The sequence below is a fragment of the Methyloceanibacter sp. genome (assembly GCF_041573655.1).
Classification (GTDB): domain Bacteria; phylum Pseudomonadota; class Alphaproteobacteria; order Rhizobiales; family Methyloligellaceae; genus Methyloceanibacter.
In genome coordinates, this window is sequence record NZ_JBFFQD010000001.1 from 53687 (window position 1) to 108651 (window position 54965).

General features: G+C 63.9%; 59 protein-coding genes and 1 pseudogene (2 of these 60 running past the window's edge). 32 read left to right on the forward strand and 28 right to left on the reverse strand.

The window, feature by feature from the left end; translation table 11 throughout:
* The 6 genes from trmD to ABY454_RS00330 all read right to left on the reverse strand — a co-directional run.
* Positions 1-535, reverse strand: the 5' portion of a protein-coding gene (gene trmD, locus ABY454_RS00305; RefSeq protein WP_372928162.1) for a tRNA (guanosine(37)-N1)-methyltransferase TrmD. 170 nt of this gene lie to the left of the window's left edge; only the first 535 of its 705 coding nucleotides appear in the window; it begins with the start codon at positions 533-535; the stop codon falls past the left edge of the window.
* A 4-nt stretch (positions 536-539) separates the two neighbouring features.
* Positions 540-1079, reverse strand: a complete 540-nt coding sequence (gene rimM, locus ABY454_RS00310) for a ribosome maturation factor RimM (RefSeq protein WP_372928163.1) — start codon at positions 1077-1079, stop codon at positions 540-542.
* Between the two features lie 21 nt (positions 1080-1100).
* A complete protein-coding gene (gene rpsP, locus ABY454_RS00315; RefSeq protein ID WP_372928164.1) occupies positions 1101-1643 on the reverse strand; it encodes a 30S ribosomal protein S16 in 543 nt (180 codons plus the stop codon).
* 36 nt (positions 1644-1679) lie between these two features.
* Complete coding sequence (gene ffh / locus ABY454_RS00320) at positions 1680-3179, reverse strand: signal recognition particle protein (protein WP_372928165.1); 1500 nt, start codon at positions 3177-3179, stop codon at positions 1680-1682.
* Positions 3179-3601: an integron gene (locus ABY454_RS00325; RefSeq protein WP_372928166.1), complete on the reverse strand. Its 423-nt coding sequence runs from the start codon at positions 3599-3601 to the stop codon at positions 3179-3181. The genes ffh and ABY454_RS00325 overlap by 1 nt, the downstream gene beginning before the upstream one ends.
* A gap of 285 nt (positions 3602-3886) precedes the next feature.
* Positions 3887-5086 (reverse strand): amidase, encoded by a 1200-nt coding sequence (locus tag ABY454_RS00330; protein ID WP_372928167.1) that lies wholly within the window; start codon positions 5084-5086, stop codon positions 3887-3889.
* Between the two features lie 84 nt (positions 5087-5170).
* Between ABY454_RS00330 and ABY454_RS00335 the strand changes: the two genes are divergently transcribed.
* The 6 genes from ABY454_RS00335 to ABY454_RS00360 all read left to right on the forward strand — a co-directional run bounded on the left by ABY454_RS00335 (position 5171) and on the right by ABY454_RS00360 (position 10792).
* Entirely contained in the window at positions 5171-6364 is a 1194-nt protein-coding gene (locus tag ABY454_RS00335) for an MFS transporter (protein ID WP_372928168.1), read from the forward strand.
* A gap of 59 nt (positions 6365-6423) precedes the next feature.
* Positions 6424-7290, forward strand: coding sequence for a diaminopimelate epimerase (gene dapF, locus ABY454_RS00340; RefSeq protein WP_372928169.1), 867 nt, complete (start codon positions 6424-6426; stop codon positions 7288-7290).
* 31 nt (positions 7291-7321) lie between these two features.
* On the forward strand, positions 7322-8581 hold the full coding sequence (gene mtaB, locus ABY454_RS00345; protein ID WP_372928170.1) for a tRNA (N(6)-L-threonylcarbamoyladenosine(37)-C(2))-methylthiotransferase MtaB: 1260 nt from the start codon (positions 7322-7324) through the stop codon (positions 8579-8581).
* Positions 8578-9546 carry a signal recognition particle-docking protein FtsY gene (gene ftsY, locus ABY454_RS00350; RefSeq protein ID WP_372928171.1) on the forward strand — a complete coding sequence of 323 codons (969 nt, stop codon included), beginning with the start codon at positions 8578-8580 and terminating at the stop codon, positions 9544-9546. The genes mtaB and ftsY overlap by 4 nt, the downstream gene beginning before the upstream one ends.
* A complete protein-coding gene (locus ABY454_RS00355; protein WP_372928172.1) occupies positions 9530-10129 on the forward strand; it encodes a septation protein A in 600 nt (199 codons plus the stop codon). Before ftsY ends, ABY454_RS00355 begins: the two co-directional genes overlap by 17 nt.
* 267 nt (positions 10130-10396) lie before the next feature.
* A complete protein-coding gene (locus ABY454_RS00360) occupies positions 10397-10792 on the forward strand; it encodes a MarR family winged helix-turn-helix transcriptional regulator (RefSeq protein WP_372928173.1) in 396 nt (131 codons plus the stop codon).
* On the opposite strand, the gene ABY454_RS00365 is transcribed toward ABY454_RS00360, so the two are convergent.
* Genes ABY454_RS00365 through ccmA form a run of 5 tightly spaced genes read right to left on the reverse strand, consistent with a single transcriptional unit; the run spans position 10793 to position 13872 of the window.
* Entirely contained in the window at positions 10793-11392 is a 600-nt protein-coding gene (locus ABY454_RS00365) for a DsbE family thiol:disulfide interchange protein (RefSeq protein WP_372928174.1), read from the reverse strand.
* Positions 11389-11724: a heme exporter protein CcmD gene (gene ccmD / locus ABY454_RS00370; RefSeq protein WP_372928175.1), complete on the reverse strand. Its 336-nt coding sequence runs from the start codon at positions 11722-11724 to the stop codon at positions 11389-11391. The genes ABY454_RS00365 and ccmD overlap by 4 nt, the downstream gene beginning before the upstream one ends.
* Positions 11725-11728: 4 nt before the next feature.
* Positions 11729-12466 carry a heme ABC transporter permease gene (locus ABY454_RS00375; protein ID WP_372928235.1) on the reverse strand — a complete coding sequence of 246 codons (738 nt, stop codon included), beginning with the start codon at positions 12464-12466 and terminating at the stop codon, positions 11729-11731.
* 42 nt (positions 12467-12508) lie between these two features.
* Positions 12509-13177, reverse strand: a complete 669-nt coding sequence (gene ccmB, locus ABY454_RS00380) for a heme exporter protein CcmB (RefSeq protein ID WP_372928176.1) — start codon at positions 13175-13177, stop codon at positions 12509-12511.
* Positions 13174-13872 (reverse strand): heme ABC exporter ATP-binding protein CcmA, encoded by a 699-nt coding sequence (gene ccmA, locus ABY454_RS00385; protein ID WP_372928177.1) that lies wholly within the window; start codon positions 13870-13872, stop codon positions 13174-13176. Before ccmA ends, ccmB begins: the two co-directional genes overlap by 4 nt.
* A 167-nt stretch (positions 13873-14039) precedes the next feature.
* On the opposite strand from ccmA, the gene acnA reads away from it, so the two are divergent.
* From acnA to ABY454_RS00400, 3 genes are all read left to right on the forward strand, one after another.
* Positions 14040-16739, forward strand: a complete 2700-nt coding sequence (gene acnA / locus ABY454_RS00390) for an aconitate hydratase AcnA (RefSeq protein ID WP_372928178.1) — start codon at positions 14040-14042, stop codon at positions 16737-16739.
* 72 nt (positions 16740-16811) lie between these two features.
* Positions 16812-17585 (forward strand): DUF1223 domain-containing protein, encoded by a 774-nt coding sequence (locus ABY454_RS00395; protein WP_372928179.1) that lies wholly within the window; start codon positions 16812-16814, stop codon positions 17583-17585.
* Positions 17586-17877: 292 nt separating this feature from the next.
* Positions 17878-18288, forward strand: a complete 411-nt coding sequence (locus tag ABY454_RS00400) for a DUF2794 domain-containing protein (RefSeq protein ID WP_372928180.1) — start codon at positions 17878-17880, stop codon at positions 18286-18288.
* A 261-nt stretch (positions 18289-18549) separates the two neighbouring features.
* On the opposite strand, the gene ABY454_RS00405 is transcribed toward ABY454_RS00400, so the two are convergent.
* From ABY454_RS00405 to ABY454_RS00415, 3 genes are all read right to left on the reverse strand, one after another.
* Complete coding sequence (locus ABY454_RS00405) at positions 18550-19299, reverse strand: Bax inhibitor-1/YccA family protein (protein WP_372928181.1); 750 nt, start codon at positions 19297-19299, stop codon at positions 18550-18552.
* A 135-nt stretch (positions 19300-19434) separates the two neighbouring features.
* Positions 19435-22011 carry an ABC transporter permease gene (locus ABY454_RS00410; RefSeq protein WP_372928182.1) on the reverse strand — a complete coding sequence of 859 codons (2577 nt, stop codon included), beginning with the start codon at positions 22009-22011 and terminating at the stop codon, positions 19435-19437.
* Positions 22008-22721, reverse strand: coding sequence for an ABC transporter ATP-binding protein (locus tag ABY454_RS00415; RefSeq protein WP_372928183.1), 714 nt, complete (start codon positions 22719-22721; stop codon positions 22008-22010). The genes ABY454_RS00410 and ABY454_RS00415 overlap by 4 nt, the downstream gene beginning before the upstream one ends.
* A 72-nt stretch (positions 22722-22793) precedes the next feature.
* Here ABY454_RS00415 and ABY454_RS00420 point away from each other — a divergent pair, with 72 nt between their 5' ends.
* The 7 genes from ABY454_RS00420 to ABY454_RS00450 all read left to right on the forward strand — a co-directional run bounded on the left by ABY454_RS00420 (position 22794) and on the right by ABY454_RS00450 (position 29021).
* Positions 22794-23435 (forward strand): arylesterase, encoded by a 642-nt coding sequence (locus ABY454_RS00420; protein ID WP_372928184.1) that lies wholly within the window; start codon positions 22794-22796, stop codon positions 23433-23435.
* On the forward strand, positions 23432-23854 hold the full coding sequence (locus ABY454_RS00425) for an NUDIX hydrolase (RefSeq protein ID WP_372928185.1): 423 nt from the start codon (positions 23432-23434) through the stop codon (positions 23852-23854). The genes ABY454_RS00420 and ABY454_RS00425 overlap by 4 nt, the downstream gene beginning before the upstream one ends.
* Before the next feature lie 114 nt (positions 23855-23968).
* Positions 23969-25495: an inorganic phosphate transporter gene (locus ABY454_RS00430; RefSeq protein WP_372928186.1), complete on the forward strand. Its 1527-nt coding sequence runs from the start codon at positions 23969-23971 to the stop codon at positions 25493-25495.
* Positions 25496-25579: 84 nt separating this feature from the next.
* Positions 25580-26122 carry a CDP-alcohol phosphatidyltransferase family protein gene (locus ABY454_RS00435; protein WP_372928187.1) on the forward strand — a complete coding sequence of 181 codons (543 nt, stop codon included), beginning with the start codon at positions 25580-25582 and terminating at the stop codon, positions 26120-26122.
* Positions 26119-27063: a phosphatidate cytidylyltransferase gene (locus ABY454_RS00440; protein ID WP_372928188.1), complete on the forward strand. Its 945-nt coding sequence runs from the start codon at positions 26119-26121 to the stop codon at positions 27061-27063. Before ABY454_RS00435 ends, ABY454_RS00440 begins: the two co-directional genes overlap by 4 nt.
* 10 nt (positions 27064-27073) lie before the next feature.
* On the forward strand, positions 27074-27730 hold the full coding sequence (locus ABY454_RS00445) for a lysophospholipid acyltransferase family protein (RefSeq protein WP_372928189.1): 657 nt from the start codon (positions 27074-27076) through the stop codon (positions 27728-27730).
* A 103-nt stretch (positions 27731-27833) separates the two neighbouring features.
* Positions 27834-29021, forward strand: a complete 1188-nt coding sequence (locus ABY454_RS00450; protein ID WP_372928190.1) for a glycoside hydrolase domain-containing protein — start codon at positions 27834-27836, stop codon at positions 29019-29021.
* Between the two features lie 12 nt (positions 29022-29033).
* Here the strand turns inward: ABY454_RS00450 and ABY454_RS00455 are convergent, their stop codons facing one another.
* Entirely contained in the window at positions 29034-29534 is a 501-nt protein-coding gene (locus tag ABY454_RS00455; RefSeq protein ID WP_372928191.1) for a DUF1772 domain-containing protein, read from the reverse strand.
* A gap of 30 nt (positions 29535-29564) precedes the next feature.
* Positions 29565-30197, reverse strand: coding sequence for a hypothetical protein (locus ABY454_RS00460; protein ID WP_372928192.1), 633 nt, complete (start codon positions 30195-30197; stop codon positions 29565-29567).
* Between the two features lie 88 nt (positions 30198-30285).
* Here ABY454_RS00460 and ABY454_RS00465 point away from each other — a divergent pair, with 88 nt between their 5' ends.
* A complete protein-coding gene (locus ABY454_RS00465; RefSeq protein WP_372928193.1) occupies positions 30286-31530 on the forward strand; it encodes a glycoside hydrolase family 3 N-terminal domain-containing protein in 1245 nt (414 codons plus the stop codon).
* Here the strand turns inward: ABY454_RS00465 and cydB are convergent.
* From cydB to ABY454_RS00480, 3 genes and pseudogenes are all read right to left on the reverse strand, one after another.
* Positions 31460-32494 (reverse strand): cytochrome d ubiquinol oxidase subunit II, encoded by a 1035-nt coding sequence (cydB, locus tag ABY454_RS00470; RefSeq protein ID WP_372928194.1) that lies wholly within the window; start codon positions 32492-32494, stop codon positions 31460-31462. The genes ABY454_RS00465 and cydB overlap by 71 nt on opposite strands.
* Before the next feature lie 10 nt (positions 32495-32504).
* On the reverse strand, positions 32505-33890 hold the full coding sequence (locus ABY454_RS00475; RefSeq protein WP_372928195.1) for a cytochrome ubiquinol oxidase subunit I: 1386 nt from the start codon (positions 33888-33890) through the stop codon (positions 32505-32507).
* Between the two features lie 173 nt (positions 33891-34063).
* Positions 34064-35052 (reverse strand): annotated as a pseudogene (locus ABY454_RS00480) (MBL fold metallo-hydrolase).
* Between the two features lie 228 nt (positions 35053-35280).
* On the opposite strand from ABY454_RS00480, the gene ABY454_RS00485 reads away from it, so the two are divergent.
* From ABY454_RS00485 to ispG, 7 genes are read left to right on the forward strand one after another with little or no spacing between them, the layout of a single operon-like run.
* The gene (locus ABY454_RS00485; protein ID WP_372928196.1) at positions 35281-35691 is read left to right on the forward strand and encodes a Fur family transcriptional regulator; all 411 of its coding nucleotides are present in this window, start codon (positions 35281-35283) and stop codon (positions 35689-35691) included.
* 25 nt (positions 35692-35716) lie between these two features.
* On the forward strand, positions 35717-35884 hold the full coding sequence (locus ABY454_RS00490; protein WP_372928197.1) for a hypothetical protein: 168 nt from the start codon (positions 35717-35719) through the stop codon (positions 35882-35884).
* Positions 35881-36645 carry a zinc ABC transporter ATP-binding protein AztA gene (aztA, locus tag ABY454_RS00495; RefSeq protein WP_372928198.1) on the forward strand — a complete coding sequence of 255 codons (765 nt, stop codon included), beginning with the start codon at positions 35881-35883 and terminating at the stop codon, positions 36643-36645. The genes ABY454_RS00490 and aztA overlap by 4 nt, the downstream gene beginning before the upstream one ends.
* Positions 36642-37508, forward strand: coding sequence for a metal ABC transporter permease (locus tag ABY454_RS00500; protein ID WP_372928199.1), 867 nt, complete (start codon positions 36642-36644; stop codon positions 37506-37508). The genes aztA and ABY454_RS00500 overlap by 4 nt, the downstream gene beginning before the upstream one ends.
* Before the next feature lie 23 nt (positions 37509-37531).
* Positions 37532-38569, forward strand: coding sequence for a metal ABC transporter substrate-binding protein (locus ABY454_RS00505; protein WP_372928200.1), 1038 nt, complete (start codon positions 37532-37534; stop codon positions 38567-38569).
* 13 nt (positions 38570-38582) lie between these two features.
* Positions 38583-38936 carry a hypothetical protein gene (locus ABY454_RS00510; RefSeq protein WP_372928201.1) on the forward strand — a complete coding sequence of 118 codons (354 nt, stop codon included), beginning with the start codon at positions 38583-38585 and terminating at the stop codon, positions 38934-38936.
* Between the two features lie 48 nt (positions 38937-38984).
* Positions 38985-40229: a flavodoxin-dependent (E)-4-hydroxy-3-methylbut-2-enyl-diphosphate synthase gene (ispG, locus tag ABY454_RS00515; RefSeq protein ID WP_372928202.1), complete on the forward strand. Its 1245-nt coding sequence runs from the start codon at positions 38985-38987 to the stop codon at positions 40227-40229.
* Positions 40230-40234: 5 nt separating this feature from the next.
* Here the strand turns inward: ispG and ABY454_RS00520 are convergent, their stop codons facing one another.
* Together ABY454_RS00520 and ABY454_RS00525 are read right to left on the reverse strand one after the other, a co-directional pair.
* Positions 40235-40915, reverse strand: coding sequence for a DUF1345 domain-containing protein (locus ABY454_RS00520; RefSeq protein ID WP_372928203.1), 681 nt, complete (start codon positions 40913-40915; stop codon positions 40235-40237).
* A gap of 30 nt (positions 40916-40945) precedes the next feature.
* Positions 40946-41839: a polyprenyl synthetase family protein gene (locus ABY454_RS00525; RefSeq protein ID WP_372928204.1), complete on the reverse strand. Its 894-nt coding sequence runs from the start codon at positions 41837-41839 to the stop codon at positions 40946-40948.
* 152 nt (positions 41840-41991) lie between these two features.
* On the opposite strand from ABY454_RS00525, the gene mtgA reads away from it, so the two are divergent.
* The 3 genes from mtgA to ABY454_RS00540 all read left to right on the forward strand — a co-directional run bounded on the left by mtgA (position 41992) and on the right by ABY454_RS00540 (position 45063).
* On the forward strand, positions 41992-42678 hold the full coding sequence (gene mtgA, locus ABY454_RS00530) for a monofunctional biosynthetic peptidoglycan transglycosylase (RefSeq protein WP_372928205.1): 687 nt from the start codon (positions 41992-41994) through the stop codon (positions 42676-42678).
* Between the two features lie 102 nt (positions 42679-42780).
* Positions 42781-42966 carry a 50S ribosomal protein L32 gene (gene rpmF / locus ABY454_RS00535; protein WP_372928206.1) on the forward strand — a complete coding sequence of 62 codons (186 nt, stop codon included), beginning with the start codon at positions 42781-42783 and terminating at the stop codon, positions 42964-42966.
* Positions 42967-43278: 312 nt separating this feature from the next.
* Complete coding sequence (locus tag ABY454_RS00540; protein WP_372928207.1) at positions 43279-45063, forward strand: EAL domain-containing protein; 1785 nt, start codon at positions 43279-43281, stop codon at positions 45061-45063.
* On the opposite strand, the gene ABY454_RS00545 is transcribed toward ABY454_RS00540, so the two are convergent.
* Genes ABY454_RS00545 through hisC form a run of 3 tightly spaced genes read right to left on the reverse strand, consistent with a single transcriptional unit; the run spans position 45060 to position 47646 of the window.
* Entirely contained in the window at positions 45060-45590 is a 531-nt protein-coding gene (locus ABY454_RS00545; protein WP_372928208.1) for a gamma-glutamylcyclotransferase, read from the reverse strand. The genes ABY454_RS00540 and ABY454_RS00545 overlap by 4 nt on opposite strands.
* Positions 45591-45598: 8 nt before the next feature.
* Positions 45599-46525 carry a prephenate/arogenate dehydrogenase family protein gene (locus tag ABY454_RS00550; protein WP_372928209.1) on the reverse strand — a complete coding sequence of 309 codons (927 nt, stop codon included), beginning with the start codon at positions 46523-46525 and terminating at the stop codon, positions 45599-45601.
* Entirely contained in the window at positions 46522-47646 is a 1125-nt protein-coding gene (hisC, locus tag ABY454_RS00555) for a histidinol-phosphate transaminase (RefSeq protein ID WP_372928210.1), read from the reverse strand. The genes ABY454_RS00550 and hisC overlap by 4 nt, the downstream gene beginning before the upstream one ends.
* A 189-nt stretch (positions 47647-47835) precedes the next feature.
* On the opposite strand from hisC, the gene ABY454_RS00560 reads away from it, so the two are divergent.
* Together ABY454_RS00560 and metW are read left to right on the forward strand one after the other, a co-directional pair.
* Positions 47836-49038, forward strand: coding sequence for a homoserine O-acetyltransferase (locus tag ABY454_RS00560; RefSeq protein ID WP_372928211.1), 1203 nt, complete (start codon positions 47836-47838; stop codon positions 49036-49038).
* A gap of 2 nt (positions 49039-49040) precedes the next feature.
* Positions 49041-49679 (forward strand): methionine biosynthesis protein MetW, encoded by a 639-nt coding sequence (metW, locus tag ABY454_RS00565; protein WP_372928212.1) that lies wholly within the window; start codon positions 49041-49043, stop codon positions 49677-49679.
* Here the strand turns inward: metW and ABY454_RS00570 are convergent.
* Positions 49676-50419 (reverse strand): methyltransferase domain-containing protein, encoded by a 744-nt coding sequence (locus tag ABY454_RS00570; protein ID WP_372928213.1) that lies wholly within the window; start codon positions 50417-50419, stop codon positions 49676-49678. The two genes, metW and ABY454_RS00570, sit on opposite strands and share 4 nt — an antisense overlap.
* 104 nt (positions 50420-50523) lie before the next feature.
* Between ABY454_RS00570 and gloB the strand changes: the two genes are divergently transcribed.
* Positions 50524-51294 (forward strand): hydroxyacylglutathione hydrolase, encoded by a 771-nt coding sequence (gene gloB / locus ABY454_RS00575; protein WP_372928214.1) that lies wholly within the window; start codon positions 50524-50526, stop codon positions 51292-51294.
* Positions 51295-51302: 8 nt separating this feature from the next.
* A complete protein-coding gene (locus ABY454_RS00580) occupies positions 51303-51737 on the forward strand; it encodes a cupin domain-containing protein (protein ID WP_372928236.1) in 435 nt (144 codons plus the stop codon).
* A gap of 18 nt (positions 51738-51755) precedes the next feature.
* On the opposite strand, the gene phbB is transcribed toward ABY454_RS00580, so the two are convergent.
* Positions 51756-52478: an acetoacetyl-CoA reductase gene (gene phbB / locus ABY454_RS00585; protein ID WP_372928215.1), complete on the reverse strand. Its 723-nt coding sequence runs from the start codon at positions 52476-52478 to the stop codon at positions 51756-51758.
* 111 nt (positions 52479-52589) lie between these two features.
* Entirely contained in the window at positions 52590-53768 is a 1179-nt protein-coding gene (locus ABY454_RS00590; RefSeq protein WP_372928216.1) for an acetyl-CoA C-acetyltransferase, read from the reverse strand.
* A gap of 191 nt (positions 53769-53959) precedes the next feature.
* On the opposite strand from ABY454_RS00590, the gene phaR reads away from it, so the two are divergent.
* A complete protein-coding gene (gene phaR, locus ABY454_RS00595) occupies positions 53960-54562 on the forward strand; it encodes a polyhydroxyalkanoate synthesis repressor PhaR (protein ID WP_372928217.1) in 603 nt (200 codons plus the stop codon).
* 29 nt (positions 54563-54591) lie between these two features.
* Here phaR and ABY454_RS00600 read toward each other — a convergent pair whose 3' ends face one another.
* Positions 54592-54965 carry the 3' portion of a hypothetical protein gene (locus ABY454_RS00600; RefSeq protein WP_372928218.1) on the reverse strand. The gene runs 40 nt beyond the window's last position, so 374 of the gene's 414 nt are visible here — the last part of the coding sequence; its start codon lies beyond the right edge, outside the window; the stop codon is at positions 54592-54594.

The following is a 54965-nucleotide window of genomic DNA, read 5'->3' on the forward strand; positions in this document are numbered from 1 at the left end:
CCAAAAGCCCTGCCGCGAAGCTCTCCTCGGTGAGCGAGCCTTCGTTGCCGGCGACACCCGGCAGCAGCCGCACGACCGCGTCGATCAGAACTTGGGCCGCGAGTTCGCCACCGGAGAGCACATAGTCGCCGATGGAGATCTCCTCGATGTCGCGCGCCTCCAAGACGCGCTGATCGACGCCCTCGAAGCGGCCGCAGAGCAGCAGCACGCCAGGGCCCTGCGCGAGTTCGTGCGCGCGGGCTTGCGTGAGCGGCGCGCCGCGCGGCGACAGGTAGATCGCAGGCGTGCCGGGCGCGGCATCGGCCCGGCCCGCATCGATGGCGGCCGCAGCGATGTCGGCCCGCATCACCATGCCGGCACCGCCGCCCGCCGGCGTGTCGTCCACGGAGCGGTGCTTGTCGGTGGCGAAGTCGCGAATATCGCTGGTCTGAAGCGCCCATTTCCCGTCGCCAAGTGCCTTGCCGGCGAGGCTCAAGCCCAGCGGCCCCGGAAACATTTCGGGGAAGAGCGTGAGGACCGTGGCGCGCCAGGTCATCGGATCATTCCTCGCCGCCGTTCTCCGGCTCATCCTCAAGGACCCTTGGCGGCACCAGCGTCAACCGCCCATTCTCAATGTCTACCTCCGGCACGGTCTCGTCGGTGAAAGCGACGAGGAGGTTTTCGCCTCCGCTCGCGGGCGCGACCTCGACGATGTCGCTCGCGCCGAAGTTATGCACCGCCACCACGCTGCCGAGCACAGTGCCGTCCTTGCCCACTGCTTCGAGGCCGATCAAGTCGGCGACGTACCATTCATCCGTCCCGTGCTCAGGCAACCGCGTACGTGGCACATAGAGCTTCGTACCGGTCAGCGCCTCGGCGGCCTCTCGCGTACTCACGCCTTTGATGCGGACGATGAGCGCTTTGGGCGTAACGCGGGCGCGCTCGATCTCGATCGACGTCGCACCCGTCTCGTCCTGGAGCGGACCGTAGGCGGCGATGTCGGCCGGCGTTGCCGTATAGGAACGCAGGCGAACCTCGCCCTTCAGCCCTTGGGCCGCGCCGATTTCGCCAAGTAGCACCCGCTCCGAATTGTCGCCCAAGGTCGTGACCTCTTTTGAAGGCTACTCGGACTTCTCGGCCTCGTCCTCGGCAGGAGCGTCCTTCGCAGGCGCTTCAGCCTCGGCAGACTCTTCCGCGGCGGTCTTGTCTACGGCCTCGACCGAGGCTTCTTCCTCGGCAGCGGCGGCGTCATCTGCCGCGGTTTCGGCAGCAGCCTTCTCAGCCTCTGCAGCGGCGGCCTTCTCTTCTTCCTTCGCGGCCTTCGCAGCCTCAACTGCCTTGGCCTTTTCCTCCTCGCGATCGAGGCGCTTCTGGCCCGGCTTGGCCTTTTGCGGGTTGTTGCGCGGCTCACGCTTCATGATGCCTTCGGCGTCGAGGAAGCGGAGCACGCGGTCGGTCGGCAGCGCGCCGTGCGACAGCCAATGCTTCACGCGATCGGTGTCCAGGTTGACGCGCTCGTCGGAGTCCTTCGGCAGCAGCGGATTGAACGTGCCGATCCTCTCGATGTAGCGGCCATCGCGCGGGCTGCGCGAGTCGGCAATGACGATGCGGTAGAACGGGCGCTTCTTGGCGCCGGCCCGCGACAGTCTGATCTTCAGGGACATAGTTTCTTTCTCCTAGGTGATCTCAAACAAAAGGGTTCAACGTTTCTTTTTCTTCGGCAGGCCCGGAAGGCCGGGCGGCAAATTGCCCGGAAGGCCCGGTAGCCCTGGCGGCAGTCCGCCGGGCAGACCTCCAGATGGAAGGCCTGGAAAATTCGCCGGCAGCTCTCCGCCCTGGGGCATGTCGGCCGGCATCTCGGGTGCGCCACCACCGCCGAACAGTGCGGAAAGGGCGCCGCGCTTCTTGCCCATGGCCTTCATCATGTCGGCCATCTGGCGATGCATCTTCACCAGCTTGTTGATGTCCTGCACGCTCGTACCGGAGCCCGCGGCGATGCGTTTCTTGCGCGAGGCGTTCAGCAGTTTTGGCGTCTTGCGTTCGGCGCGCGTCATCGAGCTGATGATCGCCTGCTGGCGGTTGAATATACTTTCATCAAGGTTCGCGGCGTCGAGCTGCTTCTTAACTTTGCCGATGCCGGGCAGCATTGAGAGCACGCCGCCCATGCCGCCCATCTTCTGCATCTGCTTCAACTGCTCGGCGAGGTCTTCCAGGTCGAAGGCGCCCTTCTTGACCTTCTTGGCGATGGCCTCGGCCTTGTCGATCTCGACAGTCTCGATGGCCTTCTCGACAAGGCCGACCACGTCGCCCATGCCGAGAATGCGGCCCGCGATGCGGTCAGGATGAAACTCTTCGAGCGCGTCGATCTTCTCGCCGATGCCAATCAGCTTGATGGGCTTGCCCGAGACCGCGCGCATGGACAGCGCAGCGCCGCCGCGCGCATCGCCGTCGACGCGGGTCAGCACGATGCCGGTGAGGTCCACGCGCTCGCCGAAGTTCCTGGCGAGGTTCGCCGCGTCCTGACCGGTCAGCGCATCGGCGACGAGCAGCGTCTCGTGCGGCTGCGCGATCTTTTCGATGGCGGCCGTCTCGGCCATCAGCTCTTCGTCGATATGCGTGCGGCCGGCCGTATCGAGCAGCAGCACGTCGAAGCCGCCGAGCTTTGCGGCTTTGATGGCGCGCGTCGCGATCTCCGTCGGGCTCTGGCCTTCGACGATGGGGAGCGTGGCGACATCGGCTTGTTCGCCAAGCACGCGAAGCTGCTCCTGCGCGGCCGGACGGCGCGTATCGAGCGAGGCCATCATGACCTTTTGCTTGTCTCGCGTGGTCAGCCGGTGTGCGAGTTTGGCGGTGGTGGTGGTCTTACCGGAGCCTTGCAGGCCGACCAGCATCATCGTGACGGGCGGCGTGGCGGCGAGGTCGATGCCTTGTGCGTCCGAGCCCAGCATGCGCACCAGCTCGTCATTGACGATCTTGATGACCATCTGGCCGGGCGTCACCGATTTAACGACATCCTGGCCGATGGCTTTCTGCTTCACCCGGTCGGTGAAGGAGCGCACCACGTCGAGGGCCACGTCCGCCTCGATCAGGGCGCGGCGCACCTCGCGCATGGCCTCCGAGACGTCATTCTCGCTCAGCGCGCCGCGGCGCGTGAGCTTGTCGAGAATGCCGGAGAGGCGGTCTGAAAGGGTCTCGAACATCAGCCGGCGAGGTCCGCGACGAATTTGCGATAGACCCAGCCGGACAGGCATGGACCGTTATAGGCGCCCGCACGCGGCCAAGGCGTGCCGACGGCGCAGTCCATGGTCTCGTGGGAATAGACGACGCCGAGCCAATTGCCGCCTTTGCCGCTCTGATCGCAGATGTTGAGGACGGTGCCGTTATTGAGCTTGTCCACCATGGCGTATTGGGAACTCGGCCCGGCGCGCACGGCGAGAAAGCCGTCGCCCTTCGGATCGAGCCCGCGCACTACGCCTTGGGAGCCACAGGCGTCGTAGTCCGGGCCGTCTTGCCCGGCGATGACGGGGATGTGCGATTGCTGGCCCACCGCAGCCAAAGGCAGGCAGAGACATGCCAGCGTGGCGAGGATGCCAGCGAGGCGCAATTTGCGTGTTCCATCCATGTCTTCGCCTCCCAAGAGGACGTGCAAAGCAATTCTGCGCTCAGGTAGGCCAGAGGCCGGTAGCGCAACGAAAACTGCGCTCAAGTAGGCCAAAGGCCGGTAGCACAAAGCAAAAACGCACCCGTGGGCGCATCGCGCTGACGGGTGTTGACCCCCCTGCCTAGTCTTCTCGGTGCGCTACCGCGCTTCGCGCTACTTGAGCGCATTTGAGAGGACCCCGATCAGGGTGGCGGCTCGGTTAAGGAGCTGCCTGAATTTCGGCCGGACTGTCGTCCTTAGGCGCGCTTAAGTCAAGTGCGGGGAGAGCTTGGCGGCAAGGTCGAGCAGGGCCTCGTCGCCTCCTTGCCAGCCGATGAACGACAGTCCCACGGGGCAGCCCGAGGCCTCGCCCATGGGCACCGAGACCTGGGGCAGGCCGGCGTGGCCGGCCGAGCAGGTGCTTCGCAGGGTCACCGTGCGGAACTCGGCGAAGGAGGCGCCGTCGGGGATGTCCCTTTCGGGCGGAAGCGTTGGCGTTGTGGGCAGCACGATGGCCGTGCCGGGCGTCACGATGGAGCGTAAATGCTCGGCCACTTGGGTCCGAACGCCGCGCGCCGCCTCCGCCTCCTCGAAGGTGACGTTCGCGGCGATTTCGAAGCGCTCGTTAATGCCGGGCCCGAGCTCGACATTGTGCGACTGCACGAAGGGGAGCAGCGTCGACTGGATCTCGAAGCCTTGAATCGTGGCGAAGGCCTTGCGCCAGGCCTCGATGGTCTCGCCCGCAATGTCCGCGTGGACGGGTTTGGGGATCACGTCTCCAAGCTTATCGAGTGTCCGCCACAGGAGCTGGTCGGTGCTGGCCTCGGAGTAATCGACGATATCCCGGGCAAGGATCAGCCGCTCGATGGGTGCATCGACGCGGTCACCTTCCAGCAGGACGTGGCCGAGATTTCGAAACAGCTCCGCGTCACGGGCGAGAACGCCAACCGTGTCATAGCTCGGCGCCATGGGCGTCACACCTCCCATGGCGATGCGCCCATGTGTTGGACGCAAGCCAAACAAGCCGCTGAACGAGGCGGGCACGCGGATCGATCCGCCCGTGTCGGAGCCGAGCGCGAAGTCGCACATGGAGGCGGCGACAGCTGCCGCGGACCCGCAGGACGACCCGCCGGTCACATAGCGGCCCGCGCGCGCGTTCACCGGCTGGCCGTAATGGGCGTTGGTGCCGAGCACGCTGTAGAAGAACTCATCGCAAATGGTGATGCCCGTGCACGACGCGCCGGCCTGAAGCAGCCGCGTGATCGCTGGCGCCGTTTCGCTCGCCGGGCTGGCATGCTCGTAGAAGTCCGGGTTTCCGTTGGAAACCTTCCGTCCCTTGATGGCAAACAGGTCTTTCACCATGAAGGTGAGCCCTATGAGCGGGCCCTCGTTCGCGCCCATAAGCGGTTCTTCCAGCGTATGGGGGACGAGAGCGTGGACCGGGTCGTTGCCTGGAACGGAGACCATGGGCCTCTCCTTTTACGGAACTGTTCTAAGGGACAGAACGCCATATAAGTGAGCACTTCGCAACGCTTCGGAGCAGGCCCTTCATTGAGTGCCAAGGCCACATCGCGCACGCGCTTGCCGGGAACGGTCTGGGCGCTCGGCTTCACCTCGCTGTTCATGGATATCTCCTCGGAGCTGATCCATGGACTGCTGCCGCTATTTCTGGTGGTGACCTTGGGCGCGAGCCCCATCGTGCTCGGCGTGGTGGAGGGCATTGCCGAGGCGACCGCCTATATCGCGCGGGTGTTCTCCGGCTGGCTGTCCGACACGCTGCAGCGGAGGAAGGCCCTCGCCGTCGCCGGCTACGGGCTCGCCGCCATCACCAAGCCGCTGTTCCCGATCGCCCATGCGGTCTGGCTCGTGGCGCTGGCGCGGTTCCTCGACCGCATCGGCAAAGGCATTCGCGGGGCGCCGCGCGATGCGCTGGTGGCCGACGTGACGGCGCCTGCGCAGCGCGGTGCGGCATTCGGCCTGCGCCAGTCGCTCGATACGGTGGGCGCAACCATCGGCCCGCTGCTCGCCATCGGACTGATGCTCCTCTTCAACGACGATATCCGCACGGTGCTGTGGTTCGCGGTGATCCCGGCTGCGCTCGCCGTCGCCATCCTGGTCTTCTTCGTCAGAGAGCCGGCGCCGGCCGAACGGAGCGCGCGCGTTCCCATCAGACGGGACGAGATCTGGAAGCTCGGCCGCTTCTATTGGTTCGTGGTGGCGGCGGGCGCGGTGTTCACCCTGGCGCGGTTCTCGGAAGCCTTTCTCATCATCCGCGCCCATGACGCCGGGCTGGCGCTGGCGCTGGCGCCTGCGGTCATTGCGGTGATGAGCCTCGTCTTTGCGGTGAGTGCCTATCCGGCGGGGCGTCTCCAGGACCAGTTCGGGGCAAAGCCTTTGCTGATCGCCGGCCTTGCCGCGCTGATCGCTGCGGACCTTGTGCTCGCCTTTGGGCAGGGACTGCCGGCGATCTTCCTTGGCATCGGCTTGTGGGGTCTCCATATGGGGCTCACGCAAGGCGTGCTCTCCGCCCTCGTCGCTGAAGCCGCCCCGGCGCGGCTACGCGGTACGGCGTTTGGAATTTTCGGCCTGATCACGGGGCTGGCCGCGCTGGTGGCCAGCATCGCCGCCGGAATCCTATGGGCAGTGGTATCGCCAACGGCGACGTTTCTGGTGGGCGCAGGATTTGCGGCCGCCGCGCTGATCGCCTTTGCAGTCCTTGGCGCGGGACGCAAGGCCGCCGCATGAGGCGTGGAGGCGCTCCCGCCGCGCCGGTGCTATAGAGGCGGCAGGAATTGGATTTGGTCATGGATACGAACACGCGCGGCTTTCGCAAGATGAACGGGCTCGGCAACGACTTCGTCGTGGTCGACGCGCGGTCAGGCGCGCTCGCGCTTTCGCCGGAGGCCGTCCAGGCCATTGCGGACCGCAAGGAGGGCATTGGCTGCGATCAGCTCATCGCGCTGGAGCCGTCCAGCCAAGCCGACGTGTTCATGCGGATCTGGAACGCCGATGGCGGCGAAGTGGCGGCCTGCGGGAACGCCGCGCGCTGCGTGGCGGCGGTGATCGCCGAGGAGCAGGGCAAGCCGCAGGTCACCATCGAGACGGAAGACCAGGTGCTCGGCGCTGCGGTCCCAGGCGACGGCCAGGTGACCATCGATATGGGGGCGCCACGTCTTCGCTGGGACGAGATCCCGCTCGCCGAGGAGTTCCACGACACACGCCGCATCGAGCTTCAGGCCGGGCCGATCGATGCGCCGGTGCTGCATTCTCCCGCCGTGGTCAATGTCGGCAATCCGCACGCCATCTTCTTCGTCGACGACGTTGAGGCCATCGATCTCGCCCGGGTCGGGCCGATGCTGGAGCATCACCCGCTATTCCCGGAGCGCGCGAACATCTCCGTGGCCCAGGTGCTGAGCCCGGGCCACGTGAAACTGCGAACCTGGGAACGGGGTGTGGGGCTCACGCGCGCCTGCGGCACGGCCGCCTGCGCCTCTGCGGTTGCGGCGGTCCGCCGCGAGCTGACGGACCGAAACGTCAAGGTCTCGCTCCCGGGCGGCGATCTCGTGATCGAATGGCGCGAGGCGGACGGCCATGTGTTGATGACCGGGCCCTACGCCCTCGACTTCGAGGGGACCCTGCCGGAGCGCTTGGTCGCGCCTGCCGGGGTCTGACGCATCTTGGATTTCGTGTTAGAAGCCGCTCATGTCTGATGTCGACATCATCACCTTCGGTTGCCGGCTGAACGCTTATGAGTCCGAAGTCATCCGCGAGCATGCGAACGCCGCAGGGGTTACCGACGCGGTGATCGTCAACACTTGCGCGGTGACGGGCGAGGCCGTGCGACAAGCGCGGCAAGCGATCCGAAAGGCGCGACGCACGCGTCCCGGCGCCAAGATTGTCGTTACGGGATGCGCGGCGCAGATCGATCCGGATCAGTTCGCGCAAATGGACGAGGTGGACCGCGTCGTCGGCAATCAGGAGAAGCTCGAGGCGAAGACGTTCCGCGGTCTCGGAACCGGCGACACCCAAAGGATCGCCGTCAACGACATAATGTCCGTGACGGAGACTGCCGGTCATCTCATCGAGGGCTTCGGCAATCGCGCGCGGGCCTATGTGCAGATTCAGAATGGCTGCGATCATCGCTGCACGTTTTGCATCATTCCCTTCGGGCGCGGACCCTCGCGCTCTGTGCCGGCGGGTGAAGTTGTCGCGCAAGTGCGGCGCCTCGTCGAAAACGGCTACGCGGAAATCGTGCTGACGGGCGTCGACATCACAGCCTATGGCGCGGACCTTCCCGGCGCCATGACGCTCGGCAAACTCACGCGCACGGTGTTGAAGCTTGTGCCGGAGCTGCCGCGCTTGCGCCTGTCGTCCATCGATTCCGTCGAGGCCGATCCCGATCTCATCAAGGCTATCGCCGAAGAAGAGCGGCTGATGCCGCATCTGCATTTGTCGCTGCAGGCAGGCGACGACCTCACCTTGAAGCGCATGAAGCGGCGTCACGCGCGCGCCGACTCCGTGTCGTTCTGCGAGGCCATGCGCCGTGTGCGGCCCGACATTGTGTTCGGTGCGGACATCATCGCCGGTTTTCCCACCGAGACGGACGAGATGTTCGCCAACTCGCTTCGCCTCGTGGACGATTGCGGACTGACCTTCCTCCACGTGTTTCCGTTCTCCGCGCGGGAGGGTACGCCCGCCGCGCGCATGCCGCAGGTGAACGGCACTGTCGTCGCCGAACGTGCCCGCGCACTTCGTCAAAAGGGCGTTGCGGCCCTGAAGTCGCATCTTGAAAGCGCCAAGGGCCGGCACATCCAGGTGCTTATGGAGACGGAGCAACAGGGGCGCTCGCCGGACTTCACGCCCGTGCGGCTCGATCCTTGTGCTGCAAGCGCCGGCGCGCTCGTCGATGCGGTCGTCTCGGGCGATGACGGCGGGGCGCTGCTTGCGGAGGCTGCCCAGTGAATGACACCCCGGCGCAGCCGGAGCCTAAAACGGGCTGGTTCACCCAGCTTAAGGCGGGGCTTTCGCGCACCTCGAACTCGCTGACCGAAAATCTCTCGAGTGTCGTCACCAAGCGTAAGCTGGACGACGAGACGCTGGATGAGCTCGAAGAGGTGCTCATCAAGGCCGACCTCGGCGTCGCCATGGCCGATCGGATTCGCGAGGCGCTGTCGCGCGGCCGCTACGACAAGGGGCTTACCGATAACGACGTGCACGCGGTGCTGGCGGACGAGGTGACGCGCGTGCTGGAGCCGGTCGCGGAACCTTTGAAGCTGGATGAGACCGCCAAGCCGCATGTGATCCTGGTGGTCGGCGTCAACGGCACCGGCAAGACCACGACAATCGGCAAGCTTGCGCATCTATTCGCGCGAGAGGGCAAGCGTGTGATGCTAGCCGCGGCGGATACATTTCGTGCGGCCGCCATCGATCAGCTGAAGATCTGGGGCGAGCGCGTCGGTGCCGAAGTGGTCGCGCAGGACGTCGGATCCGACCCGGCGGGCGTTGGCTACGAGGCCTTGGAGCTCGCGAAGACCGAAGGCGCAGACGTGCTGCTGATCGACACCGCCGGGCGCTTGCAGAACAAGGGCGACCTCATGGCGGAACTCGCCAAGATCGTGCGCGTCTTGAAGAAGCTCGACGAGAACGCACCGCACACGGTGATGCTCGTGCTCGACGCCACCACTGGCCAGAACGCGATCAGCCAGGTGCAGACATTTCAGGAGATCGCCGGCGTGACCAATCTTGTCGTCACCAAGCTCGACGGCAGCGCGCGTGGCGGCATCTTGGTGGCGATTGCCGAACGCTTCGGGCTGCCCATCAATGCCATTGGCGTAGGCGAGGGAATCGAGGACTTCGAGCCGTTCGACGCGCACGACTTCGCTCGTGCCATCGCCGGAGCAGGACGCGAGAATGACGCCGCGGCCTGAACAAAAAACACCTAAGAAGGACTCAGAGCAGTCCGTCGCTGCCAAGCTCCTCATCGAGATCGGGCCGCTGCTCGTCTTTTTCGGTGTGAACGCCGCCTATGGCATCTTCGCCGGCACCGGCGCCTTCATGGTGGCGACGGTGGTGTCTCTGAGTTTGGCGTGGTGGCTGTATCACAAGGTGCCGGTGATGCCGCTGGTCAGCGCCGTCATCGTCATGATCTTCGGCGGGCTCACCCTCTATTTGCAGGATGAGAGCTTCATCAAGCTCAAGCCGACCATTGTCTACGGAATGTTCGCGGCGCTGCTGCTGGCCGGACTCGCGACCGGCAAGCATTTGCTGGCGTTCCTGTTCGGTCCGGTGCTCAATCTCACCGACGAGGGTTGGCGGAAGCTGACGGTGCGCTGGGCTGTGTTCTTCGTGCTGATGGCCGTGCTGAACGAATTCGTCTGGCGCAATTTCTCCACCGATATTTGGGTGAGCTTCAAGGCGTTCGGCTTCCTGCCGATCACGCTGATCTTCGCCATGGCACAAGTCCCTCTGATGCAGCGCTACGGCGTGCCGGAGGAGAACGGCTCCGACTAGGAGCCGTGCTCGAAAACTTCATGCCTTTCTTGTTGCATCCGCCTTGTGAGCGCGGCGTCCGCCCCCGATATACCGGAGAGTGTGTCGGTGTTTGCTGTGAGTGATGGTGTTTTCATGACAGGAAAACTCCTGCAACCATGCGTTTGCTGATACCGATTTGGAGTTGTAGAAAGGGGCCTCGCAGCGGCCGGAAACGGCGAAGCTGCCGAGAGATCGACATTCGATATGGGAAAAACTGGCAATACTCTGGACCGTTCAGCAACGCACTTGCTGCACCGGGCTGGTCAGCGCGCCGCGGATATCTTCGCAGCTGAGGCGCGTACCGGTCGCCTGACGCCGCGCCAATTTGCGGTTCTGACTGTGGTCGCACAGAACCAAGGCCTCACGCAGAGTGACTTGGTCGCGCGAACAGGAATTGATCGTTCGACATTGGCGGACATCGTGGCGCGCCTTCTTAGCCGCGGCATGATTCAGCGCCGCCGGGCCAAAGACGACGGCCGCGCCTATGCCATCAAGATCAGCGCGCAAGGCGACAAGGCACTGCGCGAGGCGCAGCCCGCCGCCGCTGCCGCGGACGTGCGGCTCCTTGCCAGTCTGCCGCCCGCCAAGCGGCAGGATTTTCTGGAATCTCTCAACAAGATTGTCGGCGACGGCGAGGAGTAATCACTCCGGCCGCGCGGACGGTTGCGTGTCCATGAGCGGCAGGATTTTTGCCGTGATGGCTTCCTCGGTGAGGGGCCCCACATGGCGGTGCGCGATCTTTCCGTCCGCCGAGATCACGAAGGTCTCCGGCACACCGTACACACCGAAGTCGATCGCCGTGCGTCCCGACGCATCGGCACCCACGCGCGAATAGGGATTTCCGTAGCGGCCCAGAAAGCGCCGGGCGGATGCCGGGGCGTCTTTGTAGTTGATGCCGTAGATGCGCAAATCTCCTCGCTTTGCGAGGGCCATCAACATCGGATGTTCCTCTAGGCACGGCACGCACCACGACGCGAACACGTTGACGATTGTGGGCTTGCCTGCTGCGAGGTCGGCCGCGTCGAAGCTCTTCATGGTGGACCCGTCAGTGGCTTTGAGGCCGTCGAGCGGCGGCAACGTAAAGTCCGGTACGGGCTTGCCGATGAGCGCGGACGGCAAGCGCGATGGATCGCCCGTTTGAAGTGCGTACCAAAAAAGTCCGGCGAGGCCGGCGAAGACGACGAACGGAAGAATCGTTCCCCAGCGGCGCCGTGCTGCGGCCGGCTTCGCGGGCGTCGTCACGACCGCGTCTTTCGGGTGCGCTTGCGCGCAGGCTTGCGCTTTGTGGACGCAGACGACTTGCGCTTTGCAGGCGTAGACGACTTGCGCTTCGTGGTGCGCTTCTTAGCGGTCTTTGATGCGACCTTCTTCGATGTGACTTTCGGTGATGTCACTTTCGGTTTGGCGGGTTTTGCGGCTGAGCGGCGTCGGATGCCTTTGCGCTCCAGATCGGCGAGGTTACGCCGCTGTTCACGGTCGTCGGCGAACGTCGCCACTACCAGCGCGCCGAGCGCGAGTGCCGTGACGCCATAGGCGGCAATAATGAAGTTTGCGTGCGGCCCGAGATCGATCATGTCTTTAAGCCCCAGCCACGGCAGCGCGCACAACTTGCGTTTGCTGTAGCGCGCGTACGCGACGGCGCAAGATCTCCGCGCGCATGGCGATGAGATGCAGCAGCACGAACAGCGCGAGGAATGCAGCGGCCATCACGAAGAGTGGCGTGAGCAGCGCGGGGTCAATTGTCGGCCCGTCGGCGCGGAACACGCTCGCCGGCTGATGCAACGTGTTCCACCAGTCCACCGAGAACTTGATGATGGGCAGATTGATGGCTCCCACGAGTGCCAGTATGGCCGTGGCGCGCCCGGCGCGTCCCGGCTCCTCGATGGTCTGCCATAGGGCGATCAGTCCGAGGTAGAGGAGAAACAACACGAGTAGCGAGGTGAGCCGCGCATCCCACACCCAGTAGGTGCCCCACATCGGCTTGCCCCACAGCGACCCGGTAACGAGCACGATAAAGGTGAAGGTGGCGCCGATGGGTGCCGCGGCCTTGGCGGCAACGTCGGCCAGCGGGTGGCGCCAGATCAGCGTGCCGAGCGCCGCGATGGCGATCACTGCGTAGCAGCCCATGGCGACCCACGCGGCGGGCACGTGGATGAACATGATGCGCACCGTTTCGCCCTGCTGATAGTCGGGCGGCGCCGCGAAGAACGCGAGGTAGAGCCCAATTCCGAGAAGGCCGATGACAAGGGCCGAGAGCCAGGGCACGACCGCATCGACGAGTTGCAGAAAGCGCGTTGGGTTGGCGAGGCTGATCATGGGGCTCATCTAGAGGCTTTGGCTGCCATGCGCAAATGGGGCCTATCGAAGCGCGGTGCGTAACGCCGCCGCGGCCGCAAACGGTGCGAGCACGATGCTGGCAAGGCTCAGCGCGCAGAGCATGAGGAAGGGCGGCCAGGGGGAACCGGGCCCGACAACCGCCGCCGAGACGGTGGACACGCCGAAGATCAGGATCGGCACGTAAAGCGGTAACACCAGAAGCGCAAGAAGCAGGCCGCTGCGCCGTAAGCCGAGCGTTAGGCTGGCGCCGATGCCGGCAATGAAGCTGACGGCGGGGGTGCCTGCAAGCATCGCCAGCACCAGCAGCGGCATGGCGTCGAGCGGCAAGTTCAGAAGAAGCCCGAGCACGGGGGCGAGCAAAGCGAGCGGCACACCCGTCGTGATCCAATGTGCGAGGGCCTTGATGCCTGCGACAAGCGGCAATGGCAGGGGGCCGCTTGTGAGCACATCTAAGGTGCCGTCCTCATAGTCGTTGTGAAAGATGCGGTCGGCGGACAGCAGCGCGGCCAGGAGCAGCGCCACCCACAACATGCCGGGCGCGATGCGGGCCAGCAGATTGAGATCGGGGCCGAGCCCGAACGGGGTGATGGCGACGACCACGAGATAGAAGCCGAGCGCAACGCTGATTGCGCCGCCTTCGCGCCAGGCTAGCCGCACATCGCGGACGAGAAGGGCGAGGCTTGCGTTCATGCTGCCTCCTCGAGCCCGAGGGTGAGTTGGTGCGCGAATTTCGTTTTCAGCGGCACATGGGTGGAGACGACGGCGATGCCACCCCCTTTGAGATGAGCGCGGATGGCGGCGTCGAGGTGCTTCACCGCGGCGGTGTCGAGCGAGACGGACGGCTCGTCGAGCAGCCAGATGGGGCGGGATGCGGCGAACAGCCGTGACAGGGCGAGCTTTCGTTTCTGCCCTGCCGAGAGCAGGCCGGCGGGGAGGTTGGCGAGGTCTTCAAGGCCGAATGAGCCAAGCGCGCCGTCGAGATCGACCGCACCGTCGCCCAAGAAGTCCACCCAGAAGGCGAGGTTCTCCTCAACCGTGAGGGCGCTCTTGGCCGCATTGAGGTGGCCCACATAGTGGCAAAGCTCGGAGAGGGGCGTGTCGTCATCCGCCCCGGGCGCCGAAAGTGTCCCCGCCGCTAGCGGCAGCAGGCCGGCCAACTGGCGCAAGAGGCTCGTTGTCCCGGCGCCGTTGGGGCCACGCACCAGCAGCGCCTCGCCGGGGGCAAGCGCGAAGCTCAACCCCTCGAACAGCATCCGCTGCCCGCGCTCGCAGGCGATGGCACTGGCTTCCAGGCTGACAGAGCAGGGCGATGGCATGGGATCTTTTCGCTTAAAGTAGAGGCGATTGGCCTCGTTCAGGGGTTCAGACGCGTCTCTTCGCGTCATTGTCTCGTTGCCGCAAGGGCTTTTATAGTGGGCCAAGAGCACGTAACCAAAAGGCCAGGACGCCCGGGCGCGGGAACAAGCAGCTTTTCGCGCAAGATCGACTGCGTCTTTGCATAATAATTAGCTGGGACCAGCCCGCTTTTCGCGGGCTCTCGAAGGAGATTTCATTGACATCGGCGGTTTCGACCTCGTTTGACAGCTTTAAGTGCCGGCGCACGCTCAAAGTCGGCAAGCGCGAATACGACTATTTCGATTTGAAGAAGGCGGAGGCCGCCGGTCTCGACGGTATCGGCCGCCTGCCGTTCTCGCTCAAAGTGCTGCTGGAGAATCTCCTGCGGCACGAGGACGGGCGCAGCGTCACCGACGACGACATTCGGGCCGTGGCCGATTGGCTGAAGGACAAGCGAAGCGATCGCGAGATCGCCTTTCGGCCGGCACGCGTGCTGATGCAGGACTTCACGGGCGTGCCCGCCGTGGTCGACCTCGCCGCGATGCGCGACGCCGTCACCAAACTCGGCGGCGATCCGCACAAGATCAATCCGCTGGCGCCGGTCGATCTCGTTATCGACCACTCGGTGATGGTGGATGCGTTCGGCACGGGCGCGGCGTTCCAGTTCAACGTCGACAAGGAATATTTGCGCAATAGCGAGCGCTACGCGTTCTTGCGCTGGGGCGCGGGCGCCTTCGACAATTTCCGCGTGGTGCCGCCGGGCACGGGCATCTGCCACCAGGTCAATTTGGAGTACTTGGCGCAAACCGTGTGGACCAAGAAAGAGAACGGCACGAGGCTCGCCTTCCCGGACACGCTGGTCGGCACCGACAGCCACACCACGATGGTCAACGGGCTTTCCGTTTTGGGCTGGGGCGTCGGCGGTATCGAGGCGGAAGCGGCCATGCTCGGCCAGCCGATCTCGATGTTGATCCCCGAAGTTGTGGGCTTCCGGCTCACGGGGACGTTGCGCGAGGGCGTCACCGCCACCGATTTGGTGCTGACCGTCACCGAGATGCTGAGGCGTAAAGGTGTCGTCGGCAAGTTCGTGGAATTCTTCGGCACCGGTCTCGACAATTTGCCGCTGGAGGATCGCGCCACGATCGCCAACATGGCGCCGGAGTACGGCGCAACGTGCGGCTTCTTCCCCGTCGACAAGGAGACGCTTGATTATCTTGAAGCGACCGCGCGGAAGGATTCACGCGTCGAACTGGTCGCGACGTATGCGAAGGCGCAAGGGCTTTACCGGAAGGACAAGACGCCCGACCCGGTGTTCACGGACACGCTTGCACTCGATCTTGGCGATGTGGTGCCGTCGATCGCGGGGCCGAAGCGTCCGCAAGATCGCGTGCCGCTGACCCGCGCCGCGCCCGCCTTCGCCGAAGTGCTCGACAAGGAGTACGGCAAAGCGGCGGAAGCCGACAAGCGCGTGCCCGTCGAGGGTAAGAATTTCGATCTTGGCCATGGCGACGTGGTCATCGCCGCAATCACGTCGTGCACAAACACATCGAACCCATATGTAATGGTGGCTGCGGGTGTGCTGGCGCGCAACGCCGTGAAGGAAGGCTTGAGCGTCAAGCCTTGGGTGAAGACCTCGCTGGCCCCGGGCTCGCAAGTGGTGACGGACTATCTGGACAGAGCCGGCTTGCAGGGCGATCTGGACAAGCTCGGATTCAATCTGGTCGGCTATGGCTGCACCACCTGCATCGGCAATTCCGGACCATTGCCGGAAGAGATTTCCAAGACCATCCACGACAACGGTCTAGCGGTCGCCTCTGTGCTGTCGGGCAATCGCAACTTCGAGGGGCGTGTCAATCACGACGTCCGCGCCAACTATCTCGCGTCGCCGCCGCTCGTCGTGGCCTACGCGCTTGCTGGCTCGGTGACGAAGGATCTTGAGACCCAACCTCTTGGCGTCGGCAAGAACGGCCCCGTCTACCTCAAGGACATCTGGCCATCCTCGAAGGAGGTGGCGAAGCTCGTGCGCAAGGCTGTGAAGAAATCGATGTTCAAGGAACGCTATGGCGACGTGTTCCGCGGCGATCCGGAGTGGCAGGCGATCAAGGTCGACGAGGGCCTCACCTATGACTGGGACACCAAGTCGACTTACGTGCAGGAGCCGCCATACTTCTCCGACATGTCGGCCGAGCCGGCGGCGTTGACCGACATTGACGGTGCGCGGATTTTGGGGCTCTTTCTCGATTCGATCACCACGGACCACATCTCACCGGCCGGCGCGATCAAGAAGGACAGCCCGGCGGGCCATTACCTCACGGAGAATGGCGTCGCCGTGCATGACTTCAACTCCTACGGCTCGCGGCGCGGCAATCACGAGGTGATGATGCGCGGTACGTTCGCAAATGTCCGCATCAAGAATCAGATGGTGCCCGGGATCGAAGGCGGCGTGACGGTGCACTACCCGTCCGAAGAGCGCATGGCGATCTACGATGCGGCCATGCGCTACCAGGACGAGGGCATGCCGCTCGTGGTGTTCGCCGGCAAGGAATACGGTACGGGCTCCTCGCGCGACTGGGCGGCAAAGGGCACACGGTTGCTCGGCGTGCGCGCGGTCATCGCCCAAAGCTTCGAGCGCATTCATCGCTCGAACCTGATCGGCATGGGCGTGCTGCCGCTGGTCTTCGCCGAGGACATGTCCTGGGAGAAGTTGGGGCTCACCGGCAGCGAGACCGTCTCGCTAAAGGGTCTGAACGATCTCAAGCCCGGGCAGTGGGTCGAGGCGGATATCGTTTATCCGGGCGGCGAAACCAGAGCCGTACCGCTCCAGGTGCGGATCGATACGTTCGACGAACTGGACTACTTCCGGAACGGCGGAATCCTTCACTACGTCCTTCGCTCGCTCGCGAAGGAAGCCGCTTAAGGTCACTGAGTTGTGACCCTCCGCGAGCGGATTTTGCCGGAAATTCAGCGGCGTTTCCGGCATTCTAGGGACATGAGGCTAGTCACCCTTCTTGCAGCGCTTGTTGGCGCGGCGTGTACCGCCGCGCTTCTGGCGCTCGCGTTCTCGGTGCCGAGCCGGGCGGAGAAGCCCAAGCTCGCAACGGATACGCCCGTGCTGATCGAACTGTTCACCAGCCAGGGCTGCTCGTCCTGCCCGCCGGCGGATGCGCTATTGAACGAGTATCGCGACAAGCCAGGGGTGATCACCCTGTCCTTCTCGGTCGACTACTGGAACTATCTCGGCTGGCACGACACGCTGTCGAGCGCTGAGAACAGCGAGCGTCAGCGCGACTACGCGCTCGCGCGCGGCGACGGCGCCGTCTACACGCCCCAAGTGGTGGTGGACGGCATCACCCACGTGAACGGCGCCAACGAGGCCGCGATCGAGATGGCCATGCGGCAGACCACACGGCGGCTCAGCGACGTGAAGGTGCCGATGTCCATGCGCGCGGAAGGTAAAAGCCTCGTGGTCGACATCGCCGATGCGCCGGAGACCTCGGACATGCGCGAGGCCACGATCTGGCTCGCGGTGGCCAAGGACCAGGAGACCGTCGCCATCGACCGCGGTGAGAATCGCGGCAAGGAGATCACCTATTCGCACCCGGTCCGGGATTTCACGCCGATCGGCATGTGGAAGGGCGAGAAGATGTCGCTTCGCCTGCCGCTGAAGGATCTCCAGACCATCGGCGGCGACTGCCTCGTGGCCATGTTGCAGGTCGAGGGCTCGGGTCCGGTCCTGGGCGCTGCGGCCTACGAGCGCGACTAGCCCCCACCGTTTTCTGCCTCGCAAATACAAAAGGGCCGGCGTGTCGCCGACCCTTTCGAGCTGCCTCTTCGATGAGAAATGGCCCGGTCCGAGAGAAGACCCCGGGGGGCTGGGGGGCTTAGATTCCGAAGCCCTCTCAAGTTGGACCGGGCCGAAAGGCAACGGTGTTTACCATAAGGTTTTTTGGGGCGCGCCCTTGACTGAACTGGGGCGAAACCGCGAATTATGTTTCGCATTGTTACAGTCCGTCAGGGGCTCGCGCCGCTTGAATTTCCGGGTGCCAGCGGTCATCATGACGCTTCCGTTACAGGAGGCGCGATTGAGCGAAACGGAACCCATAGTCGTGCCGCTGGCCTTCCGGGCTGGCGGCCTACAGAGCCCCTCCGAGGGGGGCGCCCGGCGCGACGGCATCTCATTCGATCGCCGGGAACTCTCCCAAATCCTCAATGTCTACGGCCGGAAGGTCGCCAGCGGCGAGTGGCGCGACTACGCCATCGATACGCTGAAGGAAAAGGCCGTTTTCTCGGTTTTCCGGCGCTCGTCCGAGATGCCGCTCTACCGCATCGAGAAGACCCCGAGGCTGGCGCGCCGCCAGGGCGCCTATACCGTGATCGCAGCCACGGGGCTGATCCTCAAGCGGGGCCACGACCTTGCCCGGGTCTTGAGGGCCCTCGATAAGGGCCTTCGCCTCGTAGAGGCCTAATTCACAGCGCTTAATCGGAATTGAGAGAGGTCCAGACAAGAGAGAAGCCCCGGAGACGGGGGGACTCGGGGCTTCTCCGGTTCCTTCTGGGGGGAACCTCGTGACGGGGAGGGAAAGACCCGCCACGATACGAATCTGGCGATGCGGCGCCGATTTTCAACCCATGCGAGCCGTCCGCAGGCCAGGCCAGGGTAAACCGGAAAAGCAAAGGCCCCGACGTTTCCGCCGGGGCCTTTTCGCATCTTTGGATGCTTTGTGCCCCTAGCGGCGGTCGCCGAAGAGCTGCAGCAGCATCATGAACAGGTTTATGAAGTCGAGGTACAGGCGCAAAGCCCCCATGACGGCCTTGCGGCCAGACATAGAGCCATCGTCGTTGGCGCTGTACATCTCCTTGATCTGCTGGGTGTCGTAAGCCGTCAATCCGGCGAAGACCAGCACGCCGATCACCGACACTGCGAACTGCAGCGCGGTCGAACCGATGAACAGGTTCACCAGCGAGGCGATGATAATGCCGATCAGGCCCATGAACAGGAACGAACCCCAGCCCGACAGGTCCTTGCTCGTGGTGTAGCCCCACAGCGACAGGGCGCCGAACGATGCCGCGGTGATGAAGAACACGCGCGCGATGCTTTCGCCGGCATAAACCAGGAAGATCGACGAGATCGATGCCCCCATCAGGGCCGAGAAGACCCAGAAGGATAGCTGGGCCGTGCCCAAGCTCATGGAGCCGATGCGCATCGATAGGAAGAACACCATGGCGAGCGGCGCGAAGATCACCACCCACTTGAAGCCGCTGGCAAACATGAAGTTGCCGAACGCGGTCAGTTCCAGCCCGCCCGCGCCCTGTTGCACGGCCATGGCGTAGATTGCATAGGCGACGACACCGGTGATGGCGACTCCGGACGCCATGTAGTTGTAAACGCGGATCATATAGGCGCGCAGGCCCTGGTCGATGGCGCCAGCGTCGGCGCGTCCGACCGATTGCCCATAACGTCTGTCGAGTTCCGCCATATACGAAAATCCTTCTCTAGCGTTTGTCAGGAAAGCCACTCTGACCTGAAATATGGTGGTTTTAGGCTATTTCTGCAAGATGAAGAGAGTGTGTCCCATCAATCGGAAATGCCTATGAGGTCCAGTGCTCGGGGCCTATTCGGACCTCAGATAGGGCGCCGCCTTGACCGAAAGCACCCGCCAGGTGGTGAAGGCGCCCACGATAAGAACCAGCGCCAGCGCCAGTCCGATGGTCGCGGCCGCGGCGAGCGGCGCGAACTTGAACTCGATGTCGAAGGCGAAGGTGCATAGCGCCCAGGCGGTGATGGTGGCGATGAGGATCGCCAGCAGCGACGTGGCGAGCCCGAGCACGCCGAACTCGAGCAGCTCGGCCTTGACGATGAGCCCGCGCGTGGCGCCGAGCGTCTTGTAGAGCACAGCCAGATATTTCCGGCGCTGCTGGCCGGCGGATACCGCCCCAGCCAGGACCGCGGCGCCGATCAGCAGCGTGAAGCCGGACGTTGCTTGGATTGCACCCATGAGCTTTTCGAGCATGGCCTTGGCCGCGTCGACGATGTCGCCGATCTTGATGGCGGTGACGAGGGGAAAGCGCTCGGCGAGCGATTGAATGATCTTGGCTTCCTCGTCCGGGTCGGTGCCCTTGGGCAGTTCCAGCGTGGTGACCAGTCGGTGCGGTGCGCCTTGCAGTGTGTTGGGTGAAAACACCATGACGAAGTTGATAGCAAGCGACTCCCAGTCGATCTTGCGCAAGCTCGCGATCTTGGCCTCCACGTTGCGGCCGAGGATGTTGACGGTGATCTGATCGCCGAGCTTCAGACCGAGACCCTTGGCGAGCTCGCCGTCGAAGGAGACCAGCGGCGGTCCGTCATAGTCCTTCGGCCACCATTCGCCTTCTTCGACCTTCGAGGCGCCCGGCACTGTATCGGTATAGGTAAGCCCCCGGTCGCCGGCGAGGACCCAACGCGCGTCCGGCTTGACTTCGACGTCGTCCACGGACACCCCGTTCAGCTTGACGATGCGGCCGCGCAACATGGGCGCGTTGTCGGTCTTTGCCTTCGGCTGGATCTCCTTGGTCGTCTGCTCGAAGGTCGCCAAATCGCCGGGCTCGACATCGAGGAAGTAATAGGCGGGCGCGTCGACCTCCACATGGCTCTCAATCTCGGTGATCAGCGAGTGGTGGATCAGGGCCACGGCGATGAGAAGGCCGAGTCCCAGCCCCAACGACACGGCGATGGATCGGGCGAGCGAGCCTGGCGCGCCGATACTGGCGAGCGCGAGCCCCCAGGCCGGCGGCTTGGTGCGGCGATAGCGTGCCGCGAGGCGCTGCACGAGAAGTCCAAAGCCAAGCAGCAGTCCGAAGGCGGCGAGGATCCCCAGTGAAATCGCCGCGGTGACAAGACGTTCTTCGGAAGCGGCAATGGCGAGCACGAATAGGGCCAGCCCCGCCGCGGCCGAGCCGAGCGCGAACGCGGTCGTCGACCGCTCGCGCTCTTCGGTGAGATGGGCGCGCATCAACACGGCGGGCGAAATGCGGCTGGCGCGGCCGAGCGGCCACAGCACGAACAGCACCATGGTCAGGAGCCCGGCGAGCGCCGCCACGATGAGCGGCATGGGATGCGGCTCGACCGCAAGCCTGATGGGAAGCGTGTCCTCGTAAAGCGTCGCAATGACAATGGGGGCGAACGCGCCGAGCACGAGACCAATGACGATACCGATTGCGGCGAGCATCAAGGCCTGAATCAGATAGACATTGAGCACCAGCCCGCTTGTGGCGCCGACGCATTTGAACGTCGCGATGACTTCGCGCTTCTTGGCCATGTAGCTTTGGATGGCATTGCCGACGCCGATGCCGCCAAGCAGAAGCGCGGTCAGTCCCACGAAGTTGATGAACTGGGTAAAGCGCTCCGCATCGCGCCGCATTGATGGCGCCGGGTCCGTCCAGTCGCGGATGGAGAAACCGCTTTGCGGAAACTTCGTCTCCATGTCTTTGCGCGCGGCGGTAAGCTTGTCGCGGTCGACGCCGGCATCGTCCGGCAACTTCAGGCGATAGGTCCAGCGGATGAGACTGCCCGGCTGTACCAGTCCGGTCTTCTCCAGCGTGTCACGGGACATCAGGACTTTCGGACCGTAGGACAGCCGGTCGGCTAGGCGGTCGGGCTGATCGCCGAGCACGCCGCCGATCGTAACCTCGGCCTCGCCGATCTTGAGGGAATCGCCGATGTCCAGTCCAAGCCGGTCGAGGAGAATCTGTTGGGCAAGCACGACGTCGGGTTTTCGCCAAAGCGGGCCGGCGCCTCGCGGCTCCACGACCGCGACCTCGCCATAGAGCGGGTAGGGCGCATCGACCGCCTTCACCTCGACAAGCGCGCTCTTGCCGTCGGGCGCGCGTGCCATGGCGCGGAAGCTTGCGGACGCGCTGATCTCGCCGAGCTCTTTGAGCGCAGTCATCTCGCCTGCGCTCGCCTGGCGATGGATCACCTCGAAGGAAAGATCGCCGCCGATCAAAAGCCGCCCCTGGTTCGCCAGCGCCTTGTCGAAAGCCGTCGCCAGTGAGCCGATGGCGGCCACCGCGGCAACGCCGAGCGCGATGCATATGACGAAGACCACAAGGCCGCTGGCGCCGGCGCGCAGCTCACGCAAGGCAATGCGAAAGGCGAGCGAAGTTTGCGCGGCGTTTACGGGCGCCGCCGTTGTCGTGGCGGCAGACGTCACGACGCGTCCGCTTTGGTGTCGCTGTTCGCAACGATGCGGCCGTCTGCGAGGCTGACGATACGGTCGCAGCGCGTGGCGAGGTCGCTGTCATGCGTGATGAGAAGCAATGTCGCGCCGGTGCGCTCTTTCAGCTCGAACAAGAGATCCATCACCGCCGCGCCCGTGGCCTGGTCGAGATTGCCCGTAGGCTCGTCGGCCAGGATGAGGGACGGTTTGGTGGACAGCGCCCGGGCAATGGCGACGCGCTGCTGCTCGCCGCCGGAGAGCTGTCCGGGAAAATGGTCCTCGCGATGCGATAGTCCGACTTCGGACAAGGCCTCCTTGGCCACGGCGAAGGCGTCGTCCTGGCCGAGAAACTCCATCGGCAGCGCCACGTTCTCGATTGCCGTCATGGTGGGCACCAGATGGAAAGACTGGAACACGATGCCGATCTTACCCGCGCGAAGCCGAGCCAGGCCGTCTTCGTCGAGGGCGCCGAAATCCGTCCCAACGACGGTCACTTGGCCAGATGTGGCCCGCTCGAGGCCGCCGATCACCATCAGCAGCGTGGATTTGCCGGAGCCCGAGGGGCCGACCACCGCCATAGCTTCGCCCGATGACACGGTTAGATCGATGCCACGCAGGATCGCAACCGCGCCGGCACGGGACGGCAGGGTGACATGCACGCCTTCAAGCTCTATGGCGGGGCGTTGCTTCAGGGGCTGATCCATGGTCGGGCAAATCACCGCTTTGTCGTGGCTTGGAGCCTAGCCGCAATAGAGAATGGCAAACAGGTCCAAAAGATGAAACTTCGCGCCGCCTTCCTGAGCCTTCTCGCCGCAGCCTTGATCGGGTTTTGTGCGTCGGCCACGCACGCCGAAACGGATGAGATCGTGATTGTGGCGTTGGGCGACAGTCTCGTCGCAGGGCTTGGTCTGCCGCGGAACCAGTCCTTCCCGGCGCAGCTGGAGGCGGCATTGCGCGCCAAGGGGACACAAGTGCGCGTGGTGGACGCTGCCGTTTCGGGCGACACCTCGCGCGCCGCGCTACAGCGGCTCGATTGGGCCTTGCCGGAGGACGCGGACGCGGTCATCGTCGAGCTTGGCGGCAACGACGCGCTGCAAGGCCTGCCCCCTGCGGCGACCAAAGCGGCCCTCGCCGAGATCATCGAGAAGATCCAGGCCAAGGGGCTGCCGGTGCTGCTCGCCGGCATGGAGGCCCCGCGCAATCTGGGCAAAGACTATGTGGAAGCGTTCGGTGCGATGTTTCCAGAGCTCGCCGCGCAGTATGATGTGATCCTCTATCCCTTCTTTCTCGACGGCGTCGCGCTCAACGAGGAATTGATGCAAAAGGACGGCATCCACCCGAACGGCAAAGGCGTCGCCGTGGTGGTGGACAAGATCACGCCGAAGGTCGATGCGCTGCTGGCGAAGGCAGGCGGATGAGCACACCTCTGAAACAAGTCGCGGCGCTTCCGGTCGCGGAGACGAAGGATGGGCCCTTGGTCCTCCTCGTGACCACGCGGGGCCGTGGCCGCTGGACGATCCCCAGGGGTTGGCCGAAACTGGGCGTGGCCGATGCGGACCTTGCCGCGCGGGAAGCGGCCGAGGAGGCAGGCGTGGAGGGCGAGGTGGATGCGCGCCCGCTCGGCGCCTTCGACTACACCAAGCGGTTGCATCTGTTCTCCTGGGCCAAATGCACCGTCGATGTCTACCTGCTTCACGCGCGCTGTCAGTATCTGGATTGGCCTGAAAAGTCGGCCCGGAAAATCCTCTGGGTTTCGCCGGAAGAGGCCGCGTCGCTTGTAGCCGACGGCAAGCTGGCGGCAGTCTTACGTGATTTTTTCCGGCTAAAGGCCGCCTAGGAGCGGCGAGGACTCGTTCGTCCACACAAAGCGTTGAAAAAACCCCGGCACTGTTGTGGCGTCCGGCAAGACCCCGTATGACCGCTTTGTGACGGATCTCAGGAACTCAAGCGGATGACATCGCCGGACGAAAGCGCAACAGGCGTGGGTCCGGACAAGGTCCGGAAGACGTCCCTCGACAAGGATCTGCGCAAGATCGAGCGGTTGGAGGACGCGACCCGGACCGTCTCCAGCAACAGGTTCGCGCTCGGCATCGCCGCGCTCTTTCTGGCGACTGCCGGCGCACTGGCCGGTAGCCAAATTGGCGCCAGCCACAACGCCATTATTCTGATTGTAGCCGCGGTTATCGGCGGCTACATGGCATTGACCATCGGTGCCAATGACGTCGCCAACAATGTTGGCCCCGCGGTCGGTGCCCGCGCGCTGACCATGACGGGCGCGCTTGTCATCGCCGCAATTTTTGAATGCGCGGGCGCTCTCATCGCCGGCGGCGATGTGGTCAAGACAATTTCCAAAGGCATTATCGATCCGGCAGCAGTGCCGAGCAGCGAAGTGTTCGTCTGGGTAATGATGTCCGCCTTGCTCGCCTCGGCGCTATGGGTGCACTTGGCCACGGTCTTGGGTGCGCCGGTTTCGACCACGCACGCTATTGTCGGCGGTGTGCTGGGCGGTGGCCTCGCGGCGGTCGGTGTCGATGTCGTTGATTGGGTGATCGTTACCTCGATCTTCGCCAGCTGGCTGACCTCGCCGATCATTGGCGGTGTGATCGCCGCTGGCATTCTCGCCTTCATCAAGATCAATCTCATCTACCAAGAGGACAAGATCGCCGCGGCACGCCGCTGGGTGCCTGTGCTGGTGGCTCTCATGGCGGCGGTGTTCTCCGCCTATCTCGCCATCAAGGGGCTTAAGCGCGTCTGGACGCCCGGCCTGCCCGCCATCGCCACGATTAGCATCCTAGTCTACGGGCTCGTGTACCTGGCGGCGAAACCCTGGATTCGCGCGCAGTCCGAAGGGATGGAAAACCGCAACCAGGATTTGCGCAAACTCTTCCATGTGCCGCTCATCGCCTCGGCGGCATTGCTCTCCTTCGCGCACGGCTCCAACGATGTCGCGAATGCCGTCGGCCCGCTCGCCGCCATTTTGAATAGCGCGGAGTCGGGGACGTTGCTCAGTGAAGTCGGCGTTCCCTTCTGGGTGATGCTGATCGGTGCAGTTGGCATCAGCCTTGGCTTGTTCCTATTCGGACCACGTATTGTGCGGATCGTCGGTGAGAAGATCACCAAGATGAACCCGATGCGTGCGTTCTGCGTCGCGCTAGCGGCCGCTTGCACCGTGCTCTTCGCTTCGCAGCTCGGCCTGCCGGTCTCGACCACGCATATCGTGGTGGGAGCGGTGTTCGGCGTCGGTTTCTTCCGCGAGTACTACACGGCGCGCAGCCGCCGGCGGCGCTACTACGTCCTCAAGGAGAAGCGTCATGCGCCTGTCTCCCGGAAATCTCCCACCACGCCGGACGAACTGCGCCGCCGCAAGCTTGTGCGGCGCTCACATTTCGTGGGCATCATTGCCGCGTGGGCCATCACGGTGCCCTCTGCCGCTGCGTTGGCAGCGATGATATTCTTTGCCGTAGACTGGGTGCGCTAACGGTTCCGAGGCGGCAAGCTGACGACCATCTACGATCTGAAGCCGAAATTTCAGGCGCTGCTGCGCCCGCTGGCTGCATGGCTTGTGCGCGCCGGTGTCAGTGCCAATGCGGTCACCGTGGCGGCGCTGCTGTTGAGCGTGGCGCAAGGGCTGTGGATTGCGCTGCGGCCGGGCGAGGCCTTGCCGCTTCTCCTTCTTCCCCTGACGCTGTTCGTGCGCATGGCGCTCAATGCCATCGACGGAATCATGGCGAAGGAGCACGGTCAAGCGAGCGTCACGGGCGCGGTTCTCAATGAACTGAGCGATGTCCTGGCCGACGCCGCGCTCTATCTTCCTTTCGCGCTTGTGCCTGGTGTGAACCCCGCTCTTGTCGTGCTCGTGGTGGTCGCCGGCATTGTCGCCGAGATGACGGGCGCGCTCGGGCCGATGGTCAAGGCGTCGCGCCGCTATGATGGGCCGTTCGGCAAAAGTGACCGTGCGTTCGCGCTCGGGCTACTCGCGGTGCTGCTTGGGTTGGGGCTGGCGCCCGGTTTGTGGACGAGCGTCTATCTCGGCATTCTTCTGGCACTGTCGGCGCTCACCGTAATCAACCGTGCGCGCCGCATCGTCGCCGAGGCCGCGTCATGAGAACGATGTTTGGTCTGCCGGAGCATGTCGTCTACGCCACCGCCGGTGTCTGGGCACTCTTGGCATTGGCAACTGCGCTGGTGCTCTTCTTGCGGTGGCGGCGTCCCGGCCATTACGACGAGCTGGTGAGCCGGACCGCCTCGTGGTGGTGGATGATCGGCGCGTTCACGCTCGCCATTGTCCTCGACACCACAGTGGCCATCGTCTTTCTCGCCTTCATTTCGTACCTGGCTCTGAAGGAATATCTGTCGCTGATCCCCACGCGGCGCATCGACCGCGGGCTTCTGCTGTTCGCCTATCTCGCCATTCCCATCCAATATTATTGGGCCGCGACCGACTGGTACGGCATGTTCATCGTCTTCGTACCAGTGTGGCTTTTCCTGTTCTTCCCGGCGCTCATGGCGCTGCGCGGCGACACGAAAGGCTTTTTGGCTGCGGTGGGCACGCTGTCCTGGGGGCTGATGCTCACCGTCTTCTGCCTGAGTCACATGGCCATGCTGCTCGTGTTGGGCGCGAGTCATAACCCAGTCGCAGGCGGCGTCGGACTGCTGTTCTTCCTCGTGGTGTTGACCCAGTTCAACGACGTGGCCCAATACACTTGGGGAAAGCTCTTCGGCTGCCACAAGGTGACGCCCAATGTCAGCCCAAAGAAGACGTGGGAAGGGCTGATCGGCGGCGTGCTGACCACGACCGCCCTGGCTGCGGTTCTCGGGCCATATCTGACGCCGATGGACCATACGTGGTCGGCCGCTGCGGGTGCGGTCCTCGGCATTGCGGGCTTCCTCGGCGACATCACCATCTCGGCCGTGAAGCGCGATCTCGGTGTCAAAGATACCGGCGGCCTGATCCCCGGCCATGGTGGTATCCTCGACCGCATCGACAGCTTGACTTATGCGGCACCTGCCTTCTTCCACTTCTTCCGCCATTTCTTCGCGTCATGAGGATCGCGCCATGAGCACGAATCCGCTGATCCGCTTGGCGCGATTCCTGTTCTTCGCCGTCGTCGTGCGTGCGGCGATCCTTGTGGGTTTGGGGCTCACGGTTCGAAACCGCGCGCGGCTGCCGAAGGACGGCCCCGCCGTGCTTGCGGCCAACCACAACTCAAACCTCGATGCACTGGCGTTGATGTCGCTGATGCCGCTCAAGCTCCTGCCAAAACTGCGCCCGGTCGCGGCGGTGGACTACTTCTTCACCAGCAAGGCGAAGGGCTGGTTCGTGACCAACATCATCGGCATCATTCCGGTGGAGCGGGGTAGTGCCAAGAAGGGTGGCAATCCGTTGGCCGCTTGCGAAGAGGCGCTGGACCGCGGCGAGATCCTGGTGCTGTTTCCCGAAGGCTCGCGCGGCGATCCGGAGACGTTGGGGCCGCTTAAAAGAGGCATCGGGCATCTGGCGTGCGCGCGGCCCGGCGTGCCCGTCTTCCCCATCTACATGCATGGGCTCGGCAAGGCATTGCCGAAGGGCTCGTCACTCCTGGTGCCGTTCAATGTGACGGTCAATGTGGGCGAGCCGCTTTATGGGGCCGGCACGTACAAATCATTCATGAAGGACTTCGAGGCGCGCCTTGCCGCGCTCGCGGCGGAAGAGACGACGCCTCGCTGGGAGTAGCTGCAAAGCCCGTTCTGTGTCACGATTCGATCAAGCGTTCGGAGTGAGTCGTCCCTCAAGAGGAACCGCGCTTTTGCCGATACGCCGCACAGCCTTGGTTCTGATGGCGATCCTGCTTGCTCCCGTTGGTGCCGCGGCCCAGGACGATCCGGGGCTTGTCGCCATCATCGACACCTCGACCAACGTGACGCCGTTTCTGCCCCAGCTATGGGATGCGGGCGTTCGGGTGATCGGCCGCTATTACGGACGCTGTGCGCAATGGGCAGGAAAACGGCTTATCGACAATGGCGCGGCGGGTCAGCCGGGAAGCGAGATCGATGCCATCCTCGATCACGGCTTCGCGGTACTGTCGATCTATCAATACCTCTCGAGCAGCAAGCACAAGTTCCGCGGCAAGAGCCTTACGCGACACGGCAAGCTATTCACGCTTAAAGACGGCGCATGTAAACGCCCTGCCAACCCGCCGCATACCGCCAAGATGGAAGCGACACTCGATGCGCGCGCCGCCATCGCCCAGGCCAAGGCGATGCGCCAGCCGCCCAATAGCGCGATCTATTTCGGCGTGGACTTCAACTTTGACCGGTCCGACAGCGCCACCGCAAAAAAGATGATCGAGTATTTCACCGTGCTGAACCGCGTGCTCAAGGCCGAAGGGTATCTCGTCGGCGCCTATGGCAGCGGCGATGCGCTGATGCACCTGAAGCAGCACGGCCTTGCCGACTTTACTTGGTTGTCGGCTTCGCGATCCTTCGCCGGCTCCACGGAGTTCCACAACTCAGGACAGTGGAATCTCTTCCAGAGCTGGACGGACAAGGTATGGTTCGCGCGGCGAAAGGGCAGCAAATGCCGCGGCGGGCTCGCGCTCGATACCGACATTCAAAACGCGGCCTTTGCCGGCCAATCGATCGGCTTCTGGACGCGTGACGGGCCTTACATGGTGCCGCCGGCACGCACCGAGGCGATCTACAATCAGCGGCGGTTTGCCTGCAACGGCCATGCGCTGATCCGCGCCACCGGCGATTTGCCGCCGGGGCCGCTGGCGAGCACCGAGAGTTGCAGCAAGGGATTCAAGCGTTGTGAGCCGAGGCTGACGCGGGGGCTTATCGCGCAAATCTGCTACGCTAATACCGCGCGCATCGGCGAGCATAACGGGGTGCTGGTGCGCGTGGACTATGACGACGACGGCACGTTCGACGGTTGGACGCGCATCGACAACCTGTCGCGATCGTTCTCGGCCAAGCCGCATTACATCGGCAACCAGGCCGCGCGGCGCCGCGCGGTTTGTCCCTGACGGCGTCCGCCATCAACCGCCGAACGGATTGCCCATCTCAGCCAGCGCCAAGATAAGGAGCACGCAGGCGAGGAGTGCGGTGGCGGTGCGCAAATGGTTCCACATGCCCCACGAGGCTTGAAAGCGCTTCCAAAAATCGCGGCCGTCTTTTGTGTCCGGCGTAGCCGCCGCGAGCTGCGTGTTGAGCGGCACGTTTTGCATCATAGTGATGGCGAAGGGGCCTGCGAGAACAAGCAGTGTCCCGGCCAGCAGATAGCAAGACCCAGGCGCCCCCCATCGTAGAAGCGCTATGCCTGCTAGCACGGCACATAGTGCAGTCGTGCCGAAGAACACGGTCAGAAAGAGGGGCTTGCGAATTGCGGCTGTAATGGCCTGCATGGCGACAATGCCTCGCTCGGCCGATAGACCTTGAAGCGCGCGCATTAGAAAGGCGGAGAAGGAGAAGAAGCTACCGGCAAGGATCGCCACGCCCAGCGCCGCCAGAAGCGTCACCACGAATAGGAGCTGCTGCATGAATCGGGTACTCGCACGATTCCGCGGTGGCTACCAGTTCGGGTTGGCGCACTTGATGCCGCGGGTGTTGGCCTTGGTGATCTTGCCCGGATCGATCTCGGGCTCGCTCTTGGCCTCGGCTTTGGCCTTTGCTTCGCCCTCGGCCTTGCTCTCCGCCTCGGCCTCCGCGTCTTCTTCCGGCTCAGGCTTCGGTACGGCGACCTCCCAGGCGCGGCGCACCTCGCTCCACCACTCGTTCGAGTCCGGCCCCCTGGCGTCGCCAATAAAGCGCAAGGTGAAGTCGTCCCCCTTCATGCAGGCGATGGAGACCACATAGCCTTTCCAGGGCTTGGGGATGATCCGCGTGTCGATCACCTGAAACCTGGCGCCGCCCGTCTCCTTGCTGGTCAGAACCAGGGATTTGCCGTCCTCGCGCTGATAGTGGTGCACATAGATCGGCGGGGCGACGAGGCCACCGCCGAAATCGAGCCATCCCTCGATCTCGAGGCTGCCCTCATAGTCCTTGCCGATCAAGCTCTTGGCGAAGTCCTCGTCCGTGGGCCCTTCTTCCGCTTCCGTTCCCGCTTCGGCTTCCGCTGGAGCTTCCGGCTCCGCGGCGGCGGGACTTGCCGAAAACGCGCCGAGTCCGAGCGCGAGCAGGGCCAGGATGGTGGTACGGTACATGGCGCGCGTCTCCTCCAGTCTATCGTCCAACGGGTCGCGGGTAAGTCTATTCACAATCGCGGCAAATTTAATCCCTAACCTGACCGTCATGCAGACTCGGAAGTTCTTGTTCCTTTCGACCTTCGCGCTGAACGCCGTCATCGTTCTCGGCGCCGTTTGCGCTACGGCCGCCATGTCCGGCGTGTCGCGCGCGCCATCCTGCGGGACGCCCGAGCTGGAACGTATGGCCGGGCAAGTGATCATGGTGGGCTTTCACGGCGACGATGAGAACGACGAAGGGGTTCGGGCGATCCGCGCGCAACTCCACACAGGAACGATCGGCGGCGTGGTTCTGTTCTCGGAAAACATCGCGTCGCGGACGCGGGTGAAAAATCTCATCGCCTTCTTGCGCAATGCGCGCTCCACACCGCGTCCCTTCATCGCCGTCGACCAAGAAGGCGGTGCGGTGCAGCGGCTCAATCGCTGGAACGGCTATCAGTGGTATTCGTCCGCCAAGCATGTCGGCCGCAATCCAAGCTACGCAGAGCCGGAGGCCGTCGAGCGGTTCTACGGCGACATGGCCACTGCGCTGGCGGATACCGGCTTCAACATGAATCTCGGTCCCGTCGTCGATCTCGATATCAATCCATGGAACCCCGTGATCGGCGCGCGGGGGCGAAGCTTCGGTGCCGACCCCGATACGGTGACCTCGCACGCGGCCTCGTTCATCAAGGCGCATCGCGCGGTGAATGTCGCGACCGTCGCCAAGCACTTTCCGGGGCATGGTTCTAGCCGCACCGATAGCCACAAACGGCTTCCCGACATCTCGGCGACCTGGCGCGAGGTTGAGCTGGAGCCTTATCGCCGGCTTGCCAAAGAGGGCCTACTCGATGCGGTGATGATCGGGCATCTTTATCACCCGCGCTTCAGCGACTTGGAGAAGCGGCCGGCGTCGCTCTCGGTCAAGGCGGCAGGCGCATTGCGCAACAAGAACTGGCTCGCTTTCGATGGTGTAATCGTCAGCGACGACCTGGAAATGGGTGCGGTGGAGGACAAGGCCTCGCGCGAGGCGCTCGCTGTCATGGCCATCAAGGCGGGCAGCGATGTCGTGGTGTTCTCCAATATCGATGGCGGCGATCCGCAGCTTGGCGTGAAGCTCCACAGTGCGGTGGTGAAGGCGGTATGCGACGGAACCCTATCGGGTACGCGCATTGCGCAAAGCTATGACCGCGTGATGCGCCTCAAGCGGCGGCTGAAGAACAAGACGCTCGCTGAAACGGGGACTAGTGATACGCGTCGCTCGAAGGCGCTTCCCACAGCACGTAGTACGAGTACGCCGTATAACCCAGGATGATGGGCAGCAGCGGTATGGCGCCGTACAGCATAAAGAGCTGGGAGTCCGGCGCGGCGGCGGCCTGCCAGATCGTGATGTCCGGCGGGATGATGAAGGGAAACAGGCTCACCGCGAGCCCGACATAGCAGAGTAGAAAGATCGCGGCGCCCCATAGGAACGGTGTGTAGCGCTGGCGCTTCTCGATCCCCTTCCATAGGCTGAAGACGGAAAACGCGGTCAGAAGCGGCACGGGGCAGAACATGATGATGTTCCCCGGCGAGAACCAGCGCTCGCCGATCTCCGGATGCAGGAATGGCGTCCACAAGCTGAAGATCGCGATAAAGAGCGCAACGGCGATCAGCGCGTAGCGCGCCACGCCGTAGGCCCAGTCGCGTAAGGCATCGTCCGCTTTCATGATGAGCCAGCCGGCGGAGAGCAGCACGTAACCCGCCAGCGTTGCGACCGCGGTGACCACGGAGAACGGTGTCAGCCAGTCGAACGCACCGCCGGAGAACTGGTTGTCGGTGACGGCGAAGCCTTCCACGAAGGCGCCGAGCGCGCCGCCTTGCATGAGTGCGGCGAGGGTCGAGCCGCCGGCAAAGGCGAGATCCCAAGCCCAGCGGGAACGGTTCGACTTAAAGCGGAACTCGAAGGCGACGCCGCGCAAGATCAGCCCCAACAGCATGAGAATGAGCGGGATGTAGAGAGCCGGCAGCATCACCGAATAGGCCAGCGGAAAGGCCGCGAGGAGACCGCCACCGCCGAGAACGAGCCAGGTTTCGTTGCCATCCCAGAACGGGGCGACGGACGCCATCATGGCATCGCGATCCCGGTCGGACGGGGCCAGCGGGAACAGCACGCCAAGTCCGAGATCGTAGCCGCCGAGCAGCACATAGAGGAATACGGCAAGCGCCAGGATTGCGGCCCACACCAGCGGCAGCAGGACGGGAAGCACTTGGGTCATGTCGACGGCTGTGGGTGTCATCGCTCCGGCCTCAGGGGTTTCCGGCCGCGGCAAGCGGTCTGTGCGATAGATCCGTCTCGTCTTTGCCGGGCACTGGCGGCGTCTGCTCGGGACCGCTCGCGACGAGCTTGCCCATGTAGTAGACGCCAGCGCCGAACACGATGCCGTAGACGATGACGAACAAGATGATGGAGGTGAGGACGCTGCCACCGGGCACGGGCGAGACGGCATCCGCCGTGCGCAGCACGTTGTAGACCACCCACGGCTGGCGTCCCACTTCGGCTACGAACCAGCCGGCGAGCACGGCGATGAAGCCGAGCGGCGCGGCCCAGGTCATGGCGTGCAGGAACCAGCGTGTGGTGTAGAGCCGGCCCGTCAGCCACAGCACGGCGCCGATCAGCCCAAGCGCGATCATGATGAAGCCGATGCCGACCATAATGCGGAAGGAGAAGAACGGGATGACGGGGTCCGGCCGGTCTTCCGGCGGGAAGGATTTCAGCCCGCGCACCTCCCCATCCCATTCATGGGTGAGCACGTAGCTACCGAGCTCGGGGATTGCGATCTCGTATTTGTTGCTTTCGGTCTCGACGTCGGGCCAAGCGAACAAAACGAGCGGCGCGCCACGCTTGGTCTCCCAATGCGCCTCGATGGCGGCGATTTTGGCCGGCTGATGCTCGCGCGTATTGAGCCCATGCAAGTCGCCGATGACAAGCTGCAATGGCGCAAGCCAGACGATCAAGCTGAGCGCCATGCCGAGCATGATGCGGCCATGGGGAACGGACTTGTTCTTGAGAACGTACCAAGCGCCGACGCCGCCGACCACGAAGGCCGTGGTGAGATACGCGGCCGCCAACATGTGGGCAAGGCGGTAGGGGAAGGAGGGATTGAAGATCACCTCCCACCAATCGGTGACGTGCAGCACGCCCGCCTCGTCCACGCGGAAGCCTTGCGGCGTCTGCATCCAGCTATTGGCGGACAGAATCCAAAAGGCCGAGATGGCGGTGCCGAGCGCCACCATGCAGGTGGCGAAGAAGTGCACCCATTTCGGCACGCGCTCGCGGCCGAACAGCATGATGCCGAGGAAACCAGCCTCGAGGAAAAAGGCGGTCAGCACCTCGTATGACAAGAGCGGGCCAATGACATTGCCGCCGCGGCGCGACAGCTCGCTCCAATTGGTGCCGAACTCGTACGACATGACCACGCCGGAGACGACGCCCATGCCGAACGACACGGCAAAGATCTTGATCCAGTGGCGGGAGATATCCGCGTAGATCTGCTTGCCGGTCTTGAGCCACAGTCCCTCGAGCACGACTAGCCAGGCTGCCAAGCCAATTGTGAATGACGGAAAGATGATGTGGAAGGAAATCGTGAAGGCGAATTGGATGCGCGAGAGAAGTAGCGGATCGAGTTCGGACATGATCCTTCGGTTCCCACCCTGCCCAGTCGTTAGGTCGCCATTCTCGTACGACTCACAATTGTTAGGGCAAGACTAGACGGGTTTCCCGACGAAGACTAGGAGGCCGTCGCCGCCACGGCTGACATGCACAGATTGCTTGCCGGAACCGCGGCGGGATCAAACGCGAAACGAGGCTAGTCGATCAACTGATAGGAGTGCGTGAGCCAGCGATAACCGCCGTCCGGGCGCCGCTCTATGTAGCCGATCGAGGGGAACGGCATATGGAAGCCGCTGACGGCCACGCGGTCTCCGGCTACCATGTTGAACATGCGCGCGCGGGTCTTCGCCGCTTGCTCCTTGTCGACGTCGAACACGCAATGCCAGTCGGGCCGCGCCAGTGAAGCCACTTGGTGGTGGGCGCAATCGCCCCAGAACACCTTTCGCTTGCCGTTGCTTTCGATGTTGAAACCGAGATGGCCCGGCGTATGACCGTATGCCTCGATGGCGCGGATGCCGGGCACGACATTGTCGCCTGGCTTCAGGAATGTCGTCTTCTCGGCGAAGGGCACGACGTAGTCGCGATAGTGGGCCGCATGTTTCGCCAGATCGCCTGTGGGCTTGTCGCCGCTCCAGTAGTCGTAATCGATCCCCCTGTCACGTAGCGCGCATTGGGAAAGAGCGGCTTGCCCTTTTCCAGCACGCCGCCGATGTGATCGGGATGGCCATGCGATAGCATCACGACGTCGACCTGCTCCGGCTGGATCCCCGCCGGCGCAAGTTGCGTCGCCAGCCAGCCACCGGCAGGGCGGGGGACGAAGCCGCGCTCGCCGTTGCCGGTATCGAAGATCAGGATCTTGTTGCCAGTATTGATGACCATGGGCGTGAAGCCTGGCCGGTACCTGTCGGGTGGAAGCAGGTTGGCTTGCATGAGCTGTTGGACATCGGCCTGCTTGGTATTGCCGCCGATGAGCGGCCAGGGCCCGTCAACGCAGGCGTCGGAATCGGCGATCATGGTCACTTCGAAGTCGCCAAGTTTGAAGCGGTAGTGGGTCGGCTCATCGCGGCCTAGCATTGGCGCGGCCGCTGCCGCAGGGTTTGCGCGAAGGGCATTGGCAACGGGTGCCACGGCAAGCGCTCCGCCCGCGGCCAGGAGCGCGCGGCGGCTGAGATCAGAACGCGGCATGGACATTTTCCTCCCTATCGTTGCTCACGATCCTATTGGAGAGTGCCCGCTGCGACTTGTATGAACGTGCTATGCGCAACGCGCCGGCCAAGCCCAGCCTCGGCAAGATCAGGCTGGGGCCGCCCCCGTCTGTTTGAGGCGGCGGTAGCTCATTCGACGCAAGAATCCACGAGACCGTGCTCCTTTCGCCTTGACCGCGCCCGCGAATGTTATGTTATATCATGCAATATGAACGCGGCCCATCACCACCATCCCGAGCCCAAGCTCTCGCACAATCAAAGCAAGATCCTGGCCTGTTTGCGCAAGACGGGCGAGCCGATGAGCGCCTATGCCATCCTGGATGTGGTGCGCAAAGCCGGGATCTCCCATCCGCCGACCGTTTACCGGGCGCTGAACGACCTCATGCGCAAGGGCATGGTGCACCGGCTGCAATCCCGCTCGGCGTTCGTCGCCTGCGGCCACGGCGTGTGCGACGGCAAGTTCGCCTTCGCCATCTGCAAGGCTTGCGACAGGGTGGTGGAGATTTCGCTGTCCGACGACGATCAGGCGGCGCTGCTCGGTTTGGCGCCCGACGAAATCACGCCGGAAAAGGTGACGGTCGAGATCGCCGGTCTTTGCGACCATTGCCGCGCCGCCTAGCCGGAATCGTTTGAAAGGAACGCAATTGGCATCGTCGCAGGAAGCAGTGGAACGCGCGCTCGTCACGCGCGATGACGGCACCGAGGCGCCCCGCGCGCCGTCGCTGCTCCGCGCCTCGCTTGCTGCACGCCTTGCGCTTGTCGCGGTAGCCGCTGCCATTTTGTGGCTCGCCGTCTATTGGGCGCTCACATGAAAACGCCTTCGCCCGCAATCAGCTTTCACAATCTGACGCTCGGCTATGACCGGCACCCGGCGGTGCATCACATCACCGGCGAGGTGGCGCGGGGTGAGCTCCTCGCCATTGTCGGGCCGAACGGCGCCGGCAAGTCGACCTTGCTGAAGGGCATTGTCGGAGAGCTGAAGCCACTCGGCGGCAGTCTCGATCTCCATGGCCTGCGCAAGCACGACATCGCCTACCTGCCGCAGGTTATCGAGATCGACCGCTCCTTCCCCATCTGCGTGTTCGACTGTGTGGCCATGGGGCTGTGGCGTGAGATAGGCGCCTGGCGCGGGCTTGATGCACGCGAGGAACAAGACGTGGCGCGTGCGCTTCACACGGTGGGGCTCACCGAGCTCGCCGACCGGCCCGTGGGGTCGCTGTCGGGCGGGCAGTTTCAGCGTGTGCTGTTCGCACGGCTCCTTCTACAAGACGCCGCGGTCATCCTGCTCGACGAGCCGTTCCGTGCGGTCGACACCAAGACCGTGGAGGATCTCATCCAATTGATCCAACGCTGGCACGGGGAAGGCCGCACCGTGCTCGCGGCGTTGCACGACATCGAGCAGGTGCGCGCGTCGTTCCCGCGCACGCTTCTTCTGGCGCGCGAGGTGGTGGCGTGGGGCGACACGGCCGAGGTTCTCACACAGGAGAACCTGGCCAAGTCTCGCCAGATGGCATTCGATTCGCACGCCGATGTGTGCGCGCGCGATGAGAGTTTAGAGCGCGAGGCGGTATGATCGACGCTCTGGTTTCGCCCTTCATCGAGTTCTCCTTCATGCGCCGGGCGCTGGTGGGCTGCATGGCGATCTCGCTCACCGCTCCGCCCATCGGCGTTTTTCTCGTGCTGAGGCGTATGAGTTTGATGGGCGATGCTATGGGCCACGCGCTGCTGCCGGGCGCCGCCATCGGCTATTTGCTGGCGGGACTTTCCTTGTTCGCCATGAGCCTTGGGGCGTTTGCCGCAGGGCTCGCGGTGGCGCTCGCCGCGGGTCTCGTGGCGCGCTCCACTATCATAAAAGAGGACGCGAGCCTCGCGGGCTTCTATCTCGTATCGCTTGCGCTCGGCGTGCTGCTCGTCTCGGTCAAAGGCAGCAACGTGGACTTGCTGCACGTGTTGTTCGGCACGGTGCTGGCGCTGGACGATCCCGCACTGTTGTTGATTGCCACAATCGCCACGGTGTCCTTGGTCACGCTCGCCGTGATCTACCGGCCGCTCGTGCTCGAGTGTTTCGATGCGCAGTTTCTGCGCTCGGTTAGCCGCATGAGCTGGCCTACGCATCTCACGTTTCTCGTGCTCGTGGTGCTGAATCTCGTAGCCGGGTTCCAGGCGCTCGGCACGCTGATGGCGGTGGGCATTATGTTGCTACCGGCCGTCGCCGCGCGGTTCTGGGCCAAAGACGTTGCCGGGATGGTTGCCGTTGCCGTCGCCTCGGCCGTCTTGTCGAGCCTTGCCGGGCTGCTGATCTCGTACCACTTCAACGTGCCGACGGGTCCCGCCGTGATTCTGGCCTGCGGCGTCTTCTATTTTCTCTCGATGCTTGTCGGTATCCGGGGCGGCGTCCTCTGGGGACTCATGCCGCGCAAGCACTTGGAAGCGTGATCTCTTACCCCATGGAGTTTTCAATGATGCGTTCTCGTATCACTGCACTTGCCGCCGCGGCGCTCTTGCTCGGTGTGTCGGCATCAGCGCACGCCGCCGACAAACTCAAGACCGTCGCTTCGTTCAGCATTCTCGGCGACATGGTGAAGACCGTGGGAGGCGACCGCGTCGAGGTCTCGACGCTGGTCGGCCCCAACGGTGATGCGCATGTATTTAGTCCCACGCCCGCCGACGCCAAGACGCTTGCCGGCGCCGAGTTGTTCTTCGTGAACGGTCTCGGCTTCGAAGGCTGGATGGAACGGCTGGAAAAATCGTCCGACTTCAAGGGTAAGACCGTGGTGGCGAGCAAGGGTGTCGCGCCGCTCGAAATGGCCGGCGATCACCATCATGGCGGTGAGGTTGACGAGCATGACGATCACGATGCCCACGCCAAGGAAGAAGGTCACGACGATCATGATGACCACGAAGATAATGCCAAAGAAGAGCACGGTCATGAGGAGCACGCGGCTGCCGAGGAGCATCACGACGACGAGGACGCCGATCCGCATGCCTGGCAGAGCCTTGCCAATGGCGCGGTCTACGTCGCCAATATCCGTGACGGCTTGATCGCTGCCGATCCGGACGGCAAGGCGGTGTATGAGGCTAACGCCGAGAAATATCTGGCGGCGCTAAAGAAAGAAGACGAAGCGGCGAAGGCGGCGCTGGCGGCCTTGCCGCAGTCTCGCCGCCGGATCATTACCTCTCATGACGCCTTCGGCTATCTCGCAGACGCCTACGGCATCGAGGTGATTTCACCTGAAGGCGTGAGCACCGAGAGCGAAGCATCGGCACAGGACGTCGCCAAGATCATCCGGCAGATCCGTAAAGAGAACATCCCGGCTGTGTTCATCGAGAACATTACCGACCGGCGGCTGCTCGATCAGATCGCGCGCGAGACCGGCGCGAAGGTCGGCGGCGTGCTCTATTCGGACGCGCTGTCGGACAAGGACGGCCCCGCGCCGACCTATCTCGACATGTTCCGCCATAACGTCGGAGCGCTGACCGCGGCGCTGTCGTCTTAGGACGAGGGATGACGTGCCCAGTCGCCGGACATGGCTGTGGTTGTTGCTGGCGGGGCTCAGTGCCGCGATTCTCTACGCCACGCTCGCGCCGGCTGACTGGCAGGTTCGGCTCGGGCTGCACTGGCTGGTGGAGCACTTTCTCGTCTTCTTCGCGCTGACGCTGCTCGCCTGCCTCATCTGGCCGCGGCCTATGCTCGTGGCGGCCGTGTTGCTGCCGGTCGCGGTCGGTCTTGAAGCGGCGCAAGGGCTCACCCCGGACCGCACGCCCGATATCGGGACCGCGCTGGCTGCCGCTGCCGCCGTGGCTATGGCCGCGCTGCTGGCCGATGCTGTCCTAACGTTTCGGAAAAGGCGCGGAAACGCTTGAGTTCGGCGCAGTAGCGCGGCCTCCAAAAATGTGATGTATCCTCCCCCCATGGAGATCAAGCCGCGCAAATCCACCGTCCCCGTTCGGATCGGAAACGTCGTCATGGGTGCCGGTGCGCCCATCGTCGTTCAGTCCATGACGAACACGGATACCGCGGACGTGGAGACCACGGTCGCGCAAGTGGCGGCGCTCGCCCGCACGGGTTCCGAGCTGGTGCGCGTGACGGTGGACCGGGCGGAAGCTGCCGCCGCGGTCCCGACGATCCGCGAGCGGCTCGATGCGATGAGCGTGGACGTGCCACTGATCGGCGACTTTCACTATAATGGCCACACGCTGCTCGCCGAGCATCCGGCCTGTGCGGAGGCGCTGGGGAAATATCGCATCAACCCCGGCAATGTCGGCTTCAAGGATAAGCGCGACAAGCAGTTCTCGCAGATCATCGAGATTGCGCTGCGCCACGACAAGCCGGTCCGCATCGGCGTCAATTGGGGCAGTCTCGATCAGGACTTGCTGACGCGGCTGATGGATGAGAACGCTACAAGCGACGATCCGAAGGATGCGCGCGAGGTGATGCACGAGGCCATCGTGCAGTCGGCGCTGCTCTCGGCAGAGCGCGCCCAAGAGCTCGGCATGGGTGCGGACAAGATTGTGCTCTCCGCGAAAGTTTCCGCCGTGCAGGATCTGATCGCCGTCTATGCGATGCTTGCCGCGCGCTCCGACCTTGCGCTGCATCTGGGGCTCACGGAAGCCGGCATGGGCTCCAAGGGCATCGTTGCCTCGTCGGCGGCGCTATCCGTTCTGCTGCAGCAAGGCATCGGCGACACGATCCGCATCTCGCTGACGCCGGAGCCGGGCGGCGACCGCACGCTTGAGGTCAAGGTGGCGCAGGAGCTGCTGCAGAGTATGGGCTTTCGCGCCTTCGTGCCGTTGGTTGCAGCCTGTCCCGGCTGCGGGCGCACCACGTCCACGACGTTCCAGGAGCTTGCCCGCGACATCCAGGACTTTATTCGCGACCAGATGCCGGAGTGGAAGCGCCGCTATCCGGGTGTGGAAAATCTGAGCGTCGCAGTGATGGGCTGCATCGTGAACGGCCCCGGCGAATCCAAACACGCCGATATCGGCATCTCGCTGCCGGGTACGGGCGAGGCGCCCGCCGCGCCGGTGTTCATCGACGGCAAGAAAGTGAAGACTTTGAAAGGCCCGGGCGCCGCCGCCGAATTCAAGCAGATGGTGCTGGACTATATCGAGCAGCGCTACGGACAGAGCGGGGCCGGCCGCAGCGCTGCGGAGTAGGGCCGCTACTTGATCGAGATCGCGTCGCCCGCGATCGACACCGTCAAAGCGATCATCGTCACATTGAACACGAAGGCGACGAGGCCATGGGCCGTCACCGTCTGGCGGATGGTGCGGGACGTTATCGCGACGTCCGACACCGCCGTCGATGTACCGATGGTAAAGGCGAAATAGACGAAGTCCCAATAGCCGGGCGAGCCTCCGCCTGAAAAGCGCATGCCGCCGCCTTTCCCGCGATGCTCATGCGCGTAGTGCAGCGCGAACATGGTGTGAATGAACAGCCACGAGAGCAACGTCGTGGCGAATAACAGCGCGAGAAGGCCGGGCTCAATGGTGTCGCTCGCCGGAGCCGATTGCAGCCAAAGAAGGATGGCGCCGAGGCTCATCATGCCGGCGGCCACCGTCAGAATGGGAATGGCGACGCGGCCATCGTCCTGAAGCGGCGATTCCCGGCGCACGCGGTCCGGGTCCGACCGCACGATCATGACGATCACCAGCAGAAGATAGAGCGCGACACCTGCGTCAAAGCCGATCAGGAAGCGTGATGCGATCTCATGATCGCCCGGCAGCAACAGCCCGAGTGTGACGCCCACGGCCACCGCGAAGACAAACCGCCAGCGCGCCTGGAGAAAGCGCGAAACGCGCGTGCGCCGGAAGCGATGCTGCGGGGCGGGCTTGGTAGCCATGCGCCATTCGACCCGGATTCGCCTATTGTCTCAAGCGCGGCGTTCGGCCACGAAGCGCGCCGCGTCGATGAGCGTCGCGGCCTCCTCGCCGAAGGGCTTGAGCGCATTCTCGGCTTCAGCGACGAGGCCTGCGAGATGCGCGGTGGCGCCGTCGATGCCGAGCAACGCCACCAGGGTTGCCTTGCAGCGGCTGGCATCCTTGGCCACCGCCTTGCCCATTGCCTCTGCGTCCCCTTGCGCATCGAGCAGGTCATCGGCGAGCTGGAAGGCTTGGCCGAACGCCTTGGCGTAGGCCAGAAGCGCATCGCGGCAGCTCGCGTCCGCCCGGCCCAGCATGGCGCCTGCCTCGCAGGCGAAGCGAAATAGTGCGCCGGTCTTCAGCGCCTGCATCGAAGCGGTTTCCTCCGGCGTAAACGCGCGCCGCTCGGCGGCCAAATCGAGCGCCTGGCCCAACGCCATGCCGCGCCAGCCGCTCGCCTTGGCCAGCACATGGATGAGCTCGGCGCGGGTTTCCGCATCCTCGCAGGTTTGCGGGTTCGACACGATTTCGAAGGCGAGGGTCAGCAGCGCATCGCCCGCCAGAATGGCCGTCGCCTCGTCGAAAGCGACGTGCAGTGTGGGGCGGCCACGGCGCAGGTCGTCGTCGTCCATGGCGGGCAAGTCGTCATGGATGAGCGAATAGCAATGCACGCATTCGAGCGCGCAAGCGGTGTCGAGCGCGGACGCTTGCGGAACGCCGAACAGGCCTGCCGACTGAATCAGCAGAAAGGGGCGCAGACGCTTGCCTCCGCCCAGCGCGCCATAGCGCATGGCTTCGGCGAGCTCGGCGCCTCCCGGCGGGGTCGTGTCGCGCGCGGCGAGGATTTCGCCGAGACGCTGCTCCACAGCCCAAGCGGTGCGGTCAAGGTCTTCGAGAAACGTCATTGCCGAAGGGATAGCGGAGGCGGGCCAGGGCCGCAAACCGCCGGTGCAAATCCAGGCCTCCGCCTGTTGCCCGACGCCGTTCCGGATTGGTAGAACCCGGTCCCATGGCGGCATCGGCGGGTTCAGGGGCTCAGAAACGCAGCAAGAAGCGCATGGACGGCAGATGGCGCCTATTGCTGGCCCGGTTAGGACTCGCCGCCGCCATTCTTGCGGGCGCGGTGCTCGTCTCGATCGTGCTGTTCCGCTTCGTCAATCCGCCGATCACGGCCACCATGGTCGTGGACAAGCTGCGCGGCGGGACGCTGCACCGCCAATGGGTGCCGCTCGAGAAGATCTCCCCCAATCTTCAGCTTGCGGTGATCGCCAGCGAAGACGGCAATTTTTGCGATCATCGCGGGGTCGATTGGGGCGCGGTGCGGGAAGTCATCAACAAGGCCAAGAGCCTGAAGGCGGTGCGCGGCGCCAGCACCATCCCCATGCAGGTTGCCAAGAACCTCTATCTTTGGGAGCGGCGCAACTATGTCCGCAAGGCGCTGGAGGTGCCGCTGGCTTACGCCATGACCACTCTCTGGCCCAAACGGCGGATGCTGGAGGTCTATCTCAACATCGCCCAATGGGGCCCCCATACGTATGGCGCCGAGGCCGCGAGCCGGCGGTATTTCGGCAAGCCCGCCTCACGCCTGACGCGGCGCCAGGCCGTCCTGCTGGCGGCGGCCCTGCCCAACCCGCATGCCCGCAATCCGGCCCGTCCGAACCGCAAAATGCGCCTGATCGCCAGTGCCGTTCAGCGGCGCCTGCCCTATATCTCCAAGCGGGCAGACTGCGTCCTGAAGCCCTAAAAAGGTGGGTTATCGCCACTGGCCACCGGGCTCGATTGCCACTATAAGGGCGCCACGACAGGCCTCCCGCACGATGCGGCAGGCGCCCAGAGGTTTAGAATAATGGCTGTTCCCAAGCGAAAAGTGTCCCGCATGAAGCGTGGCAATCGGCGCGCCCATGACGCGGTGCAATCGCCGGCTTACGTCGAGGACAAGGACTCCGGCGAGCTTCGCCGGCCGCACCACATCGACCTGAAGTCCGGCCGCTACCGTAGTCGTCAGGTGATCGTCATCAAGGAAGAGGCATAAGGGCCGAGGTCACCAAGACCGGGTTCTTTTGCGGTTTTGATCGCTCCGGGCTTCTTGAGCCCGGAGTGCTTTCGTTTGTCTGCCACACTTCGGTCCCTCAACCGTTTGTCAACCAATTCGCACGAAAGGCGCTGCCTTAACGAGCATAGCCCGCATTTCTGCGGCGCGAACGCCCGGCTGAAGGGCTGGTTTTCGGCTTTCTTAAGCCTCTTCGCTTAGTCTCCCGGTCAACGATCAGGCACCTAAAAAGGTGCTCCATGCGCAGGTCCATTGGCCACGCAGCGTGGGTCAAAGGGGCTAAGGGGGCGTCGAGTGGTTGAGTCTTCAAACAAAGTTTCTGCGGGCGGCGCCATGCCGTCGAGCGAGTCTGCCGGAGACGTCTCCGACCCGGACGCCTGCACTGAGAGCGGCGCCCCGCTGGATATCGCACAAGTCCTGGAGAGCGTGAGCGCCACCGCCTACCGTTGGGATTTCAACACCGACACGATCGAGTGGGCGGACAACGCCGGAACCATGCTGGAGGTGGCCGACATGGGCAAGCTCGGCAAGGGCCGCGCCTTCGCTCTACATATCGATCCGGAGCATGCCGGCGCACGCTATGACGGGGTCACGGGTGCGCCACGTGCCGAGCCGGGTGCCGCGCGACGCTATGCGCTTCACTACCGATTTTTGCCCGACGGGCGCCGCGGCAAACCGGCGCTTTGGGTCGAAGATACCGGCGTTTGCTTTACCGATGCCGACGGGCGGCCCGTCCAGGCGCAAGGCACGCTGAGGGTCATGGAAGATCGCCGCCAGGAAGATCGCACACAGCCCGCTTCCGGCCACGACGAGCTTACAGGTCAGCTGAACCGTGCCCGCATCACCGAAGCGCTTGGCGACCTTCTATCCAACACCTCACGATCGCCTGCCAACGGGGCCTTTTTGCTTGCGGGCGTCAACGACCTTACATTGATCAACGAGACCTATGGCTTCGACGTCGGCGACGAGGTGATCACCATTGTGGGCAAGCGGCTGGCCCGCGTGCTGCGCGGCAAGGACTGCATCGGCCGGTTCTCGTCCAACAAGTTCGGCCTTGTCCTGCACAACTGCAAGGCGGAAGGCGTGGAGGCCATCGCGCGGCGCCTCATGGCGGCGATCGGCGACAGCATCCTGGACACGAGCGTGGGCGCGGTGGCTGCGACGATTTCGATTGGCGCGGTGATCCTGCCGGACGATGCCACCGGCGCGCAGAACGCCGTTGGACGCGCGCTGAGCGCGCTGGATGTCGCGCGGGTCAATCGCGGCGACCAGTTCAGCTTCTACGTTCCGTGCGAGCGCAAGGAAACCGAGCGCAAACAAAACGTCGCCATTGCCGACGACATCATCCGCGCGCTCAACGATCGCCGCATGATGATCGCGCTTCAGCCCATCGTGACCTCGCGGAGCCACGAGCCCGAGCTATACGAATGCCTCCTACGCATGCGGCGCATGGATGGTTCGGTGGTGAGCGCGGGTGAGTTCATTCCCGTGGCCGAGCAGTTTGGCCTCGCCAAGCTCATCGACCATCGCGTTCTGGAACTCGCCATCGAACTCCTGCGTACCATGCCGAAGGTCAAGCTTGCGCTGAACGTGTCTGCCGCCACGACGACAAATCCGGAGTGGATCTCGGCGCTTGAGAGCCTCACGGGCAAAGACCGGTCCATCCTCGAACGGATTACCATCGAGATCACGGAGACGACGGCCATTTCCGACGTGAAGGCCGCCATCGAGTTTGTGTCCTCGCTGAAGACGTTGGGGTGCCGCGTGGCGCTCGACGATTTCGGCGCGGGCTACACCTCGTTCCGCTCCTTGCGGGACCTCGGTTTCGACATGGTCAAGATCGATGGCTCGTTCATCGAAAATCTCGGCACGAACGCGGAAGACGAGATGTTCGTGCGCACGCTGATAGACCTGGCCCGAAGCTTCGGTGTTGTCACCGTTGGCGAATGGGTCGGCGATGAACGGACCGTGCAATTGCTCGAAAAGGCCGGTGTCTCGTACATGCAAGGCTATTTCTTCGGCGCACCGGAACTCACCAAGGACGAGGACGGCCGCGAGGCGCAGAAGCCCGCGAGCTAAGCTTCGCGCCTGAGAAGCGTGGCGAGGTTTGCGAGCATGTCGTCGTGCACGCCCAGCTCCTCAAGATGCTGCACGGTGTTCAGCACATACTCGATATTGGCGCCTTCTTGCCCGCTGCATCTGAGCACAATGCGCAGCTGTTCCTCAAGCGAGAGCGGGCCGGCGTATTGCGCGTGGTTGCAGTCAGCCAGATAGGTCAGCGCTGTAACCATACGGTTTGAGCCGTCATCTAGGCGCACGTCCCGATAGGCCTCGACATAGACATCAGTGACCTGTTCGCGCTCGCGCAAATAAGCAACGGTGTCATCCTCCGCGCCCGGCGTCACGCGAAAGGCAACGCCCTGGCAGGCACCGCCGTGGTCCAGCCCTAGGACGAGCCCTGGCTCTTCGCGGGTGCCCCGGTGCAAAACAGAATAGACGCACAGCGCGCGGTGCGAGCCGTCCAAAATGCCCGGCAACTGAGCCTCGAACGGGAAGCCCGGCCGCCACATGAGCGAGCCGTAGCCGAAGACCCAGAATTCAGACATGCTCCTCGTCAGTCCTCGTGGCCGTGCGGGCGGCCGAAATCCGCGTCCGGCGTATCTTGGCCTGCGTCGATGACGCCGCGGCGGATGGCGCGCGTGCGCGTGAAATGCTTGAACAGGGCATCGCCGTCGCCGCGCCGTATCGCCTTGGTGAGTGCTGCGACGTCCTCGTTGAACCGGCCCAGCATTTCGAGCACCGCGTCCTTGTTGGTCAGGAATACGTCGCGCCACATTGTAGGATCCGAGGCCGCGATGCGGGTGAAGTCACGGAAGCCACCGGCGGAGAATTTGAGCACCTCCGAGCGGGTCACCGTTTCAAGCTCGTCCGCCGTGCCGACAATCGTGTAGGCGATTAGATGCGGCAGATGGCTGGTGACCGCGAGCACCAGGTCGTGGTGATCGGGCGTCATGATCTCGACATTGGCGCCGAACAGCGCCCAGAAGGCCGCCAAACGGTCCACGGCTTGCGGGTCCGTGCCTTCGGGCGGCGTCAGAATGCACCAGCGTCCGTCGAACAGTTTGGCGAAGCCGGCGTCGGGGCCGGAGTGCTCGGTGCCTGCGACCGGGTGCGCCGGTACGAAATGCACATTGTCCGGCAAGTGCGGGCTCATATCGCGCACGATCGCGCTCTTCACCGAGCCGACATCGGAGACGATGGCGCCCTCTTTAAGGTGCGGCGCGATTTCTTCGGCCACGGCACCGCAAATGCCGACGGGTGTGCACACGATCACCAGGTCGGCGTTCTCGACCGCGCTCGCGTTGCTGTCGGCGACTTTGTCGGCAATGCCAAGCTCGGCGACGCGCTTGCGTGTTTCAGGCGACCGCGAACAGGTTACGATCGTGCGCACGGCGTCATGCGCACGCGCGGCGCGCATGATCGAGGAGCCGATCAGCCCGGGGCCGATAATGGCCAGCGTATCGAATAGCGGTTTCGTCATGCGGCCTCGGTACCCATGAATTCGGTCAGCGCGTCGAGCACGGCCATGTTTTCCTCTTTGGTGCCGATGGTCATGCGCAGCGCATTCGGAAAGCCATACTCCTCCACGCGCCGCAACACGATGCGGCGTGCATGCAGGAATTTGTCGGCATCGCGCGCCGACTTGCCGGGCGCGTCCGGAAAATGCACCAGCAAAAAGTTCGCCACACTCGGCGTAACGCGCAAGCCGATGCCCGAAAGCGCTTCGGTCATGACAATGCGCCAGTGCGTATTGTGCGCCACGGCCAATTCCATATGCGCCACGTCGTTCAGTGCAGCGACACCAACAGCAATAGACGGGCCCGTCACGTTGAACGGCCCGCGGATACGGTTCAGCGCATCGGCGATCGGAGCTGGGCAATAGGCCCAGCCCAGCCGCAAAGCCGCGAGCCCGTAGATCTTTGAAAAGGTGCGCGTCATAACCGCATTCGGGCTCGTCGCCACGAGCTCGATCCCGGCCTCGTAGTCGTTGGCACGCACATACTCCGCATAGGCCGCGTCGAGGACCAAGATGACGCGCTCGGGGAGCCCCGCATGCAGGCGCTTGATCTCGTCGAACGGCACATAGGTCCCTGTCGGGTTATTGGGATTGGCGATGAACACCATGCGCGTCTTCTCGGTCACGCGTGCGAGGATGGCATCCACGTTTGCCGTGAGATCGGTCTCGGCCGCGACCACAGGTGTGGCCCCGCGCGCTTGAATGGCGATCCTGTAGACCAGGAAGCCGTGCTCTGTGTAGATCGCCTCATCGCCCGGCCCGAGATAGGCGCAAGCGAGCAGGTTCAGAAGCTCATCGGACCCGGCCCCACAGACAATCCGCGCGGCATCGAGCCCGTAGCGGGCGGCCAGCGCCTCACGCAAGGGGGCTGCCGACCCGTCAGGGTAGCGCGACAGGCAGCTGGCCTCGGCCGAATAGGCCTCGACGGCCTTTGGAGAGGGTCCAAGCGGGGTCTCGTTGGAGGAGAGCTTGACCACCGTGCCGGCGCCAGGGAGCGTTCTCGTGCCCGGGACGTAGGGCGCGATGTCGAGAATGCCTGGGCGCGGGGCCGGCCCGCCTTTGGCGGCCAACGATTTGGGCGCCATGGCTCTGCTCCTTCGAGCGGTTGTGGTCAGCGAAGGGCCTCTCATACGGCCATTCTTGAGGCCAAGGCAAAGAAAAGATTGACTTTCATTGATGAGGCCATAGCTAACCCGAAATTGTATAATTCCCGGCCAAATGGCGTGTGGCGCGCCTGGATAGGCCTTGGCGCGCATGAGTAGGCAGTTTTGGCGATGAATGAGACCCCGGGAGCGGAGCGCTTCGCCGACCTCAAGCGGCGGGAGCAGACCACCAATCCCCAAAGCGAGATCGTGCATTTTCCGGCCAGCGAGCCTTTGCCGCTGGACTGCGGGGGTGCGCTCGCGCCGCTGTCCATTGCCTACCAGACCTACGGCACGCTCAATGCCGAGAAGTCGAACCTCATCCTCATCTGCCATGCCCTGACCGGCGATCAGCATGCTGCCAACCTACACCCCATCACCGGCAAGCCCGGCTGGTGGGACACCATGGTGGGGCCGGGCAAGTCCATCGATACGGACCGCTATTTCGTGCTGTGCCCCAACGTCATCGGCGGCTGTATGGGTACCACGGGGCCGAGCTCCATCAACCCGGAGACCGGGCGCGCTTACGGGCCCGACTTTCCCGTCATCACCGTGCGCGACATGGTGCGGGCGCAAGCGCGTCTGCTGGATCATCTCGGCATCGATCAGGTCTTGAGCGTGATCGGCGGCTCAATGGGCGGTATGCAAGTGCTGGAATGGGCCGCGACCTATCAGGACCGCGTGTTCTCAGCGATCCCGATCGCCTGCGCGGCGCGTCATTCATCGCAGAACATCGCCTTCCACGAGGTCGGGCGCCAAGCCGTCATGGCCGATCCCGAGTGGTGCGAGGGCCGCTACCTGGACGAAGGCAAGAGCCCCCGCAAAGGGCTCGCCGTGGCGCGCATGGCCGCGCACATCACCTATCTGTCGGACCTCGCGCTGCACGACAAGTTCGGCCGCAATTTGCAGGACCGGGAGAAGGTGACGTTCGGCTTTGACGCCGACTTCCAGGTGGAGAGCTATCTGCGCCATCAAGGTATGAGCTTCGTCGACCGGTTCGACGCGAACTCCTACCTCTACATCACGCGCGCGATGGACTATTTCGACATCGCCGCGGACCATGACGGTGTGCTCGCCAACGCGTTTGCCGGCACGAAGACGCGTTTTTGCATCGTGTCGTTCACCTCCGATTGGCTGTTCCCAACCGAGGAGAGCCGCGATGTGGTGCATGCGTTGAACGCGGTCGCCGCCAATGTGAGTTTCGTGGAGATCGAGTCCAACAAAGGACACGACGCCTTCTTACTGCACGAGCCCGAGCTGTTCGACACAGTGCGCGGTTTCTTGAGCGCGGCGGCGCGCCATCGCGGCGTCAAACTTCCGGACGAAGGCGCGTGACCATGGACGCACCGGTCAATCCCCGCAACGTGCGGCCTACCGAAACGGCCCGCGTCGACCTGCTGCTCATTGCCGAGATGGTGGAGCCGGGCTCGCGCGTGCTCGATATCGGCTGCGGCGACGGCACGCTGTTGCGGCTTCTCGCCGAGAAGCGTGACGTCGACGGGCGCGGCATCGAGCTGAGTCAGGCCGGCGTGAACCAATGCGTGGCGCAAGGGCTGGCGGTGATCCAAGGCGACGCCGACACGGATCTCGCCTACTACCCGGATCTGGCTTTCGACTACGCGATCCTGTCGCAGACCATCCAGGCGACGCACAACCCGCGCCATGTGCTCGAGCAGCTCTTACGCATCGGCAAGCGCGTCGTGGTGTCGTTTCCCAATTTCGGGCATTGGCGCGTGCGCACGCAGCTGATGTTCGGCGGCCACATGCCGCGCACCGACAATTTGCCGGAGACCTGGTACGCCACGCCGAATATCCACTTCTGCTCCATCAAGGATTTTCTGGTGCTGTGCGAGGAGATCGGCGCCAAAGTCGAGCGCGCCGTGGCACTCAATGCCTACGGCACTAAGCTCGTCTCTATGCCGCTATTCGCCCAGAACTTGTTCGGCGAGCAGGCGGTCTTTTTGCTGTCGCGCTAGTCGGCCGTCTTGCGCGGCGCCACGCCGGCAGGCACCGGCACGATGCGGCGGCGCATCTTGCGTTTGGCCTCGCGCGCCGGCATCGCCGCATAGACCTGCTTCGTCGCCTCCACCAAGATCACGCCGGAGAAGATCGGCCACAGGAACAGGCCAAGCCGTTCCCAGAAGGTCGGCCAGCGCATCAGCACGCGCCAATTGAACGGCGGCATGTAGAGCGCGTATTGCCAGCCTTCGGGATCGAACATGCACTCTTTGAGAAGCTGGGTGAGCTGGGAGCGGCTAAACGGGCTGCCATAGCCAAAGGGTGTCGTGTCCACGCGTGCCCATAGACCCCGCCGGTTGGGGACGACGATCAAGAGCCGCCCGCCGGGCCCGAGCACGCGCCAGATCTCGCGCAGTAATGTGCGTGATCGCTCGGACCATTCCAGCATATGCACCAGAAGGATGCGGTCGGCCGTTTCGTCGGCCAGCGGCAGTTCCGTCTCGTCCACCAGCGTGGCCATGGACGGTCCGTGGGGTGGCCAGGACAGGGCGCCGAACCTGGCCGGCATCAGCGCGCCCAGCGCACGGGCCTCGCCGCGGAACTCGGCCAAATAGGGCGTGGCGAAGCCAAGGCCGAACACCCGCATGCCCTTGACGTCCTTCCAGCGCGCGCGGATGCGACGCCGCAGCAGCCGCCGCACCAAGAGGCCCAAGCGCCTTGCGTAGAAATCCTTGAGGTCGATGGCATCAAGATGCATGGCCGAAGTGTCGGACTTTCGCCTTTAGAGTTCGTTCCAATTTGCGCGTTGCTGGTGCTAGGGTCCCGTCGCTTCGACAAATAAGCAAGAAAGAAGAGTGCGTGATGGCCAAGCTTGAGATTTATCAATTTCCGACGCGGAGCGACAATTACGGGGTTTTGATCCACGATCCCGACACCGGGGCCACGGCGGCGATCGACGCGCCCGAGGCGGCGCCCATCCTGGCGGCGCTGTTCGACAAGGGATGGCGGCTGACCGACATTCTCGTCACCCATCACCATGCCGATCATACGGCGGGCATCGACGCTCTGAAGAAAAAGACCGGCTGCACGGTCTATGGACCGGCGCGCGAGGCCGGACTTATCCCCGGGCTCGACGTGGAGGTGAAGGAAGGCGACACGGTTGCCATAGGTCATGCCGATGGCCGCGTCATCGAGACGCCGGGCCATACGCGCGGGCATGTGAGCTACCACTTCCCGGACGAGAATGCGGTGTTCGTGGGCGACACGCTGTTTTCGGTGGGGTGTGGCAGGCTGCTGGAGGGCAATGCGCCGACCATGTGGGCTTCGTTATCGAAGCTGGCCGTGCTGCCGCCGCAGACGGAGGTCTATTGCGGTCACGAATACACGAACGCCAATTGCCGCTTCGCGCTCACCATCGAGCCCGACAATGCGGCGCTACAAGCCCGCGCCGCGCAAGTTGCGCAGAACGATGCGAAAGGCGCGCCGTCGCTGCCGACGACGATCGGTCAAGAGCTTGCAACGAATCCGTTCCTGCGAGCCTCGAGCCCGGAGATCCAAGCGCGGCTCGGCATGGAAGGGCGCCCGCTCGGAGAGATTTTCGCCGAGGTGCGGACGCGCAAGGACAATTTCTAGTGGGCAAGATGCCGAGCGGGGGTAAGACGCCGACCGCTGACGAAGTGATCGCGCATCTGAAGCTTCAACCCCATCCCGAAGGCGGCTGGTTCCGCGAGACCTTCCGGGACGAAACCGGTCCCGAGAACCGCGGGCATTCCACCGCGATCCTCTTTTTGCTCAAGGCCGGCGAGGTGTCCCACTGGCACCGCATCGATGCGGTCGAGATGTGGCACTGGCACGCCGGCGCGCCGCTCCTCCTGGAGGTCGCCAACAAGGCCGGCCGTCACGAACTTCGGCTAGGGCCGGATATTTTCGGCGGGGAGCATCCGCAAGGCCGTGTGCCGGCGGGGGCGTGGCAAGCTGCGCGCAGTCTCGGTGACTGGACGCTCGTGGGCTGCACGGTGGCGCCCGGCTTCCATTTCGACAAGTTCGAGCTCGCCCCTCAAGGCTGGAAGCCCTGAGGGACGAACGTCCGTGTTTTAGTCGGAGAGCTGACCGCCGTTGATGGTCAGCGTCGTGCCGGTGATCCAAGCGGATTCATCGGCGGCGAGGAACACCACGCAGCGGGCGACTTCTTCCGCTTCGCCGAGGCGGCCTACCGGGATCTGGCCGACGATGTGATCCATGACCTTCTCCGGCACGTTGGCCAGGAGCTCGGTCGCCACGTAGCCGGGGGCGATGGCGTTGGCAGTGATGCCCTTGCGTGCGCCTTCAAGCGCGATGGCGCGGGTGAAGCCGATCATGCCGGCCTTGGCGGCGCAGTAATTGGACAAGCCCATCATGCCCTGCTGGCCGTTGATCGACGAGATCGAGATGATGCGCCCGAAACCACGCTCGCGCATGCCGTTGATGACTTGGCGGCTCACGTTGAACACCGAATCGAGATTGGTGCGGATGACCTGGTTCCACTGCTCTTCGGTCATCTTGTGGAGCGTGGCGTCGCGCGAGATGCCGGCATTGTTGACCAGCACATCGATGGGGCCGACTTCGTTCTCGACAGCCGCGACACCCTGTTCGCAGGCCTGGTAATCGCCGACGTCCCACTTGAAGACCGGGATGCCGGTCTCCTTCTTGAAAGCGTTCGCGGCATCATCGTTGCCGGCATAAGTCGCGGCAACGCTGTAGCCCGCATCCTTCAGTCCCTTGCTGCAGGCGGCTCCAATGCCGCGCGTACCACCAGTGACAAGTGCCACCCGTCCCATAGCTTCCTCCCTTGGCGCACATCGGCGCCCGTTTCCTCAAAAACAAATTGGCGTAAGGGGCGGCTCTCGGCCGCCCCACACCAAATCAACTGCCCTTACAAGAGGGACAAGTTAGTCGCGCTCGACGCACAGGGCGATGCCCATGCCGCCGCCAATGCACAGCGTTGCGAGGCCCTTCTTGGCGTCGCGCTTTTGCATCTCATGCAACAGGGTGACGAGAACGCGCGCGCCTGACGCACCGATCGGATGACCGATGGCGATGGCGCCGCCGTTGACGTTCACCTTGTCTCCGTCCCAGCCCATGTCCTTGTTCACGGCAAGAGCTTGGGCGGCGAAGGCCTCGTTCGCCTCGATGAGGTCGAGGTCGGAGGGCTTCCAGCCGGCCTTCTCCAGCGCCTTGCGGGACGCGGGGATGGGGCCGGTGCCCATGATGGTGGGATCGACACCTGCGACGGCCCAAGAGGCGATGCGAGCGAGAGGCTTCGCGCCGCGCTTCTTGGCTTCCTCGGCCGACATCAGAACAACGGCGGCGGCGCCGTCATTGATGCCCGAGGCGTTGCCCGCGGTGACAGTGCCTTCCTTGTCGAAGGCGGGGCGAAGCTTGGCGACGTTATCAATCGTCGCGCCTTCACGAATGTACTCGTCATGCTCCACGACGATGTCGCCCTTGCGGGTCTTAATCGTCACAGGCGTGATCTCGTCGGCGAACTTGCCGGCCTTCTTCGCGGTCTCGGCCTTGTTCTGGGAGGCGACGGCGAAGTTGTCCTGCTCCTCACGGGTGAGCTGCCACTTCCTGGCGACGTTCTCCGCCGTGGTGCCCATGTGGTAGTTGTTGAAGGCTTCCCACAGGCCGTCCACGACCATGGTGTCGACCATGTTGCAGGGGCCCATCTTCACGCCGTTGCGCAAGTGCGCGGCATGGGGCGACAGGCTCATGTTCTCCTGACCGCCGGCGACGACGACGTCGGCATCGCCCAAGGCGATCTGCTGGGCACCCAGCGCCACGGCGCGCAGGCCCGAACCGCAAACCTGATTGACGCCCCAGGCGGTCGCCTCTTCGGAAATGCCTGCGGCGATGGCAGCCTGCCGGGCAGGGTTCTGACCCTGGGCCGCGGTCAGCACCTGGCCCATGATCACTTCGTTGACGTCGCTCGGATCGACCTTGGCGCGTTCCAGCGCTGCGCCGATGGCGACTTCACCAAGCTTGTGCGCAGGCAGGCTCGACAGCGAGCCGTTGAAGGAACCGACCGGCGTCCGCGCTGCGCCGACGATGACTATCTCGTCTTTCATCCTGATCTCCATACCCCTAGTGAGCCCCGGTCATACCCCAGCGGTTTGCGCCTGGAAAGCCCGACGAAAGTCGCCATTAATGCTCCCGGCAAAGCCTCTGGTGCTATGCACAAGGAACGTGCTAGTGGTTTTCGCAAGTGCGGCATAGAGTAGCCCTCGGCTAAGGTCCAGGGCTTTGGGAGCGAAAACACGTGGCTAGGGACGCGGACCAAGAGAGTCGGCCGGTCATAATCAAGAAATACGCCAACCGCAGGCTCTACAATACCGACACAAGCACCTATGTGACCCTTGAGGACCTGGCGGAAATGGTCCGGGCAGAGCGGGACTTCGTCGTCTACGACGCGAAGACCAGCGAAGACCTCACGCATGCCGTCCTGACCCAGATCATTGTGGAACAGGAAAGCAGGGGCACCAATCTTCTTCCTATCGGTTTCTTGCGTCAGCTGATCCGCTTCTATGGCGACAGCATGCAGAAGCTTGTGCCGAGCTATCTAGAATTCAGCCTCGACTCGTTGACCAAGCAGCAAGAACAGTATCGCCGCCGCTTCACCAACGCTTTTGGCAATGCGGCCTTCGATGCGATGCAAGATCAGGTGCGAAAGAACTTCGATGCCTTCGAGCGTGCGCTCGGCATGTTCACCCAGTCCCAATCCGATGCGGCCAATGCGCACGGGGAAGGCGCCGAGGCGAAGTCGGAGGTCGGCGCCAATCCAGGCGGCGCTGACGATATCGACACGCTCAAGGCCGAGCTTGAGGCCATGCAGCAGCGGCTCGAGAAGCTATCTCGCGGTTAGCGGCTCTTCGATTTTCCGAAAAATCAGCTCTACGCGGCTTTCGCCGTGTGGCGGCGTGCGTGGGCGGCGGTCAGGTCCGCCTCGACCAGGGCACGGTCATGCGCCGTGTCGGCGAGGAGATGGACGTGAACCTCATTGGCCCCGCACTTGGCGCCCTCGTGGCGCAGATGGGCGAGGTTGAGCGAGATGGCGTCGTCCTTGGTGTCGCCGAAAGCCAGCGCCTCGCGGGTGCCGTCCTCGTGGCGGCGCACCAGGATGTAGTTCGCCTGGGGTAGCGCGGGGCAGCCCACCAGCGAGTAGACGCTATGGAGATAGCGGCGGCTCGAAACACCACGCCAATAGTGGAACGCCTGGGCAAAGGCCTCCTCGGCGCAGACCAGCGCAGGCTCGTCCGCCGGCCCCG

What these genes read in the sequence shown, in the direction of transcription:
- ABY454_RS00450 (WP_372928190.1), top strand. Translation starts at nt 27,834, where the DNA reads ATGGCGATCCTGCTTGCTCCCGTTGGTGCCGCGGCCCAGGACGATCCG.
- ABY454_RS00425 (WP_372928185.1), top strand. Translation starts at nt 23,432, where the DNA reads ATGAGCACACCTCTGAAACAAGTCGCGGCGCTTCCGGTCGCGGAGACG.
- gloB (WP_372928214.1), top strand. Translation starts at nt 50,524, where the DNA reads ATGGCCAAGCTTGAGATTTATCAATTTCCGACGCGGAGCGACAATTAC.
- ABY454_RS00460 (WP_372928192.1), bottom strand. Translation starts at nt 30,197, where the DNA reads ATGTACCGTACCACCATCCTGGCCCTGCTCGCGCTCGGACTCGGCGCG.
- ABY454_RS00505 (WP_372928200.1), top strand. Translation starts at nt 37,532, where the DNA reads ATGATGCGTTCTCGTATCACTGCACTTGCCGCCGCGGCGCTCTTGCTC.
- ABY454_RS00355 (WP_372928172.1), top strand. Translation starts at nt 9,530, where the DNA reads ATGACGCCGCGGCCTGAACAAAAAACACCTAAGAAGGACTCAGAGCAG.
- ffh (WP_372928165.1), bottom strand. Translation starts at nt 3,179, where the DNA reads ATGTTCGAGACCCTTTCAGACCGCCTCTCCGGCATTCTCGACAAGCTC.
- ABY454_RS00550 (WP_372928209.1), bottom strand. Translation starts at nt 46,525, where the DNA reads ATGACGAAACCGCTATTCGATACGCTGGCCATTATCGGCCCCGGGCTG.
- ABY454_RS00500 (WP_372928199.1), top strand. Translation starts at nt 36,642, where the DNA reads ATGATCGACGCTCTGGTTTCGCCCTTCATCGAGTTCTCCTTCATGCGC.
- mtaB (WP_372928170.1), top strand. Translation starts at nt 7,322, where the DNA reads ATGTCTGATGTCGACATCATCACCTTCGGTTGCCGGCTGAACGCTTAT.
- ccmD (WP_372928175.1), bottom strand. Translation starts at nt 11,724, where the DNA reads ATGATCGATCTCGGGCCGCACGCAAACTTCATTATTGCCGCCTATGGC.
- cydB (WP_372928194.1), bottom strand. Translation starts at nt 32,494, where the DNA reads ATGACACCCACAGCCGTCGACATGACCCAAGTGCTTCCCGTCCTGCTG.
- ABY454_RS00455 (WP_372928191.1), bottom strand. Translation starts at nt 29,534, where the DNA reads ATGCAGCAGCTCCTATTCGTGGTGACGCTTCTGGCGGCGCTGGGCGTG.
- rpsP (WP_372928164.1), bottom strand. Translation starts at nt 1,643, where the DNA reads ATGTCCCTGAAGATCAGACTGTCGCGGGCCGGCGCCAAGAAGCGCCCG.
- ABY454_RS00465 (WP_372928193.1), top strand. Translation starts at nt 30,286, where the DNA reads ATGCAGACTCGGAAGTTCTTGTTCCTTTCGACCTTCGCGCTGAACGCC.
- mtgA (WP_372928205.1), top strand. Translation starts at nt 41,992, where the DNA reads ATGGACGGCAGATGGCGCCTATTGCTGGCCCGGTTAGGACTCGCCGCC.
- ABY454_RS00590 (WP_372928216.1), bottom strand. Translation starts at nt 53,768, where the DNA reads ATGAAAGACGAGATAGTCATCGTCGGCGCAGCGCGGACGCCGGTCGGT.
- ABY454_RS00400 (WP_372928180.1), top strand. Translation starts at nt 17,878, where the DNA reads ATGACGCTTCCGTTACAGGAGGCGCGATTGAGCGAAACGGAACCCATA.
- ABY454_RS00325 (WP_372928166.1), bottom strand. Translation starts at nt 3,601, where the DNA reads ATGGATGGAACACGCAAATTGCGCCTCGCTGGCATCCTCGCCACGCTG.
- ABY454_RS00520 (WP_372928203.1), bottom strand. Translation starts at nt 40,915, where the DNA reads ATGGCTACCAAGCCCGCCCCGCAGCATCGCTTCCGGCGCACGCGCGTT.
- ABY454_RS00415 (WP_372928183.1), bottom strand. Translation starts at nt 22,721, where the DNA reads ATGGATCAGCCCCTGAAGCAACGCCCCGCCATAGAGCTTGAAGGCGTG.
- ABY454_RS00485 (WP_372928196.1), top strand. Translation starts at nt 35,281, where the DNA reads ATGAACGCGGCCCATCACCACCATCCCGAGCCCAAGCTCTCGCACAAT.
- ABY454_RS00375 (WP_372928235.1), bottom strand. Translation starts at nt 12,466, where the DNA reads ATGATCAGCCTCGCCAACCCAACGCGCTTTCTGCAACTCGTCGATGCG.
- ABY454_RS00420 (WP_372928184.1), top strand. Translation starts at nt 22,794, where the DNA reads ATGAAACTTCGCGCCGCCTTCCTGAGCCTTCTCGCCGCAGCCTTGATC.
- ccmA (WP_372928177.1), bottom strand. Translation starts at nt 13,872, where the DNA reads ATGACGCGAAGAGACGCGTCTGAACCCCTGAACGAGGCCAATCGCCTC.
- ABY454_RS00560 (WP_372928211.1), top strand. Translation starts at nt 47,836, where the DNA reads ATGAATGAGACCCCGGGAGCGGAGCGCTTCGCCGACCTCAAGCGGCGG.
- ispG (WP_372928202.1), top strand. Translation starts at nt 38,985, where the DNA reads ATGGAGATCAAGCCGCGCAAATCCACCGTCCCCGTTCGGATCGGAAAC.
- metW (WP_372928212.1), top strand. Translation starts at nt 49,041, where the DNA reads ATGGACGCACCGGTCAATCCCCGCAACGTGCGGCCTACCGAAACGGCC.
- ABY454_RS00570 (WP_372928213.1), bottom strand. Translation starts at nt 50,419, where the DNA reads ATGCATCTTGATGCCATCGACCTCAAGGATTTCTACGCAAGGCGCTTG.
- ABY454_RS00440 (WP_372928188.1), top strand. Translation starts at nt 26,119, where the DNA reads ATGAGAACGATGTTTGGTCTGCCGGAGCATGTCGTCTACGCCACCGCC.
- ABY454_RS00430 (WP_372928186.1), top strand. Translation starts at nt 23,969, where the DNA reads ATGACATCGCCGGACGAAAGCGCAACAGGCGTGGGTCCGGACAAGGTC.
- ccmB (WP_372928176.1), bottom strand. Translation starts at nt 13,177, where the DNA reads ATGAACGCAAGCCTCGCCCTTCTCGTCCGCGATGTGCGGCTAGCCTGG.
- dapF (WP_372928169.1), top strand. Translation starts at nt 6,424, where the DNA reads ATGGATACGAACACGCGCGGCTTTCGCAAGATGAACGGGCTCGGCAAC.
- ABY454_RS00445 (WP_372928189.1), top strand. Translation starts at nt 27,074, where the DNA reads ATGAGCACGAATCCGCTGATCCGCTTGGCGCGATTCCTGTTCTTCGCC.
- aztA (WP_372928198.1), top strand. Translation starts at nt 35,881, where the DNA reads ATGAAAACGCCTTCGCCCGCAATCAGCTTTCACAATCTGACGCTCGGC.
- rpmF (WP_372928206.1), top strand. Translation starts at nt 42,781, where the DNA reads ATGGCTGTTCCCAAGCGAAAAGTGTCCCGCATGAAGCGTGGCAATCGG.
- ABY454_RS00545 (WP_372928208.1), bottom strand. Translation starts at nt 45,590, where the DNA reads ATGTCTGAATTCTGGGTCTTCGGCTACGGCTCGCTCATGTGGCGGCCG.
- phbB (WP_372928215.1), bottom strand. Translation starts at nt 52,478, where the DNA reads ATGGGACGGGTGGCACTTGTCACTGGTGGTACGCGCGGCATTGGAGCC.
- ABY454_RS00395 (WP_372928179.1), top strand. Translation starts at nt 16,812, where the DNA reads ATGAGGCTAGTCACCCTTCTTGCAGCGCTTGTTGGCGCGGCGTGTACC.
- ABY454_RS00580 (WP_372928236.1), top strand. Translation starts at nt 51,303, where the DNA reads ATGCCGAGCGGGGGTAAGACGCCGACCGCTGACGAAGTGATCGCGCAT.
- ABY454_RS00330 (WP_372928167.1), bottom strand. Translation starts at nt 5,086, where the DNA reads ATGGTCTCCGTTCCAGGCAACGACCCGGTCCACGCTCTCGTCCCCCAT.
- ABY454_RS00525 (WP_372928204.1), bottom strand. Translation starts at nt 41,839, where the DNA reads ATGACGTTTCTCGAAGACCTTGACCGCACCGCTTGGGCTGTGGAGCAG.
- ABY454_RS00405 (WP_372928181.1), bottom strand. Translation starts at nt 19,299, where the DNA reads ATGGCGGAACTCGACAGACGTTATGGGCAATCGGTCGGACGCGCCGAC.
- ABY454_RS00475 (WP_372928195.1), bottom strand. Translation starts at nt 33,890, where the DNA reads ATGTCCGAACTCGATCCGCTACTTCTCTCGCGCATCCAATTCGCCTTC.
- hisC (WP_372928210.1), bottom strand. Translation starts at nt 47,646, where the DNA reads ATGGCGCCCAAATCGTTGGCCGCCAAAGGCGGGCCGGCCCCGCGCCCA.